This is a genomic window from Paenarthrobacter sp. NPDC090517, from assembly GCF_044769165.1.
Taxonomy (GTDB): Bacteria; Actinomycetota; Actinomycetes; order Actinomycetales; family Micrococcaceae; genus Arthrobacter.
In genome coordinates this window covers 57,672-115,342 of the sequence record NZ_JBIVXN010000004.1, presented here as the reverse complement: position 1 = coordinate 115,342, position 57,671 = coordinate 57,672, and the positions used below count along the sequence as shown (strand labels likewise).

At 62.7% G+C, this 57,671-nt stretch carries 49 protein-coding genes, 1 tRNA gene and 1 pseudogene (2 of these 51 cut by a window edge); 30 read left to right on the top strand and 21 right to left on the bottom strand.

The genetic code is table 11. The annotated features are described in order from the left end of the window. Positions 1-373: the 5' portion of a hypothetical protein gene (locus tag ACIQTW_RS14090; protein WP_402937814.1), read on the bottom strand. The gene continues 389 nt to the left of window position 1, outside the view; the window shows 373 of its 762 coding nt (coding positions 1-373); the start codon lies at positions 371-373; its stop codon lies beyond the left edge, outside the window. Between the two features lie 59 nt (positions 374-432). Here ACIQTW_RS14090 and ACIQTW_RS14085 point away from each other — a divergent pair, with 59 nt between their 5' ends. From ACIQTW_RS14085 to ACIQTW_RS14075, 3 genes are all read left to right on the top strand, one after another. Beyond that, positions 433-984, top strand: coding sequence for a prepilin peptidase (locus tag ACIQTW_RS14085; protein ID WP_402937812.1), 552 nt, complete (start codon positions 433-435; stop codon positions 982-984). A 106-nt stretch (positions 985-1,090) separates the two neighbouring features. Continuing rightward, the gene (locus ACIQTW_RS14080) at positions 1,091-1,675 is read left to right on the top strand and encodes an META domain-containing protein (RefSeq protein ID WP_402937810.1); all 585 of its coding nucleotides are present in this window, start codon (positions 1,091-1,093) and stop codon (positions 1,673-1,675) included. A gap of 4 nt (positions 1,676-1,679) precedes the next feature. Continuing rightward, positions 1,680-2,156, top strand: coding sequence for an NUDIX hydrolase (locus tag ACIQTW_RS14075; protein WP_402937808.1), 477 nt, complete (start codon positions 1,680-1,682; stop codon positions 2,154-2,156). A gap of 2 nt (positions 2,157-2,158) precedes the next feature. On the opposite strand, the gene ACIQTW_RS14070 is transcribed toward ACIQTW_RS14075, so the two are convergent. From ACIQTW_RS14070 to ACIQTW_RS14050, 5 genes are all read right to left on the bottom strand, one after another. Continuing rightward, entirely contained in the window at positions 2,159-3,835 is a 1,677-nt protein-coding gene (locus tag ACIQTW_RS14070) for an MDR family MFS transporter (protein WP_402937805.1), read from the bottom strand. Beyond that, positions 3,832-4,518: a TetR/AcrR family transcriptional regulator gene (locus ACIQTW_RS14065; protein WP_402937803.1), complete on the bottom strand. Its 687-nt coding sequence runs from the start codon at positions 4,516-4,518 to the stop codon at positions 3,832-3,834. The genes ACIQTW_RS14070 and ACIQTW_RS14065 overlap by 4 nt, the downstream gene beginning before the upstream one ends. A gap of 130 nt (positions 4,519-4,648) precedes the next feature. After that, positions 4,649-6,076: a class II fumarate hydratase gene (locus tag ACIQTW_RS14060; protein ID WP_017198679.1), complete on the bottom strand. Its 1,428-nt coding sequence runs from the start codon at positions 6,074-6,076 to the stop codon at positions 4,649-4,651. Positions 6,077-6,163: 87 nt separating this feature from the next. Next, the gene (locus ACIQTW_RS14055) at positions 6,164-6,778 is read right to left on the bottom strand and encodes a carbonic anhydrase (protein WP_011774029.1); all 615 of its coding nucleotides are present in this window, start codon (positions 6,776-6,778) and stop codon (positions 6,164-6,166) included. A gap of 68 nt (positions 6,779-6,846) precedes the next feature. Continuing rightward, positions 6,847-7,548: a DUF4245 domain-containing protein gene (locus ACIQTW_RS14050; protein WP_402937799.1), complete on the bottom strand. Its 702-nt coding sequence runs from the start codon at positions 7,546-7,548 to the stop codon at positions 6,847-6,849. Between the two features lie 200 nt (positions 7,549-7,748). Here ACIQTW_RS14050 and glpX point away from each other — a divergent pair, with 200 nt between their 5' ends. Next, on the top strand, positions 7,749-8,771 hold the full coding sequence (gene glpX / locus ACIQTW_RS14045) for a class II fructose-bisphosphatase (protein WP_017198677.1): 1,023 nt from the start codon (positions 7,749-7,751) through the stop codon (positions 8,769-8,771). Positions 8,772-9,054: 283 nt separating this feature from the next. On the opposite strand, the gene ACIQTW_RS14040 is transcribed toward glpX, so the two are convergent. From ACIQTW_RS14040 to ACIQTW_RS14020, 5 genes are read right to left on the bottom strand one after another with little or no spacing between them, the layout of a single operon-like run. Then, positions 9,055-9,990, bottom strand: a complete 936-nt coding sequence (locus tag ACIQTW_RS14040) for a lipid II:glycine glycyltransferase FemX (protein WP_402937796.1) — start codon at positions 9,988-9,990, stop codon at positions 9,055-9,057. Between the two features lie 3 nt (positions 9,991-9,993). Then, positions 9,994-11,244, bottom strand: coding sequence for a mannose-6-phosphate isomerase, class I (gene manA, locus ACIQTW_RS14035; RefSeq protein WP_402937793.1), 1,251 nt, complete (start codon positions 11,242-11,244; stop codon positions 9,994-9,996). Between the two features lie 50 nt (positions 11,245-11,294). Then, entirely contained in the window at positions 11,295-12,917 is a 1,623-nt protein-coding gene (locus tag ACIQTW_RS14030) for an LCP family protein (RefSeq protein WP_402937790.1), read from the bottom strand. Positions 12,918-12,931: 14 nt separating this feature from the next. Further along, positions 12,932-13,495, bottom strand: coding sequence for a 5-(carboxyamino)imidazole ribonucleotide mutase (purE, locus tag ACIQTW_RS14025; protein WP_402937788.1), 564 nt, complete (start codon positions 13,493-13,495; stop codon positions 12,932-12,934). After that, complete coding sequence (locus tag ACIQTW_RS14020; protein WP_402937785.1) at positions 13,492-14,679, bottom strand: 5-(carboxyamino)imidazole ribonucleotide synthase; 1,188 nt, start codon at positions 14,677-14,679, stop codon at positions 13,492-13,494. The genes purE and ACIQTW_RS14020 overlap by 4 nt, the downstream gene beginning before the upstream one ends. Before the next feature lie 180 nt (positions 14,680-14,859). Between ACIQTW_RS14020 and ACIQTW_RS14015 the strand changes: the two genes are divergently transcribed. After that, complete coding sequence (locus ACIQTW_RS14015) at positions 14,860-15,426, top strand: GtrA family protein (protein WP_402937783.1); 567 nt, start codon at positions 14,860-14,862, stop codon at positions 15,424-15,426. Here the strand turns inward: ACIQTW_RS14015 and ACIQTW_RS14010 are convergent. After that, a complete protein-coding gene (locus tag ACIQTW_RS14010; protein ID WP_402937781.1) occupies positions 15,413-16,108 on the bottom strand; it encodes a TIGR03089 family protein in 696 nt (231 codons plus the stop codon). The two genes, ACIQTW_RS14015 and ACIQTW_RS14010, sit on opposite strands and share 14 nt — an antisense overlap. Before the next feature lie 376 nt (positions 16,109-16,484). Here ACIQTW_RS14010 and ACIQTW_RS14005 point away from each other — a divergent pair, with 376 nt between their 5' ends. The 3 genes from ACIQTW_RS14005 to ACIQTW_RS13995 are packed head-to-tail and all read left to right on the top strand — an operon-like array spanning position 16,485 to position 22,112. Further along, positions 16,485-17,027 (top strand): WhiB family transcriptional regulator, encoded by a 543-nt coding sequence (locus ACIQTW_RS14005; RefSeq protein WP_091466146.1) that lies wholly within the window; start codon positions 16,485-16,487, stop codon positions 17,025-17,027. Between the two features lie 11 nt (positions 17,028-17,038). Next, positions 17,039-20,392: a glycosyltransferase gene (locus ACIQTW_RS14000; protein ID WP_402937778.1), complete on the top strand. Its 3,354-nt coding sequence runs from the start codon at positions 17,039-17,041 to the stop codon at positions 20,390-20,392. Continuing rightward, positions 20,385-22,112: a DUF5719 family protein gene (locus ACIQTW_RS13995; protein ID WP_402937776.1), complete on the top strand. Its 1,728-nt coding sequence runs from the start codon at positions 20,385-20,387 to the stop codon at positions 22,110-22,112. Before ACIQTW_RS14000 ends, ACIQTW_RS13995 begins: the two co-directional genes overlap by 8 nt. A 5-nt stretch (positions 22,113-22,117) precedes the next feature. Here the strand turns inward: ACIQTW_RS13995 and ACIQTW_RS13990 are convergent, their stop codons facing one another. Continuing rightward, positions 22,118-22,636: a metallopeptidase family protein gene (locus ACIQTW_RS13990; protein WP_309075391.1), complete on the bottom strand. Its 519-nt coding sequence runs from the start codon at positions 22,634-22,636 to the stop codon at positions 22,118-22,120. A 121-nt stretch (positions 22,637-22,757) separates the two neighbouring features. Between ACIQTW_RS13990 and ACIQTW_RS13985 the strand changes: the two genes are divergently transcribed. The 5 genes from ACIQTW_RS13985 to ACIQTW_RS13965 all read left to right on the top strand — a co-directional run bounded on the left by ACIQTW_RS13985 (position 22,758) and on the right by ACIQTW_RS13965 (position 27,430). Continuing rightward, positions 22,758-23,156, top strand: coding sequence for a DUF3499 domain-containing protein (locus tag ACIQTW_RS13985; protein WP_402937772.1), 399 nt, complete (start codon positions 22,758-22,760; stop codon positions 23,154-23,156). 150 nt (positions 23,157-23,306) lie between these two features. Next, complete coding sequence (locus ACIQTW_RS13980; RefSeq protein ID WP_402937769.1) at positions 23,307-23,525, top strand: Trm112 family protein; 219 nt, start codon at positions 23,307-23,309, stop codon at positions 23,523-23,525. 44 nt (positions 23,526-23,569) lie between these two features. Next, complete coding sequence (ahcY, locus tag ACIQTW_RS13975; protein ID WP_402937766.1) at positions 23,570-25,048, top strand: adenosylhomocysteinase; 1,479 nt, start codon at positions 23,570-23,572, stop codon at positions 25,046-25,048. A 128-nt stretch (positions 25,049-25,176) separates the two neighbouring features. Then, complete coding sequence (locus ACIQTW_RS13970; protein WP_402937764.1) at positions 25,177-26,397, top strand: Ig-like domain-containing protein; 1,221 nt, start codon at positions 25,177-25,179, stop codon at positions 26,395-26,397. 187 nt (positions 26,398-26,584) lie between these two features. After that, positions 26,585-27,430 (top strand): pentapeptide repeat-containing protein, encoded by an 846-nt coding sequence (locus ACIQTW_RS13965; RefSeq protein ID WP_402937761.1) that lies wholly within the window; start codon positions 26,585-26,587, stop codon positions 27,428-27,430. 110 nt (positions 27,431-27,540) lie between these two features. Here ACIQTW_RS13965 and ACIQTW_RS13960 read toward each other — a convergent pair whose 3' ends face one another. After that, on the bottom strand, positions 27,541-28,344 hold the full coding sequence (locus tag ACIQTW_RS13960; protein ID WP_402937758.1) for an RDD family protein: 804 nt from the start codon (positions 28,342-28,344) through the stop codon (positions 27,541-27,543). 105 nt (positions 28,345-28,449) lie between these two features. Here ACIQTW_RS13960 and ACIQTW_RS13955 point away from each other — a divergent pair, with 105 nt between their 5' ends. After that, complete coding sequence (locus ACIQTW_RS13955; RefSeq protein ID WP_402937755.1) at positions 28,450-29,445, top strand: stage II sporulation protein M; 996 nt, start codon at positions 28,450-28,452, stop codon at positions 29,443-29,445. A gap of 140 nt (positions 29,446-29,585) precedes the next feature. Further along, positions 29,586-30,773: a TIGR01906 family membrane protein gene (locus tag ACIQTW_RS13950; protein WP_402937752.1), complete on the top strand. Its 1,188-nt coding sequence runs from the start codon at positions 29,586-29,588 to the stop codon at positions 30,771-30,773. Between the two features lie 55 nt (positions 30,774-30,828). Here the strand turns inward: ACIQTW_RS13950 and ACIQTW_RS13945 are convergent, their stop codons facing one another. Then, positions 30,829-32,661 (bottom strand): AMP-dependent synthetase/ligase, encoded by a 1,833-nt coding sequence (locus ACIQTW_RS13945; protein WP_402937750.1) that lies wholly within the window; start codon positions 32,659-32,661, stop codon positions 30,829-30,831. A 13-nt stretch (positions 32,662-32,674) separates the two neighbouring features. Then, positions 32,675-34,492, bottom strand: coding sequence for a dolichyl-phosphate-mannose--protein mannosyltransferase (locus tag ACIQTW_RS13940; protein WP_402937747.1), 1,818 nt, complete (start codon positions 34,490-34,492; stop codon positions 32,675-32,677). 133 nt (positions 34,493-34,625) lie between these two features. On the opposite strand from ACIQTW_RS13940, the gene rsmI reads away from it, so the two are divergent. Together rsmI and ACIQTW_RS13930 are read left to right on the top strand one after the other, a co-directional pair. After that, positions 34,626-35,501, top strand: coding sequence for a 16S rRNA (cytidine(1402)-2'-O)-methyltransferase (gene rsmI, locus ACIQTW_RS13935; RefSeq protein ID WP_402938452.1), 876 nt, complete (start codon positions 34,626-34,628; stop codon positions 35,499-35,501). Positions 35,502-35,661: 160 nt separating this feature from the next. Beyond that, a complete protein-coding gene (locus tag ACIQTW_RS13930) occupies positions 35,662-37,143 on the top strand; it encodes an NAD-dependent succinate-semialdehyde dehydrogenase (RefSeq protein WP_402937744.1) in 1,482 nt (493 codons plus the stop codon). Between the two features lie 147 nt (positions 37,144-37,290). Here the strand turns inward: ACIQTW_RS13930 and ACIQTW_RS13925 are convergent, their stop codons facing one another. The 3 genes from ACIQTW_RS13925 to ACIQTW_RS13915 are packed head-to-tail and all read right to left on the bottom strand — an operon-like array spanning position 37,291 to position 42,369. Beyond that, on the bottom strand, positions 37,291-39,786 hold the full coding sequence (locus ACIQTW_RS13925) for a DUF3488 and DUF4129 domain-containing transglutaminase family protein (RefSeq protein ID WP_402937741.1): 2,496 nt from the start codon (positions 39,784-39,786) through the stop codon (positions 37,291-37,293). Continuing rightward, on the bottom strand, positions 39,783-41,267 hold the full coding sequence (locus ACIQTW_RS13920; RefSeq protein ID WP_402937738.1) for a DUF58 domain-containing protein: 1,485 nt from the start codon (positions 41,265-41,267) through the stop codon (positions 39,783-39,785). Before ACIQTW_RS13920 ends, ACIQTW_RS13925 begins: the two co-directional genes overlap by 4 nt. A 13-nt stretch (positions 41,268-41,280) precedes the next feature. After that, complete coding sequence (locus ACIQTW_RS13915; protein WP_402937735.1) at positions 41,281-42,369, bottom strand: AAA family ATPase; 1,089 nt, start codon at positions 42,367-42,369, stop codon at positions 41,281-41,283. A gap of 196 nt (positions 42,370-42,565) precedes the next feature. Between ACIQTW_RS13915 and ACIQTW_RS13910 the strand changes: the two genes are divergently transcribed. The 5 genes from ACIQTW_RS13910 to ACIQTW_RS13890 all read left to right on the top strand — a co-directional run bounded on the left by ACIQTW_RS13910 (position 42,566) and on the right by ACIQTW_RS13890 (position 48,702). Next, on the top strand, positions 42,566-43,462 hold the full coding sequence (locus tag ACIQTW_RS13910; protein ID WP_402937733.1) for a TatD family hydrolase: 897 nt from the start codon (positions 42,566-42,568) through the stop codon (positions 43,460-43,462). A gap of 291 nt (positions 43,463-43,753) precedes the next feature. After that, positions 43,754-44,923: a transglycosylase family protein gene (locus ACIQTW_RS13905; RefSeq protein WP_402937730.1), complete on the top strand. Its 1,170-nt coding sequence runs from the start codon at positions 43,754-43,756 to the stop codon at positions 44,921-44,923. 26 nt (positions 44,924-44,949) lie between these two features. Beyond that, on the top strand, positions 44,950-45,831 hold the full coding sequence (gene rsmA, locus ACIQTW_RS13900) for a 16S rRNA (adenine(1518)-N(6)/adenine(1519)-N(6))-dimethyltransferase RsmA (RefSeq protein WP_091466175.1): 882 nt from the start codon (positions 44,950-44,952) through the stop codon (positions 45,829-45,831). Continuing rightward, entirely contained in the window at positions 45,828-46,820 is a 993-nt protein-coding gene (locus tag ACIQTW_RS13895) for a 4-(cytidine 5'-diphospho)-2-C-methyl-D-erythritol kinase (protein WP_402937727.1), read from the top strand. Before rsmA ends, ACIQTW_RS13895 begins: the two co-directional genes overlap by 4 nt. A 49-nt stretch (positions 46,821-46,869) precedes the next feature. After that, positions 46,870-48,702, top strand: coding sequence for an ABC-F family ATP-binding cassette domain-containing protein (locus tag ACIQTW_RS13890; RefSeq protein ID WP_402937724.1), 1,833 nt, complete (start codon positions 46,870-46,872; stop codon positions 48,700-48,702). A gap of 552 nt (positions 48,703-49,254) precedes the next feature. Here ACIQTW_RS13890 and ACIQTW_RS13885 read toward each other — a convergent pair. Beyond that, positions 49,255-49,653, bottom strand: a pseudogene (locus tag ACIQTW_RS13885) (VOC family protein). 176 nt (positions 49,654-49,829) lie between these two features. On the opposite strand from ACIQTW_RS13885, the gene ACIQTW_RS13880 reads away from it, so the two are divergent. Beyond that, positions 49,830-50,264 (top strand): hypothetical protein, encoded by a 435-nt coding sequence (locus tag ACIQTW_RS13880; RefSeq protein ID WP_402937722.1) that lies wholly within the window; start codon positions 49,830-49,832, stop codon positions 50,262-50,264. Between the two features lie 89 nt (positions 50,265-50,353). Then, complete coding sequence (locus ACIQTW_RS13875) at positions 50,354-51,265, top strand: transposase (RefSeq protein ID WP_402937719.1); 912 nt, start codon at positions 50,354-50,356, stop codon at positions 51,263-51,265. A 179-nt stretch (positions 51,266-51,444) separates the two neighbouring features. On the opposite strand, the gene ACIQTW_RS13870 is transcribed toward ACIQTW_RS13875, so the two are convergent. Further along, a complete protein-coding gene (locus ACIQTW_RS13870) occupies positions 51,445-52,044 on the bottom strand; it encodes a TetR/AcrR family transcriptional regulator (RefSeq protein ID WP_402938449.1) in 600 nt (199 codons plus the stop codon). 288 nt (positions 52,045-52,332) lie between these two features. On the opposite strand from ACIQTW_RS13870, the gene ACIQTW_RS13865 reads away from it, so the two are divergent. The 6 genes from ACIQTW_RS13865 to ACIQTW_RS13840 all read left to right on the top strand — a co-directional run. Further along, positions 52,333-52,404 (top strand) — tRNA-Gln (locus ACIQTW_RS13865). Positions 52,405-52,527: 123 nt separating this feature from the next. Next, positions 52,528-54,027 (top strand): bifunctional UDP-N-acetylglucosamine diphosphorylase/glucosamine-1-phosphate N-acetyltransferase GlmU, encoded by a 1,500-nt coding sequence (gene glmU / locus ACIQTW_RS13860; RefSeq protein ID WP_402937716.1) that lies wholly within the window; start codon positions 52,528-52,530, stop codon positions 54,025-54,027. Then, on the top strand, positions 54,024-55,004 hold the full coding sequence (locus ACIQTW_RS13855; RefSeq protein WP_011774071.1) for a ribose-phosphate diphosphokinase: 981 nt from the start codon (positions 54,024-54,026) through the stop codon (positions 55,002-55,004). The genes glmU and ACIQTW_RS13855 overlap by 4 nt, the downstream gene beginning before the upstream one ends. A gap of 318 nt (positions 55,005-55,322) precedes the next feature. Next, positions 55,323-55,898 carry a 50S ribosomal protein L25/general stress protein Ctc gene (locus ACIQTW_RS13850; RefSeq protein ID WP_091466180.1) on the top strand — a complete coding sequence of 192 codons (576 nt, stop codon included), beginning with the start codon at positions 55,323-55,325 and terminating at the stop codon, positions 55,896-55,898. A gap of 122 nt (positions 55,899-56,020) precedes the next feature. Next, complete coding sequence (gene pth / locus ACIQTW_RS13845) at positions 56,021-56,605, top strand: aminoacyl-tRNA hydrolase (RefSeq protein WP_402937713.1); 585 nt, start codon at positions 56,021-56,023, stop codon at positions 56,603-56,605. A 141-nt stretch (positions 56,606-56,746) separates the two neighbouring features. Then, a protein-coding gene (locus tag ACIQTW_RS13840; protein ID WP_402937710.1) for a LuxR C-terminal-related transcriptional regulator crosses the window boundary here: on the top strand, positions 56,747-57,671 show its 5' end (the start). Its footprint extends 1,808 nt past the window's final position; the window shows 925 of its 2,733 coding nt (coding positions 1-925); the start codon lies at positions 56,747-56,749; its stop codon lies beyond the right edge, outside the window.

Genomic DNA, 57,671 nt, shown 5'->3' with positions numbered 1-57,671 from the left:
CGGCCAGGCGACCGTTGCCAAAGGATGGCTCACCGTAGGCGGCTTCGGGTCGACGGCGGACCAGGCCGGCGTCGTCATAAACCGGAGTCACAAGGTGAGCCGGAAGAAGCCACGAACGGCGGGTGGAACTGACGTAAAGATCGTCCCTGGAATCGTTGATGCCGGTGGTGCTGTGCAAAAGCAGGCCGTCCGGCGTTTCGAGGCGGAGGGCACCCGGGCGCCTGAGCCACGCTCTGACCATGGTGGCGTCGGACTCGGGGCCTTCGAGGTACTCAAAGCGAAGGCTGGTCCACTTCCACGGCGAAGAACGGCAAAGATTGCGGAATGTGGAGGACAAGTCAAAACCCGGTTCAGCTGCACTGTAGCGCCCCATATCCACAGTTTACCTACGGGTTCAAGCGGGAATGGCGGCCACCGGGATAGCATCCGAAGGTGATCCGACGACTCTCCGACCTCTGGGATGCCAATCCGCTGGGCTTCTGGCTCGTGATGGCGGCATGCCTGTACTTCGTGGTGATTGCCGTCCGGCTCACAGTGATAGATATCCGGAGCCACCTGTTGCCAAACCGGATCGTGTTTCCGTCCTACGCCGTGGCTGGGGTGCTGCTGCTGGCCGCGGCGCTGGTGGTGTACTTCGCTGATTCAACCCCGGAGGGCGCACCGGAGGCTGTGGTCTTTGGTGTGCCAGGCCTGAGAGTCATTGCCGGCGCTGCCGTGCTCTGGCTGTTCTACTTCCTACTCCGGCTCGTTCATCCACCCGGCATGGGTTTTGGTGACGTCAAGCTGGCCGGGGTGCTCGGCCTCTATCTGGGCTACCTGGGGTGGAGCCACATCTTTGCCGGGACGTTCGCTGCCTTCCTCTTAGGCGGGCTGTGGAGCCTGGGCATCTTGGTAGCCCGGCGAGGCACACTGCGTTCGGCTATTCCATTTGGCCCCTTTATGCTGGCCGGGGCAACGGCTGCCATGGTGGTCCTGCCCGCGTGAAGCCGCAAACCGCACTTCCCATGCCAACTGCGGCCAAATTGCAACGCTCCCCGTATTCTTGGCGTTTACCGGGCTGCGTCATGCTTAGCCCAGCGAGTGTTCGGACGTGTATGGGGCTGGCAGGAGGGTTGCAGTGCGGCGAATCAGGTTGAGGTTCCTGCTGGGCGCGTCCATTGCCTGCGCAGTGCTGCTAACCGGATGCGGCCTGGCAGTCAACGAACCTCGTGTATCCACGGGATCCGGCATCCATCCGGGGACTGGTATCCAGCCGGGGAATACGCAGCAGCCGGGCATTACTCAACCGCCGGATCCCACACGCAGCCCGGAGACCCCCTGTGAAGGCGGTCCGCTGGGCTGTTCCGAGTTCACGTCCGTGCGGGGAACCGACGCCACGGGAGATGTGGCATGGCTCCGAACGGACCCGCTGAGAGTGAGCTCGAGGCATGCTAACGGAGAGTGGACCCTCTTCGTCCACACACCGTGCAATTATCTACAGGTGGCTGTTTCAGTGCAGGATGATGGCTTTACGCAGCTTTGGATGATGGTCACCGACCACGGCTGCGAGGCGCCAACGGATAATTACCAGGCATGGACAGAGCAACTCTTTGAGCAGCCTGTTCAGTGGAAGCTCGACGGCGACTCCCTCACCTTGAAGAACTCACACGCGACCATCGAATTGAAGGAAAGCTGACACCATGGGTGCACCGGAATTCGTGATCAAACTGCGGGAAAAGATCGGCAACGACCCGCTCTGGCTGCCGGCCGTGCGGGGCGTGGTGTTTGACGACGAAGGCAGGGTGCTTTTAGGCCAGCGTGCCGACAACGGCCACTGGGCACTTATCACCGGAATGTTGGAACCGGGGGAGCATCCCGCGCCTGGTTTGATCCGTGAAATCTTGGAGGAAACAGCCGTTGTGGCCGAGACGGAGCGCATCATCGGCGTCGGAGTTGTGGGGCCTGTGACGTTCCCCAACGGCGACGTGTGCGATTTCCTGGACATCACGTTCCGCTGCCGATACGTCTCTGGAGAAGCCCGGGTCAATGACGACGAATCACTGGCCGTCGGGTGGTTTGCGCTGGACGAGCTTCCGGAGATGAGCGCCGGAAACCTTGAGGCCATCAGGCTTGCCACGGAGCCCGAAGGCCCCGTGGCGTACCAAGTGGAGGACTAGCGTTACCGTCTGCCCGCATCGGCCGTCGGGCGTTCCTTTTCGATGCCATCCGAGGCAGTCAACTCCGCTTCCAGTCGTGCAGTCTCCAGACGCTCGGCCTCAAGCCGGTCCGCCTCTTCGCCACCCACAGCCTCGCCGCGTGCCACCATGCCGGCGGTGTCTGAGAGCGGGATCTGCTTCAGGGTGATCGCGAGGATCAGTGCGATCGCAATGAACGGCACCAAGTACCAGAAGACGGGCGCCAGCGAGTTGGCGTAGGCGTTGACGATCGCATCACGCAACTGTTCAGGCATCTGCGCCAAGGCTTGGGGATCCAGGGTACTGGTGGACTGTGAAGCCTGCTCGGCGGAGGCACCGGCACCTGTGAAGGCGTCGGTGAGCGATTCGGCCAAACGGTTGGTGAAGATCGCTCCAAAGACGGCGACACCCAGCGATGCCCCTACCTCGCGGAAGTAGTTGTTGGTACTGGTCGCCGTACCAATCTGGTCAGCAGGAACGGAGTTCTGCACTACCAGGACAATGACCTGCATGATCAGGCCCAAGCCGGCGCCGAAGATGAAGAGCTGCACGCATATGACCCAGATGGGGGTTGCCGCTGTAAGCGTGGTCAGCCACAGCATTGCAGCGATGGTGAGCGCAGCACCCAGGATGGGGTACATCTTGTACTTGCCGGTCTTGGAAATGCGGATACCGGAGTAGATGGACGTGCCCATCAGGCCCACCATCATGGGCAGCATCAGCAGGCCGGACTCAGCGGCCGACGTTCCGGAGGACATCTGCAGGAACGTGGGAACGAAAGCAATGGCGGCGAACATACCAAGGCCCAACGTAAAGCCGATGGCCGTGGCGTTGATGAAGATGGGGTTCTTGAACAGGCTCAGCGGAATGATGGGGTCCTCGGCGCGGCGTTCAACCATCACGAAGGCAAAGGCGGCCAGGACCATGCCGGCCCCAAACGCCCACGTAAGGGGCGAATCCCAGCCCTCGTCCTTCTTGCCGCCAAAGTCCGTGAAGAAGATGAGGCAGGTGGTGGCAGCGGAGAGGAACAGGACACCCAGGATGTCGATCTTCTTCTCTGCCTTCTTATTCGGCAGGGTCAAAGTGAACCAGGCGGTGATGAACGCAGCGATGCCGATGGGGATGTTGATGTAGAAAGCCCATTCCCAGGTGAGGTGGTCAACGAAGAAGCCACCCAGCAGCGGTCCGGCTACAGCGGACAGGCCGAAGATTGCGCCCAGCGGGCCCATGTACTTGCCGCGCTCCTTGGCGGGAACGATGTCAGCAATGATCGCCTGCGAGAGGATCATGAGGCCGCCGCCGCCCAGGCCCTGAATGGCGCGGAAGATGACGAAGCCCCAGAAGTCGGTGGCAAAAGCGCAACCCACGGATGCGAGGGTAAACAGGGCGATTGCCACGAGGAACAGGTTGCGACGCCCAAGGATGTCACCGAACTTGCCGTAGATGGGCATCACGATGGTGGTGGCAAGGAGGTATGCGGTGGTGATCCAGGCCTGGTGCTCCACGCCGCCCAGCTTGCCCACGATGGTAGGCATTGCGGTGGAAACGATCGTCTGGTCGAGGCTGGACAGGAGCATGCCTGCGATCAGCGCCGAGAAGATGATCCAGATGCGTTTCTGGGTCAGCAGCAGCGGTTCGGCTGCTTTGGAGAGTGTACTCATGCGGGGTCCTTCGCGGTTTCAAGGGGATTGGCGCCCAACTCTTGGTTCGTGGCCAGTGGTTGCGCAAAAAGTTTCCGTGCGGCGTTGAGGTTCTGTTCAAGGATCCCGCGGTAGGGGCGCGCATTACCCTCCGAGAAGAACTGCTGTGCTGTCTTCTTGGAGACCGCCCCGAACACCACCGTTGCCGTCATGACTTCGGGGTGCTCGGGGTCCAGTCCTTCGCGGGAGGCCACCAGTGCGGCGAATTGTCGTTCGCGGGCTTCCCCTTCGAGGGTGAGCCGCGCCAGTAGCTGTGGTTCGGCTGTAATGGCAGCGATGAACTGCTGGACCTCGGTCCGGCTGATGGATGAACGCTCCATCAGGGTCACGGTCAGCACGTGCAGGGCTGCCAAGAGAGTCCCGGAGATGCTGTCCGGTGTGCGGGAAGGGTTCTGGTTGAACGCTTCCAAGGCATCCTCGGGCAACTCATCGGAAAACGAACCAATCACGGCGTCTTCCTTGGAGTGGAAGTAGTTGAAGAAGGTCCGGCGTGAAATCCCCGCCTCTTCGCAGACTTCTTCAACGGTGAAGCCATTCAAGCCATGCGCCGCGGTCATGGAACGCGCGACGGCGGTGATCGCCGTCCGCGTGGCAGCACGCTTGCGCTCGCGGAGGCCACCATCAGTATTTGCACTATTGCTCACAAAGTAAAGTTTTGCACTTGAGGACTAAGAGTGCAAAAAGTTCACTGTGTGGCTTTACTCATACTTTCGGGTACGACGACGGCCGGCACCTTTCGTGAGAAAGGTACCGGCCGTCGTCGTGCTTTGAGTATTAGTTCTTGTGAGCGGGGGACGTCATAGTGGTGACGTCGAGGGCCTTGTCGAGCTCTGCCTCGGTAACCTTGCCTTCGCCCTCGCCGACGAAGCCAAGCTTCTCGGTGGCCTGGCGGATGGTCAGGCCCTCCTTGACGGCAATCTTTGCGATCTTCGCGGCGTTCTCGTAACCAATGAACTTGTTCAACGGGGTCACGATGGACGGGGAAGCTTCTGCAAGGAAGCGTGCACGCTCGACGTTGGCGGTGATGCCGTCGATCATCTTGTCGGCCATGACGCGGCTGGTGTTGGCCAGCAGTCGGATGGACTCAAGCAGGTTGGCGGCCATAACGGGGATGCCGACGTTGAGTTCAAAGGCGCCGTTGGTGCCGGACCAGGCGATGGCGGTGTCGTTGCCGATGACCTGGGCGCACACCATGATGGACGCTTCGCAGATGACAGGGTTGACCTTGCCCGGCATGATCGAGGAGCCCGGCTGAAGGTCCGGAATGGCGATTTCGCCGAGGCCCGTGTTGGGGCCCGAGCCCATCCAGCGGAGGTCGTTGTTGATCTTCATGAAGGAGATCGCGATGTTGCGGAGCTGGCTGGAACCTTCGATCAGGCCGTCGCGGTTTGCCTGTGCTTCGAAGTGGTCGCGTGCCTCGGTCAGCGGCAGGCCGGTGTCGGCAGCGAGGAGTTCGATGACGCGCTCCGGGAAGCCGGCCGGGGTGTTGATGCCGGTACCAACAGCGGTGCCACCCAAGGGAACTTCGGCAACGCGGGGGAGTGCGGCGTTGATGCGCTCGATGCCGTACCGGACTTGGGCAGCGTAGCCGCCAAATTCCTGGCCGAGCATGACCGGCGTGGCGTCCATGAGGTGGGTACGGCCGGACTTGACGACGTCCTTGAACTCCGCGGCCTTGCGATCGAGGGAAGCTGCCAGGTACTCCAGTGCCGGGATCAGGTCGTTGATCAGGGCCGAGGTGGCGGCGACGTGTACGGACGTCGGGAAGACATCGTTGGAGGACTGCGACGCGTTCACGTGGTCGTTCGGGTGGACAACTTTGTCACTCCCTGCGGCCGCGAGGGCACGCGATGCCAGCTCGGCGATGACCTCGTTGGTGTTCATGTTGGAGGAAGTGCCCGAGCCGGTCTGGAAAACGTCAATCGGGAAGTCACCGTCGTACTTACCGGTGGCAACCTCATCGGCAGCGGCGGCGATAGCCTCGGCGAGCTCACCATCGAGCACTCCCAGTTCGGCATTCGCCAGTGCAGCTGCCTTCTTCACGCGGGCAAGAGCCTCGATGTGTGTGCGCTCAAGCGTCTTGCCGGAGATCGGGAAGTTCTCCACAGCACGCTGTGTCTGGGCGCGGTACAGGGCGTTCACGGGGACGCGAACTTCGCCCATCGTGTCATGTTCAATACGGAACTCAGTGGTGGAAGTCATGGGGCTAGCTTAGGGCGATCGGACGCTCCACAGAAAACCCGGAGAGGAGTGCTACGTGCTCCGGCGCTGCGGCCGGAGCACGTCTTCCTAGAGCTTGCCGATCCCGGAAACGAGGGCCGCACGGCCTTCGTCGAGCTTGTACGACAGGCCGATCACGGCAACCCGCCCGTCGTCGATGGCGTCGGAAATCACACGTGAGCTGTCAGCCAGGCGGGCAGCAGTCTGCTTGACGTGCTCCACCACCATGTCGTTGACGTCTTCCTGGCTATTGCGCTTGGCGGTCAGGACGGACGGTGTGATGCGCTCTACGAGGTCGCGGATGAAGCCCGGGGGCATCTCGCCTGTTTCAACGGCCGCCTTGGTGGCCTTCACGGCACCGCAGCTGTCATGGCCGAGGATGACGATCAGCGGAACCCGGAGTTCGCTGATGCTGTATTCGAGGGAACCCAGGACCGCATCATCAATGACCTGGCCGGCTGTGCGCACCACGAAGGCGTCACCGAGCCCCAGGTCAAAGATGATTTCTGCAGCGAGCCGCGAATCCGAGCAGCCGAAGATCACGGCGAAAGGGTTCTGGTTCTCAATGAGAGAAGATCGTCGCGAAGCATCCTGGTTGGGGTGCAGGGATTCGCCGGAAACAAAACGTTCGTTGCCCTCGCGGAGACGGCGCCACGCCAGGGCTGGAGTCAGGTAAGTAGGCACGAGCCTTACTTTACGACGCAGACGGGGCAGTCCGTGAAACTGTTGCGCCGGGTGAGGCAGATACGGGGTTAGGCGGAGGGCCCTGCGGAAGGAGTCGCGGTAGCCGGTGCGCTTGCAGGCGGTGCCTGCTCCGCGGACTTCACGACGGCGGCCGCCAACGTTGCGAACTCATCCAGGTTTGCGGTGCCGTTCAGGACGATAGTGGTGCCGCGGTACTCCAGGACCATGCTCCGCTTTTCCTTGCCGGAGTCCCGCAGCTCCCACTCCTGGCCGCCTGCACTACGCGTGCCGGTAACAGGAAGGTTCTCCGTTTGCTGCAGAACCCACGTGGGGTTCGCCTGGCTGGTCTGGGTGAGGCCGATGAAATTTTCCTTGGGAGTCAGGAAGCCGATCTCCCAGGTAGGAACGCCGCTTCCACTGCCCGACTCCCAGCGGGCGTAGTTGGGCTTGAATGTGTCGCCCGTATTCGGAGTGACAGGTGTGAATCCCGCCACACCCGTGGCGTTGCGAGCGATGGCCGCAACGTCGACATCCGGCCTGAAACCTTCGCCCTTGGGCGCCGGGTTCATCAAAACGATGGGGAGGAAAGCCAGTACACAAACAAGCAGCGCTATGACCATGCCGATGACCGAAGCGTTGGCCCGCTTGGCAGCTTTCGCCGCAATGACGGGTTTATAGGGGGCATCCGGGGCTGCCTGGGCGCTTGTTTGGTTAGCCTCCGCGGCATCCGGCTCATTGCCGGCAGCGGACTTGTCCTGCGTTTCACTCACCCCTCCATGATCGCTTATCGCAGCATGGAACACACATCCGGCAACCTCACCACCGGTATTGCGGGCCGTGGTCATCCAACGACTCCCGGACCACGTGGCGACTATGATCGTTGATAGAGGAACCCCGGGTTGCCCCGCGCAACCATGTCCGGTCCCGTGAATCGTCACTCGAAGAAGAGGTTCAAGTGTCTCCTGCACCAATGACCCAGCAGTATTCCACGATTTCGCCGTCGCTCGCCGTCGGCCTCGACGAACCCGACCGCAACCTTGCGCTTGAACTCGTCCGTGTCACCGAAGCCGCGGCAATTGCCGGTGGCCACTGGGTAGGTTTCGGCGACAAAAACAAGGCAGACGGTGCCGCCGTCGATGCCATGCGTTCGTTCCTTCACACCGTCCACTTCAACGGCGTCGTGGTCATCGGTGAAGGCGAAAAAGATGAAGCCCCCATGCTGTTCAACGGCGAGCAGGTTGGTGACGGCACCGGTCCCGAGTGCGACGTCGCCGTGGACCCCATCGACGGAACGCGCCTGACCGCCCTCGGCATCAACAACGCCCTCGCGGTGCTGGCAGTTGCTGAGCGCGGATCCATGTTCGACCCCTCCGCTGTGTTCTACATGGAGAAGCTCGTCACCGGCCCCGAAGCCGCCGACATGGTGGACCTGCGTCTGCCCGTCAAGCAGAACCTGCACCTCATCGCCAAAGCCAAGGGCGTCAAGGTCAACCAGCTCAACGTCATGATCCTGGACCGCGACCGCCACCGCCCCCTCGTGGAAGAAATCCGCGAAGCCGGTGCCCGCACCAAGTTCATCATGGACGGCGACGTCGCCGGCGCCATCGCAGCAGCACGCTCCGGCACCGGCGTCGACGCCCTCATGGGCATCGGCGGCACCCCGGAAGGCATCGTTGCCGCATGTGCCATCAAGTCGCTCGGCGGCGTCATCCAGGGCCGCCTGTGGCCGACGTCGGACGAAGAGAAGCAGAAGGCCATCGACGCCGGACACGACCTCGACCGCGTCCTGTCCACCAACGACCTCGTCACCTCGGACAACTGCTACTTCGCAGCTACCGGCATCACTGATGGCGACCTCCTCCACGGTGTGCGCTACCAGAAGGATCGCGTCATGACGCAGTCCATCGTGATGCGCTCCAAGTCCGGGACGGTTCGCTTCGTAGAGGCTGAGCACCACGCATCCAAGTGGGAGACGTACGCGCGCAAGCCGTAACCTCCGCACTTAACAGAAGGACGGCGAGCATCGCTCGGCGGCTATCTCCTCGTACCTCGTCGATTTGATGCCGCTTTCGCGATAATCGCCGTCCTTCTTTGTGCCCAGACGGTCTCGGTTGCGTGCGAATTTGGGGTGGGCAGTGCGCCGGGTGTGCTGTCATCACCTACTTTGACTTTGGACACCTGCGGACACGCCGAGTGTCTGGGCGTGTCACTGCGTCGGCGCCCTCAAAGTGAGTGGTGGGGGTACGCGTTCCTTGTGTTGACTTGGGGGAACTGGCCTAGCGCAGTTTGTCGCGGAGCTTCCTGGCCAACTGGTAGGCGCCGTAGCGGAGCTTGTTGACCGGGAGGTCCCAGGTGCCGGGGTAGGAGACTTCACGGCCTCCGAATGACTTTTTGAACGCTGTGAAGCCCGCCCATTTGTGGTCCGGTTGGTCCTCTGGTGCCACACCCCAAAGGTCGACGTGTTTGAGGCCCTTTTCCTTGGCATCGGCCATCAAATTCACCAGGAGGGGGATGCCCGCGCTGAGCTTGCGGTGGGTATCGTCCAAGGCAGCGTGGGCGTACACACGGGTATCAGCAGAGTCATAGGCGAAGGCAGCGGCTATAGGTTCGCCCTCAAGCTCCGCGATGAACAGCGTTCCCGCGCCATTCGGCAGCAGGGACGCAGCTACTTGTGTGAGGTACTCGTCGCTTTGGGGCTTGAAGCCATTCCGGGCGGCTGTCAGGTGCAGGAAGTGCAGGAGCACCGAAATGTCGGCGGGATCCTGCGAAGCGCGGAAGGTCACACCCTTCTTGTGGATGTTCCTGTAGAGGTTCCTGTTGGTTGGTTTCATACCAGCCAGGACATCTTTGAAGTCCCCCTCAAGATCCACGATCCAGCTGAGCTCAGGCTGCTGGTTGACCGGCGCCGGCGTCATTCCCCGGGCGCGAAGGAGAGCATCGGCGTCGGACGCTGTAAAGCCGGCGGTAGCGGGCTCCATCCGCACGAACACAGCACCCTCCGCCTTCGCCAGGGCCACCAAGGCAGCAGTGGCGGCGTCGAAGGCTTCCAGGGACTCCGCTACGGGGCCGTAAGGGGCGTAAAGGACCTTGCCGGCCGGGTTCTTCTCCTCGATGGCGAGGAAACTCCAGCCCGGTCCGGACTGTTCATGGACACGGCGTCCGAGGGAACGCTGGACAGCCGCCCAAGCGGGCGTTTGCAGGAAAAACTCCATGAATCAGTTCCCCAGCCCCGTGGTCACCGCAAAGGCAACACTGGTGTCCGTCGCTCCCTGCACGGGGTGGACGTTCACGGGGGCCTCGATGTCGGGGATAAACGCTGCAGCGCCGCGGTGCAGCCTGAGATCGCTCTTGGGGGAGTCGAGTAATACCGAACCGGACACCACCACGACGACGGCGGGCCCGCTTTGTGCCAGCGGCACCGGCTCGGCGCCCGGGCCGAGCTCAATGCGCTGCAGCTGGAATTCCTTGAAGGGCGGCCGGTACAGTTCCTGCCCGAACTCGGTTCCGCTGGCCTCGATGCGGGGAACGCCGAGTGCCTCGAACCGCACAGTCTTCAGCAACTCCGGGACGTCCACGTGCTTGGGGGTGAGTCCGCCACGGAGAACATTGTCCGAGGACGCCATGACCTCCACGCCCAACCCGTGGAGGTAAGCATGGACGTTGCCGGCAGGTAGGTACACCACGTCACCGGGCTGCAAGGAAAGATGGTTGAGAAGAAGGGAAATGAGGACGCCGGGATCTCCGGGGAAGGCTTCATTGATGTCCACCATGGCGGTCAACGCTTCGCGGTGCGGCTCCAGCGGTGCGCCGGCGGCCAGGACGGCCACTACCTCGTTGATAGCGTCGGAGACGCCGGTGCCACCCTGGATGAGTCGGCTGAAAGCTGCTTTCAGGGCGGCAGGCTCATCGGGCTGGCCGAGATCTGCGAGGACGCCGTGGATGACATCCGGAACGTCCACTGCTGCGGAATCTAGGACGTGGGCCAGGTGCCCAAAGATGTCCTTGGACTCCGCGGGTGAACGGAAACCACATAGTGCTTTGAACGGAGTGAGGGCGAAGATCATCTCCGGTTTGTGGTTGTCATCCCGGTAGTTGCGGTCTGCTGCATCGGCGGCAATGCCAGCCGAATTCTCCCGTGCGAATCCTTCCCGGGCCTGTTCAAGGCTGGGGTGCACCTGCAAGGACAGCGGTTGCTCTGCGGCCAGGAGCTTGGTGAGGAACGGCAGCCGTGGGCCGAATTCGGCGAGGCTTTCCGAGCCCAGGCATCGCAGGGGGTCCGAGGCGATCAACGCGTCCAAGGGCTGGGTGACACCGTTGGGGTGGACGGCTGTGGAGGGGGAGTCCGGGTGGGCTCCGATCCACATTTCGGCTTCGGGGCCGCCTGATGCCGGCCGACCAAGCAAGCCGGCGATCGCCGTCGTCGAACCCCACGCATAGGGTCGCAAAACATTCTCAATCTGGTACACGAAAGAAAGTCCTTATCGTTGCGCTGAACGTGAGGTGGGCGGAAGGCGGTTTACAGCGGTGCGCACTGTCCGTTGGTTGCCACAAGGTCGCGGATACCTTGCTCGTCGCCTTGGGCCTTGAGGCCGTTCAGCAACTCGATGGTGATCGGGGTGCCGTCCGGCGTGGTGGTCACCGGCGTGAAATCGGCCGACGGCGATGGCAGTTGGCTTGCGGAAACGGAACCGGCCATTGAACCTGCAGCCATAACGGCGCCGGCACCGGCTCCATCGTAGGAAACGACGGCGTCGTTCGCCTTGGGAGTGTTGGACGAAGCCAGCACTTCCTGGACCTTGGAATGGATTAGGTCAAAGTCCGGCACCGTGGAGAAGGACGCGTCAAAGTCCGGGGGGCCGATTGTGAGGCGCTTGACGGGCTGGTTCTTGGACTTCAAGGCGAGGTCCACAAAGCTGCCCAGCTGGTTCGAGGAAATGTTGGAGTCGACCACCTTGGTGCCGGCGTTGGCGATGTCCTCGAACTTGGTGAGGAGCGTGGCAGGGTCCAACTGCTTGAGCATGGCTTGCTGTACGCACTGCTGGCGCGCGATGCGGGCGTAGTCATCCACGAATTCGCGGGATCGTCCGTACCAGAGGGCTTGGAAGCCATTCAAGTGTTGGTCGCCGGCAGGAATCCAACCGTCAGGCATGCCGTGAATTCCGTTGGCCTCGTCAGTGACGGGACCACTGATGGGCACCCAGCCACCGGCTTTGATACGGATGCCGCCCATGGCATCGATGAGTTTGGCGAAACCGTCCATGTCCACCAGGACATACGCCTGGACGGTGATGCCCAAAGTGCCGGACACGGCTTCGAGCGTGGCTTGGGCTCCGGGATCTGCAACACCTGGATAAAGATCCTGGTGGTTGTTGGTGACCTCGGTGTTGACGGCGTTGATGAGGCATTCGTCACCGCAGTTGTAGCCATCGGGGTAGATCTGCCGCATCGGCGAGCCCTCGCTGAATTGGGCGTTCTGAAGGTTGCGGGGCACAGAGATGATGGCACTCTCGCCGGTTTTCGCGTCGACGCTGATGACGGAGAGGCTGTCCGGGCGACGGCCGGTCCTATCGTCCCCGGCGTCGCCACCCATCATGAGGAAGTTGTACCGCCCGTCCACCGGATCAATGGCGGGACCGGCATTGAAAATGCTGCCGATCGCATTGCGGCTCACGTTCAGGACGTAGGCGAGGTAGCCCAGCGATCCGCTGGCGAGGACCGTGGTTACCGCCAGGACGACGGCGATGATGGGGCGCATTCCCGGTGCCAGGAGTGCGGGCCTGATGATCCTCAGGGTATTGAGGAACAGGAAGGCCCAACCCAACGCCAATGCCACAAGGATCACGATGATGAACAACGAACCCACGGGGTGGGTGACGACGCTGAGCAGCATCGTCCGGTTCACCAAGGAAATGAACAAGGTGAGCAGGGCAAGCGCCCACACACTGAGGGTGACGCGCAAGGCGATGCGGCCAAGTTTGCGGTCCCCGGCAACAATTTGGGCGCTGCCGGGAACAAAGAGAGTGAGGAGGACCAGCACGAAGGCACGTTTGGTCCGCACCGGAGCGCTGGCGCCGGACGGATAGCGGACGGGATCAGTCAGGGCGGAACCGGGCTGACTCGGGGTCTTGTGCATGGTCATCAACCGCTGCCTTCCTAGCGGGAGCTCCGGGTGGAAGCGTTGGCAGGGGAGAAGACCTCTTCTACTTTATGGCGCAGGTTTTCGCCCTTCTTGGTGGCAACGTCGTTCAGCTCCTGGGCGAAGGTGAGGAGATCCGCGCGAAGCTTCGAGGCAAGTTCGTCAGTGCCTGATGCCAACATGCGAACTGCGAGGAGACCCGCATTCCGGGCACCGGCGATGGACACAGTGGCCACGGGAACGCCGGCAGGCATCTGGACGATGGACAGCAAGGAGTCCATGCCGTCCAACGTTTTGAGCGGGACCGGGACGCCGATGACGGGAAGGGGCGTGACCGAGGCCAGCATGCCGGGAAGGTGGGCTGCGCCGCCTGCGCCGGCAATGATGACCCGCAAGCCGCGTTCGTGGGCTGTTTGGCCGTAGCGGATCATCTCAGTAGGCATGCGGTGAGCTGACACGACGTCTGCCTCAAAGGGGATGCCGAACTCGGCCAAGGCGTCCGCGGCGGCCTCCATGACCGGCCAATCGGAGTCGGAGCCCATCACGAGCCCAACCAGCGGGGCCTTTGTTTCGGAAGTCATGCGGTCTCCTCAAGGGGGGTCTGCTCGGGCTTGCGGCCGTCGCGGATGATGTTGGCCACGGCGGTGGCGCGCTGGCGGACGGACTCGACGTCGGAAACCGAGCTGCCAACCAGGTTGACATGGCCGATCTTGCGGCCCGGCCGGACGGACTTGCCGTAGGCGTGCACCTTCGCCGCGGGCTCGAAGGCCAACGCCATGGGGAAGGCCTTAAAGAGGTCCTGGTTGTCGCCGCCCAGGAAGTTCTTCATGACCACCACGGGCGCCAAGGCATCGGTAGCGCCCAACGGAAGATCCAACACGGCGCGCAGATGCTGCTCAAACTGGCTGGTGATGGACCCGTCCTGCGTCCAGTGGCCGGTGTTGTGCGGACGCATGGCGAGCTCGTTAATGAGGAAGCCTGCTCCGACTCCCGGGGTTTCGAACAGCTCTGCGGCCATGACCCCGGTGACTCCGAGTTCGTTGGCAATGCGTAGGGCGGCCTCTTCGGCGGCCGCAGCCACTTCGACGGAAATGTTCTGGGCAGGAGCGATCACTTCGTCGCAAACACCATCCACCTGGATGGTGTGAACAACCGGCCACGCACGGGATTCGCCACTGGGGCTGCGTGCCACAAGGGCGGAGAGTTCGCGGCTGAAATCAACTTTGGCTTCTGCCAGCAGTGGGCTCATGGCCTGGAACCAGTCGGCAGTTCCCGCGGCATCGTCTGCGGAGTCAACAATTCTGACTCCCTTGCCGTCATAGCCACCGCGGGGGGTCTTCAGAACCACGGGCCAGCCGATCCTGTCGCCAAAGGCGGCGAGGTCTTCAACGCTGTGGACAGCCGACCACTCGGGGTTTGGCAGGCCCAAGCGGTCAATTGCAGCCCGCATCACCAGCTTGTCCTGGGCGTTAACCAGCGCATCAGGGCCGGGTTGGACGTTGACGCCTGCGTCCAGGAGGGCTTGCAGATGTTCGGTGGGGACGTGTTCGTGATCAAACGTGAGCACGTCCAAGCCCTTGGAGAACTCGAGAAGAGCGTCCAGGTCCTTGTAGTCGCCAATAGGTGCCGTGGCCACTGCGGCAACCGCAGAAACATCCTCACCCTCGGCCAAAACACGGAGTTCGAAGCCCAAGGCGGTAGCGGGCGGAGCCATCATTCGTGCGAGCTGGCCGCCGCCAACAACGCCAATTACTGGAAAAGTCACAAGGTTCAGCCTACCGAACCGCCGGCAGGAACACTGATTCTGCCGTCCTTTCGGATGGTTTTCCGCGGCGTGGGGCGCCAGTATCGGCGTTCTCACAGCCCCCTCAAAGGCAGCGCATGGAAATCGGCGCTAAAATGGGTGAGGCCCATCGGCCCACTTTTTCAACGGCCATGGAGGGTCATGATCACCACACTTGCAGATCGCATCCGCGGACTTGCCTCACTTTTTTGGCGTGAGGTAGCAAAGTTCGGCGCCGTCGGCGGTGTTGCTTTCGTCATCGACTCGGCGGTCTTCATCTGGCTCTTTTCGGGTCCGATGCACGGCAGCGAAGTGTGGGCCAAGGCCATTGCAACCATTGTTGCGAGTATTTTCTCGTGGGTCGCAAACCGCTTCTGGACGTTCAGGCACCGTAAACAGGCCAACGTGGTTCGTGAAGCCGTGCTGTTTGCCATCATGAATCTTGTAGGGCTCTTGATTGCGTCGGGCTGTGTGTGGTTCGCGAAGTACATCCTCGATCTCAACGACAAGCCCTCGCTGTTCATCGCCGGCAGCGTCGTGGGCCTCATCCTGGGCACCATCTTCCGTTTCTTCGCCTACCGCTTCTGGGTGTTTAACGAAGAACTGGATGCCGAACCTGAGTTCTCGCATGACCACGAGATCATCGAACTGCACCACAAGCCCAAGTCAGGCTCCGAATCCGGCGCCAACCCGGCAACCGGCGAATTCCCGTCGGTTAAGAACGGCTGACGCGCTCGTTCTCCAAAAGGTGCTCGGTTACTTCGAGGTCGGGGTGTACCAGTACAACGGAGCCGTCCTCTTTCCATGCCCCCAGGGAAGCTGCCAGGCATGACTCCAGGCCGTCCGCCGCGCGTACCAATAGTCGGACGCCTGGTTCCTGGGCGGCAGCAAAGCCTTCAATAAGGTCTTCGTGGGGAAGCCCTGACGTTCCGCGTACGGCGGGCAGGGTTGCCGCGGGTTCGTTGTGGGCCATGAACACATCGCCGTGGGAGCGGACTTCCGCCGCATAGTCGACGACGCCGGACGGCAGTTCACCCGGCCAACGCATGGCTAGTGCGGCGAGCGGCACGGCGATCACAGCTTCGAAGCCGGCCCCGGCGCCGTCGTCGGGCTTGTCGGTCGCCAGCAGATCCGCTGAGGTGTCATCGAAGACCACCTCCATGCCCAATTGCCAGGCCGCCAGCGCCCAGACGAAGGATTTCCAATGCGCCGGGAGGTCCAGCCTGATTGACATTCCGGGTTCGGCATCAAGCTCGTCCTGCAACAGATTGCTGGTTTTGGCTACCCAGTTATCCAGGACACGCCCCGAAAGTTCCACCCGTTCAGAGTCGGGGCCATACCAGGTGAGTCGTGGTGACGTTGAATGACCGGATCGCAGGGCGGTCATCAGGTTCGCTGCCGGGATGCTCATGCGTCAATCTTGCCACGAGGGTTCCGCGACGTCCTTGGGCATGCACCTGGAATGTGAATTGCGACACACTGCAGTTTCTCCAGACGATGTTCACTCTGAGGGCCGGCTACGGTTTTCCGCGGAAATTCAATGAAAGTTCACCTGAACCGATCAAACGCTTCCATTTAAGCCGCAACACACCGGCGGCACGGCCGAAATGTTGGGCGTGGCGCATCCCACGTTTCTACAGATTCTTGATTATTATCCCGGCGCGGCTTGACTGGTGGGTAGTTACACGCGTGTAATTAGTAATCAACGCCGCTGCACAGATTCCCGGAACGTCACCCGGGAATCGGAAACACATCCAAGCAGCAGCTGCAAAATCAGGAGGGACGCCATGGGGCAAGCGTTGCGTATCCAGGAAGATGCAGTCGTCGCAGAACATGCGTCGGTGAAATACCGTTCGAGGGAAGTGCCGGGGGATTGGTACGTAGACCCGGCGGACCCGGAAGCGGCAGACCGATACAACCAGAATGTGCAGCAGTCCTTGGAGGATCAGGCGACTGCGCTCCTGGCCGCACATGAGGCGTTGGTCGGTGACCTTCCCGCTGGACCGGATGAAGACCTGGACGACCCTCCCATGGAGCTGCGTCGTCCGCTTGAAACGCCGGGGCAGCCCGTGTGGATCGGCTTGCCCCAAGGGGACTTCGATGACGAGGGCGAACTTGGCTGGCAGACGGACGCGCTGTGTGCACAGACCGATCCTGAAGCTTTCTTCCCTGAAAAGGGTGGATCGACGAGGGACGCCAAGAAGGTCTGCGGTGCGTGCAACGTCCGTTCGCAGTGCTTGGAATACGCTCTCGCGAATGATGAGCGGTTCGGTATTTGGGGCGGACTCTCCGAGCGGGAGCGTCGTCGGCTTAGGAAGCGAGCGGTCTAATTCTCAAGGAAGTGCATGTTACCGCCGTCGTGGTTTCCCACGACGGCGGCAACTATTTGCCCAGGACATTGGCGGCATTGTCGGACCAGACGCGTTCGGCAGATGCCGCCATTGGCATTGATACAGGTTCCACCGATAACTCACTGGACTTACTCCGTGAGGCCCTCGGCCAGAACAGCGTCACCTCTTACCAGCAGGCAAGGTCCGGTTTTGGCGCGGCTGTGCGCGCTGGGCTGCAGGAGCTCACTCCGGCCGACGGTGCCACGGAGGGTGATTCCGTGCAGTGGATCTGGCTGTTGCACGACGACGCTGCGCCTGCGCCTGATGCGTTGGCTGAGCTGCTCCATGCGGTTGAACGCGCCCCCTCGGTAACCGTAGCGGGCTGTAAGCAGCTCGGCTGGGACAACAGGCGGCACTTGGTTGATGTGGGACTTTCGACCAGCCGCTGGGCGGAACGCCTCACGCTGATTGACGCCGACGAAGTGGACCAAGGGCAATACGATGCCCGCACTGATACTTTCGCGGTGAACTCCGCAGGTATGTTGATCCGCCGCGACGTCTGGGAACTGCTGGAGGGTTTTGACCCGGCACTGCCCGGCAGCGGCGATGACGTGGACTTCTGCTGGCGTAACTGGCTTGCGGGCAATCGCGTAGTCGTAGTCCCCAGTGCCCGCATGTTCCACGTGGAGCACCGTCCGCATGGCCTGGGCTCATCCTCCGCGGCACGTAAAGCCCAGATCCATATGCGGCTCAAGCATGCGTCCTGGTGGAAAGTGCCGTTCCACGCCGTGGGCGCCTTCTTCGGTGCCATCATCCGACTCATGCTGAGCATCCTGGTTAAAGAACCGGGATATGGCCTCTCCCAGTTCACCGCGACCATCGCTGCCCTTGTCCGTCCCAGGGCCATAGCCCGAGGCCGCCGCGTGGCGGCCAGGACCCGCAGGGTACACCGGTCCGTGGTCCGGGGACTCCAGACGCCCATGCGGGAGGTGCGGAATAACAGGCGCTCCTTACTGGAAGCAATCCGCCCCGCCGAAGAAACTCCCGCTGTCTCTGACCTTCTGGCCCCGGAACCCAGCGGAGATGCGGCGGATGACTTCGCCGCATTGGCCACCAATGAACGTGGCTGGGTGGGCACCGGTGCCGTCGCAGCTGCATTGATAGCCCTTTCCGCAGCACTCGTGGGACTGCTGGGGCTGCTCCGCTCAGGCACCGTTGCCGGTGGCGGGCTCCTCCCTCTTTCGGCGTCGCCAGGCGACATCTGGGCGAATGCTTCCACTTGGTGGATTTCATTGGGCGCGGGTCTGCCCGGGCGCGGCGATCCGTTCGGCTATGTGCTGTGGCTGCTCTCCCTTCTTGGAGGCGGGGACGGCAACGCGGCGATGGTGTGGCTGCTGATCCTTGCCATGCCGTTGTCCGCATTGGGAGCATGGTTCGTGGCGGGCGCCCTGACTACCAAGCGTCGCTTCCGGGTTGCGGCGGCCCTTGCGTGGTCCGGTGCTCCCGCACTTCTGATCGCGATCAACGAAGGCCGTGTCGGTGCCTTGGTGGCACACGTCATGATGCCGCTGCTGCTCCTCGCCTTGTTGCGTGCCTCGGGATCGGCAGTCGCCCAAGGGGCCGCTTTGACGGGGACCCAGCTCAGCCGCCGTCCGGCGCTGATAGTCGGTAAGCCCGGCATCAACGGAACGCCGTCATGGACTGCTGCAGCCGCCGCAGGTCTTGCCATGGCCGTTGTCACGGCCTCTGCCCCGTCACTGTTGGGGCCTATCGCCGTTGCAGTGATTCTGGCTGCGGTAGTACTCGGGCATCGGGGCAAAACGCTCTGGTGGTCGCTACTGCCAACTCTCGCCTTGTTCCTTCCTTACGCGGTATCCGTGTTGGACAGGCCGCGCTCGTTGCTCGCCGACCCTGGATTGCCGCTGACGTTTGAGGCTGCTCCGTTGTGGCAACAGTTACTTGGCCAGCCGCTGGCCTTCGACGTCGACGGCGGTTTGACCGGGTTGTCGGTCTTCGGTCCTGGCGCTGTGCCCTGGGCCCTGTTGCTGGCTCTGCTGGTCATCGCACCGGTCCTGATCCTGGCTGTTGCGGCCTTGTTCGTACCCGGTAAACGCGCTGCGCTGGCCAGGGTATTCTGGCTGGTTGCTTTGGCCACCCTTTCCAGCGGTTGGCTTGTGGGCCATGTGGCCACCGGGGTCAATAACAACGTGATTGTGGGGCCGTTCACCGGCCCGGCCGTATCGGCGGCGGGAATGTTGCTTCTTGGTGCTGCCGTTCTCGGTGCGGAGAAGCTTTTCACGGCACCGCGAAAGACAACCAAGGCGTCCCGGCGCCACCTCCCTTTGCGGCGCGTAGCCTCGGCCGCGACTTTGGCGCTTCTTGTTGCCGGCCCTCTTGCCGGCATGGCGGCCTGGACTGCTCAAAATGTGCTGCAGCCAACACCGACCGACCCGCCGGTTGCGGCACCTAACACTGCCGAACAGACGTCGTCCCTTGGCGCCGGCCGACAAATATGGCCAGTGGATACGGGCACTTTGCCCGCCACCGCCGTTGACCGTGGCCAAGGACCCGAGCGAACGCGAACGCTGGTCATCACCAGTGGTGAGCAGGGCGCCTTCTCCTCTTCCCTGATGCGGGGAGCAGGAACCACCTTGGATAGTTTGTCCACCATTGCCTCTGCACGCACCATCATTGGTGCACCAGGACGCGAGGAAATCGCGGCCGATGACGCTGCTACCTCGTCCCTCCGCAAGGCCGTGGCCACTATCGTGGCGGGAACGGGGGTGGATCCCCGTGCCGACCTTGAACAACTTGGGGCCGGATTCGTGGTCCTCAAGGCAGCAGACAATGCCGCCCAGTTGATAGCCAGCAGGATCGACGCCGTCCCTGGACTCGTCGCTGTTGGCCAGACCGACGCCGGGTGGCTGTGGCGGGTGACGCCCCGGAGCCAACCCGCAGATACCGCCGCGGACACGGCACACCGGGTACGCGTCGTGGACTCCCAAGGCACTCTGCTGAGTGGGCTGCCATCCGAAGAAGCGAACGTGGATGCCACTGTTGAATCGGGCAATGAGGGCCGAAAGGTAGTCCTTGCCGAACGGGCGGATCCAGGCTGGAGCGCGTGGTTGGATGGTCGCCAACTGCAGGCCACCACATCCGGTTGGTCCCAGGCGTTCGAGTTGCCTGCCAGCGGCGGCGACCTTGAAATCCGCTACACCAACCCTTGGGCCTTGTGGATCGGAATCCTGCAGGCTGTGGTGATTGGACTGACGGTCCTGTTGGCCATTCCGATGCCCGCACGCCGCAGCCGAACCGGCATGTCGAGGGATGAAGTCTCCCTCCGTAAGGAGTACAGCAGTGTCTGAGGACCAAAAGAACGCGTCAGGCGAAAGCACTGGAACCTCGGAAGCCCCGAAGTCCCGTGCGGGGAACAACGGAGAGACAAGCAGGTCGGACAAGGATTCCCGCAGTTCGAGTTCCCGCGGCTCCAGTTCCCGAAGCACCAAGTCCCGTAGCTCCAACAAGGGAGTGATCACTGGCGTCCTGTCAGCGGTGGTCATCCTTGCCGCTGGCGGAGGCGCCGTGGCCGCGACGTCGATGGTCCCGGAACCTTCCGGGGGGACCACCATGGATATTCGCCAGGCCGACGTTCCCGCCGGCCGTTCCATGGGTGTCTGTCCGGAACCCGCCAGGCTTGTGAGCGGAACCGTGGTGGGCACGGATGCTGACTTCAGCCCGGTCTCGACCACTGCCACCAGCGCCCTGGACGCCGTGGTGCTGAGCAACCCGGCCGGTACAGTGCCCGAGAGCAATGTGACATCGCTGGGTGGTGAGACTGTGGACGAGATCGCCAAGGCTCCTACCAGCACGCCCACGCCCACGGTTGGTCCGCCCGTACTCGCGGCCGGGGTAGCGAACATCAGCCCGGTGGCGTCTCCCGCGGTTGTGGGAGCCGAGGCCCTCGGAAACGAGCAAGCGTCCTTGGCTGCCAACCTTAGCTACTCAGCTACGGACGGCGATCTTCGCGGCCTTGCGTCAACACAATGCCAGCCGCCGGGCAACGATGTTTGGCTCTTGGGGGCCAACACTTCGGTGGGCAGGACAGCCGTCCTGAACGTGAGCAATGCCTCGCAGACCCCGGCAACAGTAAACCTTGACCTCTTTGGACGCGAGGGACAGATCCAGGCTCCCGGTGCCCGTGGGCTACTGGTGGCTCCCGGAACGACCCGCTCGGTGAACCTGGCTGGACTAGCGCCGGGCGAATCGCAGCTTGCCGTGCACGTGCGCAGTACTGGTGGCCCGGTAGCCCCCACTATCCAGCAGAGCGTCTTGCGGGGAATCGCCCCAGGTGGTGTGGAGTACCTCTCGCCAAGTGCGGCGCCGTCCAACGTACAGGTGATGTCCGGCGTCGACATCCAGGACCCGGCGGCTGTCAAGGCGCTGGCCGGTAAGTCAGGTTTCGCGGATGCCGTACCAGCACTCCAGATCGCAGTACCCGGATCCACGGACGCCGTTGTGCAGGTAAGCCTTTATGGTGCCAACGGTGAAAGAAAGATGCCCAACGGGGGAGTAGTGACGGTTAAGGGCGGGACAGTATCAACCCTCAACCTTGAAGGTGTCCCGGCCGGCAGCTACACCGTCAGAGCCAGCTCGGATGTCTCGTTCCTGGCATCGGCGAGGGTCACCCGCGGTTCCAAGGCCGAGGAGCCCACCGACTTTGCGTGGTCGCCGTCGTCGGCCCGACTTGGCAGCCAGCACTTGGTGGCCGTACCACGGGAAGGCCAGAGGTCTTTGAGCTTCGGTGTTCCCGAGGGGCGTGGCACGGTCAGTTACGCTCCGGTGACCGCAGACGGAAAAGTCGGCAAGGCCGTTGACGTGGACATGTCCGGCGGCACCACATCGGTGATCGGGCTTCCTGACACGTCAGATGGTTCGGCTGTAGTGGGCTATGTGGTTTCCGCCTCCGGTGACCCGGTGTACGGTGCGCTGGTACTCGGAAAGCAGGGAAGGACAGACGTTTCCGTCGTGGCAATTCAGGACGCAGCAGCGGGACTTGAGAAGGTCCCGGTCTCCGTGGGCTACTAGCGAAGCTACTGGTAGCGGCGGCGGTAGACCGGGTCCAAGGTCTCCGGCGGCACGCCGAGCATCTCGGCGGTGTACTCCACTACGACGTCGTGGACAAGGTCCTGCAATTCTTCGCGAGTGGCAGCGCCCTGCTCAACCACCCGGCGGTACACCGTGATCATCGGTGCCTCGCCGCGGCCACCAGGGGTGTAGGAGCCCAAGGGGGCCGTGTTTCCTGTAGCAACCAGTTGCTCAAGGTTGGGTGGAATTTCATCGACTGCAAAGAGAACGCCGTCGAGCTGTTTACCCCACATGTCCTGGAGTCGCTCGGCGGAGTCCAGCACCATGTCATCAAAGCGTTCCGAGCGCGTGCGGAAGCCAGGAAGATTGGGGAGCATCAACTCTCCACGCAGTCCCCGTCCATGCCGGTTTCGCCGGCGTCGCCGGAAGCCCCGCGCTTCCGAACCGGCGTGTTCCTGGGCCTGATCGCCATCGGCGTCAGTCCACCGGATGTTGAACCCGGGAACATGTGGCTGTGACTGCATATATCGACTTTAGTCCTGAGGAACCGCCAGCGCGACATCAAGGCCCGCAGCGCGCCGCATCCGGGGATACTCGCTTGGAGTTCGCGGGGCACGGGCGGGCAATGCGCAATGTATGCGGCCAATGGCGCTAATCTGGGATGTTGTGGGTGCCATTCGTCAGTGTTCCAGATCAGCCTGCCGCCAGTCCGCGGTGGCCACTTTGACGTACGTGTACGCAGAGTCAACCGCAGTCCTCGGTCCTCTGGCCACGTATGCAGAACCGCATGCCTACGATCTTTGTTCGCAGCACGCTGAGTCACTTACGGTTCCGCGTGGCTGGGAAGTCTTGCGCCTTGCCATGCCCACAACGCCGCAAGAGCCGGGCCCTGATGACCTGCTGGCACTCGCCAACGCGGTCCGGGAGGCGGCTTCGGCCACCACCGAAACTTCAGCCCGGCACAGCCACCCTCAGATGGAGCCGCCCGCAGGCACCGAAGGCACCCGTCGAGGGCACCTGCGCATCCTCCGCGAGCCGTCCTAACCGGTCGGGACCCGTTTTAGCTGCTGAGTTTCGGCTCCCGGACGCAATTCGTCGTCGGGATCAAAACAGGATCACCCTGCGCGGTAGTCTGGAATCTGCAGATATATCCGCCAGCGGCGCCGTGCCGGCGCCACCCAGGGAGCATCATTCATGCCAAAGGTCAGTCCTGAACTGTTGTCCATCCTGCGCTGCCCCGTGACGGGTTCACCGCTGGTCCAAGAGGGCGATGAGTTGGTTTCCATCGATGCCGCTGCGGGCGGCGAAAAGCTCCGCTACACCATTGAGGACGGCATCCCGCTGCTCCTGCCTCCCGAACTGCTGGCAGCAGCCAATGCGGCAACCTCAGGCCAGCACGATTCCAAGGCCTGACGCGCTTTCTTCCATCAAACCGCACGGTACCCCTAAGGACTTCCATGACTTTTGACTTCAAAGTGGCCGACATCACTCTTGCGGAGGCCGGCCGCCACCAAATCCGGCTCGCCGAGCATGAAATGCCGGGCCTCATGTCTCTTCGCGCGGAGTTCGGTGCGGAACAGCCCCTCAAGGGTGCGCGGATCGCCGGTTCCCTGCACATGACGGTACAAACCGCAGTACTCATCGAAACCCTCACTGCCTTGGGCGCAGAAGTTCGCTGGGCTTCCTGCAACATCTTCTCCACCCAGGACGAAGCCGCTGCCGCCGTCGTCGTCGGCAAGGGCACGCCGGAAAACCCGCAGGGTGTTCCGGTTTTCGCCTGGAAGGGCGAAACCCTTGAGGAGTACTGGTGGACCGCGGAGCAGATCCTCACCTGGCCTGGCGCTGACGCCAACCCGGAGTTGGGTCCCAACATGATTCTCGACGACGGCGGCGACGCCACACTGCTGCTGCACAAGGGCGTCGAGTTCGAAGCCGCAGGTGCCGTGCCCACCGCCACCGAGGATGATCCGGAGGAATACGTCCTCATTTTGGATCTTCTGCGCAGGACCCTTGCCGCTGATCCGCAGAAGTGGACCCGCCTTGCCGCCCGTATTGAAGGCGTCACCGAGGAAACCACCACCGGAGTGCACCGCCTCTACCAGCTCGCGGAACAGGGCAAGCTGCTGTTCCCGGCCATCAACGTCAACGACTCCGTGACCAAGAGCAAGTTCGACAACAAGTACGGCATCCGCCATTCCTTGCCGGACGGCATCAACAGGGCCACGGATGTCCTGATGGGCGGCAAGGTGGCGGTTGTGTGCGGCTATGGCGACGTTGGCAAGGGCGCCGCTGAGGCGCTGCGAGGCCAGGGCTCGCGTGTCATCGTCACCGAAATTGATCCCATCTGTGCCCTTCAGGCGGCTATGGACGGCTACCAGGTTGCCAGGCTGGAAACGGTGCTCGCCCAGGGCGACATCTTCATCACCACCACAGGCAACAAGGACGTCATCATGGCCGAGCACATGCTGGGCATGAAGAACAAGGCGATCGTTGGCAACATCGGCCACTTCGACAACGAAATCGACATCGCCGGGCTTGCCCGGATTCCAGGCGTCAAGAAGGTTGAGATCAAGCCGCAGGTCCACGAGTGGGTCTTCGAGGCCGGGACGGATTCCGAACGGTCCATCATCGTTCTGTCCGAGGGCAGGTTGCTTAACCTGGGCAACGCCACAGGACACCCGTCGTTCGTGATGAGCAACTCGTTCGCCAACCAGACCATTGCGCAGATCGAACTCTGGACCAAGAAGGACCAGCCGGCCGGTGAGCGCGAGTACCGGAACCAGGTCTACGTCCTTCCCAAGATCCTTGATGAGAAAGTTGCACGACTTCACTTGGATGCTTTGGGCGTGGAGCTGACGGAGCTGAGCAAGGACCAGGCGGATTACCTGGACCTCGATGTTGCTGGCCCCTACAAGCCGGAGCACTACCGCTACTAGCAGGCACAGTCCGCCCCCCGCGGAACCCAAATCGATGGCGAAAGGCCGGCCACGCAACCAGCGTGGCCGGCCTTTCCGGTAGAATTGGGTGTTCGGTAATGCTTGCGGGGGACAGGATGACGGGAACCATGACGGAAGTCGCCAAACGTAAAAAGGGCAAGATCCTTGCCATCATTGGAGTCTGCGCAGCTATTGTCGCGGGTGGAATCGGCGTGGTCACGGTGCCGGGCCTGCTGGCAGGGCCCACGCAGGATGCGGCCGTGGCGCCGTCACCGACTCCCACCGTTGAAGCCAAACCCGTAGAGCTGGGCATTACCCCGCTGGATGGCGCCGTGGAGTGGAACCCTGTTGTGGGTCCTCAGATCAAAGCAGTCAACGGCAAGCTGAAGGACGTAGTGCTGGCACCCGTGGGCGGCGGGACACCTGTGCAAGGCAAAACCAGCCCTGACGGCAGCACTTGGACGACTCTGGAAGTCCTGAAGTTCAAAACCCAATACAGCTATTCCTTCACCGTTGTGGATACGGCGGGGAAAGAGACTAAGAAGTCCCAAACTTTCACTACGGTTTCCGCCGCCTATGAGGCAGACGCTTCCATCTACCCCCGCCACGGCACCACGGCCGGCTCCGGGCAGCCCATTGAAATCAACTTCAGTGAGCCCGTTGTAGACAAGGTGGCAATGGAAAAGCGCGTGGCCATCACGGTGTCCTCCGGCCAGCCCGTCGCTTGGCATTGGTATTCGGACAAGAAGGTCAGGATCCGTCCGGAGGCCTTCTGGGCGTCCGGCACCACCGTCACCGTGGATATGAAGCTTTTGGGCGTGGACTTCGGAAACAACATGATCGGCAACGCTGACGTGGTCTCAACGTTCACCACCGGCCCGCAGCGTGTTGCCGTTGTGGACGACAAAACCAAGACCATGAACGTTTACTCCGACGGCCAGCTGGTTCACACGGCGCCCGTGTCCTTGGGTGGGGAAGACTGGCTTTCGCCTACCGGATACGCGGTGATTATGGAACAGGAACGCCACTCGAACTTCAACGCCGGAACAATCGGCTTGAAGCCCGGCGACAAAGGCTATTACCCGCCCCTCGTAGTGGAATATGCCAACCGGCTCACGTGGTCCGGTGTGTACGTTCACCAGGCCCTTGAAGCCGCATGGAGCTCCATTGGGGTGGCCAATGTCTCGCATGGTTGTGTGGGCCTGCTCCCGGCGGATGCTGAGTGGTTCTTCAACAACATGAAGACCGGCGACGTTGTCCAGATCCTGAACACCGGCGCACCGGCGGTGGAACCGCTGGAAGGCTTCGGCGACTGGAACATTCCGTGGGCGAGCTACGCCCAGCGGTAGTCCTGCTGTTAAGATCGTCGTAGTGATTATTTCCTGCGCACTTTGACCCGTTGCTCCAGCGCTGACACGTCGTCGGCCCTGCTATTTGTGCTGCCCTCCAAGATGATTCCGGGTGTCCCTCAGGGGAACCCGCTCTCGGGTTCCCCGGCTCCTTCCACCGAACCCTTTCTCATCACCTGGAGCACACATGACCATTTCACCTACGCTCAGCCCTGACTGCGGCAACTGCTTTGCCCTTTGCTGCACTGCGCTCGGATTCACCCGATCAGCTGACTTCGCCATCGACAAACCTGCCGCTTCGCCATGCCCGAACATGGCGGACGACTTTTCCTGCACCATCCACCAGCGCTTACGGCCGAGAGGCTTCCGCGGTTGCACAGTATTTGATTGTTTCGGCGCCGGCCAAGTAGTGTCCCAACACACCTTCGCCGGCACCAGTTGGACGCAAGACCCTTCGTCCAAGTCCTCGATGTTCGCCGTGTTCAAGGTGGTCAGGCAACTACACGAGATGCTCTGGTACCTGGACGAAGCCCGGCAACGGACGTTTGATCCAGACCTCGCGTTCACGGCGGAACGCCTTTCCGACTGCATAACAACCGCCGCGCAAGGCGATGCCTCCACGGTCCTGGCCACCGACGTCGAAGCTATGCATGGAGAAGTCCGCACGCTCCTGATGGAGGTTAGCGAAGAACTGCGCGCTTCCTACGGGGCCGAGGACAAGCCAACGTTTGACGCCGGCCGGCAACCGGGCGCCGACGCCATGCCGGGCAGCGCTGATCTGATGGGCGCCAACCTTGCGAATCAAAAACTCTGCGGATCGGACTTCCGCGGCGCCTACCTGATCGGAGCCAATTTGAGGAAGTCCGACCTCACAGCCGTAGACCTTCTGGGGGCAGATCTTCGTGGATCACAACTGCACGGAGCCGACCTCTCCAGGGCGCTCTACCTGACCCAACCGCAGATCAACGCCGCCGAAGGTGACCCCTCCACCCTCCTACCCCCACGACTCACAAGACCGGATCACTGGTGGTAGCCCAGATCTGACGAAGACGGTCGGCCGGCGTCCGGCAGCGTGCGTCTAAGCGAGGAACGAGCGAGCACGCCGAGGACGGCGGCCGACCGGCGTCAGCCAGTAGCGGGGCACTAACCGTGAGTGAATGGCAGCTTTCTGAGTCGTTCCCCTACGGTCGCGTTCCGCTGCTCCGCTTGGCGGAGTCGTATTAGTTCGCGGTTGCGTCGTTCCCCGAGGACTGCGCCTATGTAGTCTTCGGGGATGGTGCCGGCGGGCGGGGGTGGGGCGACATACCTGGCGAGTTCCGATGCGAGCGAGGCAGCCATGTTGGCGCGTGAGGCGGGTGCCATGAGGTAGGCCTGCTGCACGAAGGTTCCGGCCCGGCGTGCGGTGGCGTCCGGTACTCTGCCGATATCTGCCATGGACACCCATGCCTGGAGGTGATGCGGTGCTACGGGCATGATCCGGGGTGTTGAGGGTACTCGTTGCCGGAGGGAGTAGGTGCCTGCAACGATGTCGCCGAGGCGCTTGGATTTGTCGTTGAACAGTGCAACGCCGATTGCGAGGCCGCCGAAGGTCAGGTAGATCTCCAGGAATCCGAGGAGCCCGCGGATGAGGGCATGCCGGAAACGGATGGAGCCGCCGTCGTCGCGCACTATGCGGAGCCCTGTTGCGAGCTTTCCCAGGGAGCGCCCGCGTGTCAGGGTTTCCACAGTGACGGGGACGATGACCACCGAGAATACGACGCTGCTGAGGACCATTGCCTGTATGGCGGCGTCGTCGAGATCCCGGGAAGCGCTGGTGATCAGGATGATCAGCAGTATGGCGAGGACGACTTGGGAGATGACGTCAAGGATGAGCCCAAGGGCACGTGCGGCAAAGGAGGCCGGGCGAAGCTCGAGGACCACGGCCTCGCCTGTGATGATTGAACTCATGCCTGCCCCCATGTTTCGTCAACGCTTCGGGCCACACAACTGCCCTCTTCAACGAGTCTAGCGGGGGGCTGACCTGCCGGTGGATGCAGGCGCTAGGGTGGTGGCGTGGACATAGATGCCTTCTCGGCCGTACATGGGGACAAATGGTCGCGGCTTCATTTCCTGGCCCATAAGCGAAGGCTTACGGGTGCTGAGGCCGATGAACTTCTGCGCCTGTATCAAACGGTGTCCGGGCACCTGTCGCTGATCCGTTCAGTGGCGCCGGAGACGGGGTTGTCGGCATCTTTGTCTGCAGCGCTGGCTCAGGCGCGGACGAGGTTCACGGGCGCCCGCTCCAATTTCATGGAGGACTTGGCACGGTTCTTTGCTATTTCCCTCCCCGCGGCCTTCTACCGGATCCGGTGGTTGACCGTGTGGTGCGGGCTTGCCTTTGTCCTGGTGGCGGGCGCCTATGCTCTGTGGATTGGCACTTCGCCGGAGGCCTTGAGGGCCGTAGCATCCAGTGATGCCAAGGTGCAGCAGTATGTGGAGGAAGACTTCATTGACTACTATTCCGAGAATCCTGCGGCTTCGTTCGCCGGCTTGGTGTGGACGAACAACGCCTGGATTTCCGCTCAAGCTGTGGCCTTTGGCATTACCGGATTCTGGGTGCCCTTCATCTTGTTCATGAACGCGCAGGGGTTGGGAATCGCGGCGGGACTCTTTCTGGCCACGGGGAAGATGGACATCTTCTTTAGCTACATCCTTCCGCACGGCCTCATGGAACTCACGGCCGTTTTTATCGCATGCGCGGCGGGGCTCAAGATTTTCTGGGCCATGGTGCGGCCGGGCCCACGGACAAGGCTGCAGGCTGTGGCTGACGAAGGGCGTTCGTTGATCACCATTGCCTTGGGGTTGGTGCTCGTCCTGCTGGTTTCGGGCATTGTTGAGGGCTTTGTGACGCCGAGCCCGCTTCCCGTGTGGGCCAAGATCACCATTGGTGCTCTGGTTTTGGCCGGGTACTGGGTCTATACATTGGTGCTCGGTGGGAAGGCAGTCCGTGCAGGCGTTACAGGAGATATGGATGCCAACGACGCCGGTTATCGCAGCCTTGCTGCATAGACCTTACAGTTGCGTTTCAATCTGGTCGCAGCCGGGGTGGCACCGCGTGTCTCCGTAATGCCGGGCGGTAGGCTCGAATGCAGACAAGAGAGCCGGCAGCATGCAATCGCCGGTGGATGCCTACGGAAGTGAAACCCGCTGTGAGCGACAAGAGCCCAAAACCACAAGAACCGGACACGGACGTCCATGAGGACACCAACGAACCGGCCTTCGACTGGATGAAGCCGAAGACGTCCAGTGGTGCTTCTCCGGCAACTCCTGCAGCCAGCACCGTGGCCGCCCCAAAGACCGGAGCGACGCCGTCAGCCGCCACCGCGTCCACTCCGACTACCGTGACGCCTGTCAACGGCCAGCCCGGTAGCCGCGCGGACCGGAAAGCGGCAGAAGCGGCCGACGTCGAGGTTGAACCGCCGCTGTTCGCCGACACCCTCGCGGACACTTCCACCAAGCAGTCGTCGCACTATTCAGAACCCTTGCCGACGTCGGCTCTTCAGATCCGCCCGCCGGAAGACGAAGTGGCGCGACGAAATGCCGAACGCGAGCAGGCGGCAAAGGTTAAGCCGATAGGCCCGCGGATCTTCCAGGTACTTTTGGCTGTCTTCTACCCGGTGATCCTCCTGGTGCTTGCCGTTCGGGCCGTCACTAGCCCGCTGTTCCTGTGGGTTGAGTACAACCGCCCGGGTTTCCCCGGGGACGGCTACGGTTTCAGCACTGACGACCGTATGACGTACGGCTCATACGCCGTTGATTACCTCAGCAACTGGGCCGGCCCGCGCTTCCTGGGGGGCTTGGTCAACCAGGATGGCGACAAGCTTTTCACCGACAGCGAAGTTTCGCATATGGCCGATGTGAAGTTGGTCATTCTGTCCTCCTTCGGGGCGGGGCTTTTGCTCATCGTCCTCAGCATCATCGCCATCCTGTATCTGCGTAAGCGAAGCACGGGCGGGATCCGCCGCGGTCTCTTTGCCGGTTCAATCGTCACGCTGGTCATCATCATTGGGCTCGCCGTTCTGGCCGTCCTGAGCTGGCAGCAGTTCTTTACCGAGTTCCACCGCATTTTCTTTGCCAACGGAACCTGGACGTTCTCGTTGGAAGACACCCTTATCCGCCTCTTCCCGGGACAGTTCTGGATTGACGCGGGCATTGTCATCGGTGCCTTGGTGTTCCTGGTAGCGACGCTGACCTTCATCTTCACGTGGCCTACCAAGCGGCGTCGCGGCCTTGCGACGGCACAAGCGGAGGAAGACCGTGAGGAATCTGACGAGACAGCTCCTACCGCCGACGATGTCGAAAGCCTTCGCAAGGAACCGACAGGGGTTACGCGCTAGCAGGTTTGTCACCATCTGGGCTGGTCCTGCGGTGGCCCGGCCCAGGTGGTGAAAACTACTTCGCGTAGAGCTTTTCCACAGCCGCTGAGAAGTCGTTGAGCACCGCGGCCCGCTTCAACTTGAGCGACGGCGTCAGATGTCCTGACTCGACGCTGAGATCCGCTGTGATAAATGTGAACTTCTTAATCGACTCGGCAGCTGAGACGAGCTTGTTCGCCTCATCCACTGCCGACTGCACGGCCGCCTTTACCCGATCATCGCCGGCGGCTTCCTCGGGGGTCATCTCACCCGCCTTGTTCTCGGCACACCAGTCCGCAAGACCCTCGGGGTCCAAGCCGACCAGTGCTGCGACGAAGGGCCGCCCATCGCCAACAACTACTGCCTGACCCACCAAGGGGTGCTCGCGCAGCTTCTCCTCCAAAGGCGCCGGTGCCACGTTCTTTCCAGCAGCAGTGACCAGGAGGTCCTTCTTTCGGCCGATGATGGTCAGGAAGCCGTCGGCGTCGAGCTCTCCGAGGTCTCCGGTCCGGAAGAAGCCGTCAACGAAGGCAGCTTGCGTGGCGTCTTCGTTGTTGTGGTAGCCCTTGAAGACTCCAATGCCCTTGACCAGCACTTCGCCGTCCTGCGCCACTCTGATGGTGGTTCCAGGGAGCGGAATGCCCACCGTACCTATGCGGGACATGCTGGGAGTGTTGACCGTGCAGGGTGCCGTGGTCTCTGTCAGCCCGTAGCCCTCAAGAACGGGAACTCCCGCGCCGTGGAAGAAATGGTTGTCGCGGAGGCTAAGGGGACTGGCTCCGGAAACCGTGTAGCCGACGTCGCCGCCGAAAACGTCACGCACCTTGGGATAAAGGAGCTTGTTGAAAGTGGTGTGCTTCAGGCCCAGAAGCCACCCCGGTCCCGGTCCCTCGCCACGGCTGGCGAGGGACTCCGCCGTCGAATATTGCACCGCGGTGGCCGAAGCTGCAGAGAAGAGAGCGGACTTTCCGCTCATGGCCGCTTTGTGGCTGGCACCAGCGTAGACCTTCTCGAATATGCGGGGCACAGCGAGCAGGAAAGTGGGCTTGAAGGATCCAAGATCCGCCATGAGTCCGCTGGCGCCTGCACTGTGTCCCAGCGTGATGCCCGCCGTGAGGCAAACAACCTGGACAGCCCTGGCCAGAACGTGCGCCAGGGGCAGGAACATCAGTGTCCGTGCGCCTTGCTGCATGAGCAGCTCGGGGAGGAACGGGATGACGTTACGCGCCACGAGGACAAAGTTGCCATGGGTGATCTCGCAGCCCTTGGGCTTGCCCGTGGTTCCGGAGGTGTAAACGATGGAAGCCACGCTCGCCAGGTTCGCCGCGCTGCGCTGGCGCTCCAGCTCGGCGTCCATGATGCCGATTCCGACGGCGGAGACGCTGGTCAGGTTGGGTGCTTCGCCGTCGTGCTCCATCCGGATGATGGCCACGGGTTCCTCGGCCAGGGCGGGGGACTGTTCCACCACGGTATGGACCAGGCTCGCTTTGGCAGTGTCCTCCACAAAGATGCGACGGGCTCCGGAATCCGTAAGGATCCACTCGATCTGGCTTGCCGATGACGTCTCATAAATGGGAACGGTGACTCCGCCAGCCATCCAGATGGCGAAGTCCACCAGCGTCCATTCAAAGCTTGAGCGGGAAAGCACCGCAACCGGATCTCCGGGGTTGAGCCCACCCGCGATGAGGCCTTTGGCCAAGGCCGTGACATCGGCAAGGAACCTGGCTGCCGAAATGTTCAGCCAACCGTTCGCGGTTTTATGCGCGTAAAGGTTGCCGAACGGATCCTTGTGGCAGCGTTCAAGGAGGAGGTCCGTCACGTTGGTGTTCGGGTCCGCCTCGACCAGAAGCTCCGTGCTTGCTTCCCTCACTGCTTGCCTCCTGCTAGATCCACGATGGCATCCACATTCTCATCCGCCACTCCTGGTAAGTGATCACTTCCGCTGTGAGCACGGGATAGAAGAACGCTGTGGTCAGCACTGCCAACACCAGGACCAGTGCCACTATGTAGAATCCGGATCGTCGTCGCCAGACGGGGTCGCCGCTGCGTCCCAATACCAACCCCAGCACATACGTCAGACCCAAAACCAGGAACGGTTCAAAGGACACGGCGTAGAAGATGAACATGGTGCGCTCCGGGTACATGAACCACGGAAGGTAGCCGGCGGCTACTCCGGCGAGGATTGCGCCGGCACGCCAGTCGCGGCGGCCCGCCCACCAGAACAGCAGGATGACCAAGGCGATGGTTCCACCCCACCACACCACCGGATTACCCACCGGCAGGATGGCAGAGGAACACGTCTCAACAACACAACCCGGGGTGCCCGGTTTGGGGGTTTGGTAAAAGAACGAGGTGGGACGGCCCATGATGAGCCACGTCCACGGGCTCGACTCATAGGGATGGTCGGAGCTGAGGCCCTGATGGAATTTGTAGGCTTCAAGGTGGTAGTGAGCCAGGGACCGTATGGAGTTGGGCAGCCAGTCCCAGCCGGGGGCCGGGTTGGTGGCAGCCCATTGCCGGTAGTAGGCGTCCTTCGAGAGGAACCAGCCCGTCCAACTAACCACATAGGTGACGGCGGCAATCGGGATGATGGTCAGGAAGGCGGGGAGGCCGTCCTTGATGATGCCTGCGCTGAACCAGCTCCGGATTCCTGCGATACGCCGGGCGCTCAGGTCCCACAGTACTGTCATCAGCCCGAAGGCCGCCACGAAGAACAGCGCCGACCATTTGGTCCCCACTGCCAGGCCAAGGCAAAGGCCTGCAACCAGTCGCCACCACCGCATGCCAAGCCATGGGCCTGCAACCAGTTGGGTGGGTGTGGGGCGGCCTCCCGGCGAAGCAGCCGCTTGCGCGGCGAGCCGGGAAGCCAGACGACGGCGGCCGTCGTCGCGGTCCATCAACAAGGCGCCGAAAGCGGCCAGTATCCAGAGAGCCAGGAAGACGTCCAACAGAGACGTGCGGGAGAGCACCAGATGGTGGCCATCGATGGCCAGCAGGAGCCCGGCCACCGCACCGAGGGTGTGCGAGCGGAACAGCTTCAGTGCGATGAGGGAAACGAGGAAGACCGTCAGCGTGCCTGCCAAAGCGGCACTGAACCGCCAACCGAAGGGGTTATCCCCGCCGAACAGCCACATACCGAAGGCAATCATCCATTTGCCCACCGGCGGGTGGACCACGTACTCCGGAGTGTTGAGGAGGATGTCCGGGTTGCCGGCATTGAAGGAATCGTTGGCGTTGGCCGGCCAACTACGTTCATAACCGCTCACCACATAGGAGTAAGCGTCTTTGACGTAGTACGTTTCGTCGAAAACCAGGCTGTGCGGGGCATCAAGCCGGAAGAAGCGGAGGATGCCGCCCAGGACTGCCGTGATGGCGGGGACCAGCCAAAACCACAAGCGCAACGAGGCCGGGTAGTCTCGCCAGCTTTGGACACCACCGATCAGGCGTTCCTTCAACGCTTGGGCGGTGAAGGCCTCGGCCGGTCGGGCGATCCAACGGTGGCCTTCCAGCCCGCGGCCGGGCAAAGTTCCGCCGGAGCTGTCGTTCAACGCCGCCGCCTGTCGGAGCGCTGCCCCGACTGAACGTTTCGGTGCCTCCGGCTGACCGCTGCTGACGTCCACGGTTGTGTCTTCGGGTTCCGGGGTCGCCGGGGACGCCACCGGGGATCCGGAAGCGGTAGCAGGAACGGGCGACTGGTTCACCCGCCCATGCTACCTTTCCATCCTTGCTGTATCCCTGAACCCCGCGGCTGCACCCTTGAAGCCCGTGCGGCATTAGGCTTGGCAGGTGGACGAACAACGCAGCACCCCGGACGAGACACCTTTCAACGACGACCTGGATGAGTCAGCTTCTGCCGCTGATTCCGGCGCAACTCCCGGCGTCGGCAGGATCGTGCTTGCGGCGACACCCATCGGCAATGTGGGCGACGCATCCGCGCGCTTGGTTGAACTCCTTGGCTCCTCAGACATTGTGGCTGCAGAAGACACCCGGCGCTTGCACCGGCTGGTAACGGCGCTGGGCGTCGAGGTCACCGGACGCGTCATCAGCTACCACGAGCACAATGAAGTGGCCAAGACCGGTGAACTCCTGGACCACGTGCGCGCCGGCAAGACCATCCTGATGGTCAGCGACGCTGGAATGCCCGCGGTTTCCGACCCGGGCTTCCGTCTGGTGGAGGGCGCAGTTGCCGCCGGACTGACGGTCACAGCCGTTCCCGGCCCTTCTGCGGTACTGACAGCCCTGGCACTTTCCGGTTTGCCCACCGACCGCTTCTGCTTTGAAGGATTTCTTCCCCGGAAGTCGGGGGATCGGAACTCACGTCTCGCCGACCTCGCAAACGAACGCCGCACCATGGTCTTCTTTGAGGCCCCGCACAGGCTTGAGGTCATGCTGCGCGCACTGCACGAGCGCTTCGGGGCCGATCGCCGTGTTGCTGTGTGCCGCGAACTGACCAAGACCTATGAGGAAGTCATTCGGGGCACCTTGCGTGAGCTGCTGGAGTGGGCGGAGAACAACGAGGTCCGCGGCGAAATCGCAGTGGTGGTGGGCGGTGCCCCTGAGCAGGAACCGGGCAAGCCTGAGGACCACGTCGCCGCCGTGAACGAACTCATTTCCCAAGGCATTCGCTTGAAGGAAGCTGTGGCCGCAGTGGCCGACGATGCCCGGGTCAGCAAGCGGGAGCTCTATTCGGCGGTCCTCGCGGCACGCTGACGTAGGCTGTGCAGCTGCACAAAACGGCGACCATGTGGCAGTGCGTCAAGGCGTAGACACTGCTTCTCGCGGGGCAGTACCGTGGCAGTAATTCAAGCCACTTCCGGCAACGAACCCCAGTGGTGCAATTCTCCAAAGCACCCAAGACGAAGGAGTCGCCATGACTGTCACGGTTGAACGCGAAAGCGAACTGCTGGCTTCCGTCCCTACCGGCCTGCTGATCAACGGTCAGTGGCGCCCGGCCGGATCCGGAAAGACCTTTGATGTTGAGGACCCGGCCACGGGCAAGGTCCTGCTCAGCATCTCCGACGCCGGCGCTGAAGACGGCGCTGCCGCCCTCGACGCCGCTGCTGCCGCCCAGGCCGATTGGGCCCGCACCGCGCCGCGCGAACGCGGCGAAATCCTGCGTCGCGCCTTCGAACTCGTCACTGAGCGTGCCGAAGACTTCGCACTGCTGATGACCCTCGAAATGGGCAAGCCCCTTGCCGAAGCCCGCGGCGAAGTCACCTACGGTGCCGAATTCCTGCGTTGGTTCTCCGAAGAAGCCGTCCGTGTGTCCGGCCGATACTCCGCAGCACCGGATGGCAAGAACCGCCTCCTCGTGCAGAAGAAGCCGGTGGGCCCCTGCCTGCTGATCACTCCGTGGAACTTCCCGCTGGCCATGGCCACCCGCAAGGTAGCCCCCGCCGTCGCCGCCGGTTGCACCATGGTGCTCAAGCCAGCAAACCTGACCCCGCTGACCAGCCTGCTCTTCGCTCAGGTCATGCAGGAAGCCGGCCTCCCCGCCGGTGTCCTCAACGTCATCCAGACCTCCACCGCCGGCGCCGTCACGGGCCCGCTGATCAAGGATGACCGTCTCCGCAAGATCTCCTTCACCGGCTCCACTCCGGTGGGCCAGGCCCTGATCCGTGAAGCCGCGGACAAGGTCCTCCGCACCTCCATGGAACTCGGTGGCAACGCCCCGTTCGTGGTCTTCGAGGACGCTGACCTGGACAAGGCCGTTGAAGGTGCCATCGCTGCCAAGATGCGCAACATGGGCGAGGCCTGCACCGCAGCGAACCGCTTTATTGTGCACGAGTCAGTGGCTGATTCCTTCGCGGAGAAGTTCGCCGCCAAGATCGGTGCCCTGACCACCGCCCGCGGTACCGAGCCGGAGTCCAAGGTTGGCCCGCTCATCGACGGCAAGGCCCGCGACGGCGTACACGCCCTCGTTTCCGAAGCAGTAGCAGGAGGTGCCACTGCCGTCACCGGTGGTGCCGCCGTCGACGGTCCCGGTTACTTCTACCAGCCCACCGTGCTGAAGAACGTAGCAGCCGACGCCCGTATCCTGCAGGAAGAAATCTTCGGACCGGTAGCACCGATCATCACCTTCTCCACCGAAGACGACGCCGTCCGCCTTGCCAACAACACCGAATACGGCCTGGTTGCCTACGTCTTCACCAAGGACCTCAACCGCGGCCTGCGCATCAGCGAACGCATCGAGACCGGCATGCTCGGCCTCAACGCCGGCGTCATCTCCAACGCTGCTGCGCCGTTCGGCGGCGTCAAGCAGTCCGGCCTGGGCCGCGAAGGCGGCTCCGAAGGCATCGAAGAGTACCTCTACACCCAGTACGTAGGTATCGCGGACCCGTACGCCGACTAATGCTGCTCTTTCCACCAAGGAGCCCGGTCCACCGCTCTCGCAACAAGAACGGTTGACACACGCAGGGGCCCGGCCCCGGAACCACAAGTTCCGGCGTCGGGCCCCTTGCTCTTTGTACTGCCGGTGCTGTCTGTAGCGTGAGTGAACCTAGCGGCGTTGGGGGAGCAGGCCCCTCAGCCTGTACCACCACCGGGCAACCGCACGGCCCATGGCCTTGCAGAGCCTTCCAACAGTCCGGAATGGCGCGCCGAGCGCGTGGACCCAGCGCTGCATCATCGACGGCGGCAGCCAGTCGGCGCGGAAGCGCACCAACCAGCGGGCATTGTTTCGCAACGCCTCACGGACGACCGCGATGCGGCCCGCCGCTGCCGGTGCCGGCGTCGCCGTGCGACCGTAGCGTTGCCGTTCGAAGTCCGAAGTGAGGGAAGCGACTGCTGCGTGCGCGGCGTCGTCGAGTCCTCCTGTGTCACCAAGTGCGGTGCTGGACCTTAGCCGGGCGGAAAAATGCCTGGGCGTCTCGCTGGGTGTCGACGGCACGCCGTAATCCGTAGCGAGGTCCTGCAGTTCCGCCCAGGCAAGTTCCGGGGCAGGATCCTTGACGCCAGGGAGTCCGTCTTCATCCGGAGGTTTTTGATTCAGCCGGCGTCGCCTCAGGACCGTCCTGCTCAGCCTCGGCGACCAGAGGAAGCCAGCGAGCAACAACATCCCGGCTGCGGCGGCGCCGATCGCCGGGAGCGGGTTCGTGCTGGCCGAACCTTCAGCAGGGGTCTCCACCCCGGGGATCGGGACGGGCGCCGCTGCCGGCGGTGCGGGGGTTGTGAGGACTTCTTTCTCGTCGGCGTTGGTGCTGAGATTACTGGGAACTGAGGATTCCGCGGCGTAGTCGGGGACGAAGCCCCGCGACGGCGTGGGCTCAAAGGGAACCCAGCCGAGCCCCTCAAAATACAGTTCGGGCCATGCGTGAGCATCCCGGGCGTCTACCTCGTACTCGGGGAAGGAACCCTGACCGACCAAGGCCACGGACTCGCCCGTAAGGCGGCCCGGAGCATAGCCCACGGCGATGCGGCTCGGTATCCCTTCGGCCCGCGCCATGACGGCCATAGCCGAGGAGAAGTGAACACAATAGCCGCTCTTGACGGCAAGGAAATCCGACAGGACCGAGAGGCCGTTGCCGTCATAGCCGTTCTGCACAGGAGCTTGCAGGGAGTACGTGAACTCGCCGGAACGCAGGTACTTCTGGAGGGCCAGCGCCTTGGCGTAGTTGCTGCCCGCGGATGCCGTGACGGTATCGGCTGTTTGCCGCACGATGTCCGGAAGATTGCCCGGGATCCTCAGAAAGTCCTCTGATATGCCCTGCGGAACGGAAGTGGCTTGGGACAGTGACTCGGATGTGATTTTGGGGGCTGCGGAGAAGACGACGTACCGTTGCGCGCGGGTGGTGGTCTCCGTGCTCATGATGCTCAAAGTGGCCGGATCCCAGGTCCAGCGTCCGTTGAGGCCGTTCACCGAAGCCGGAGCAAACGGGGCAGGGAGGTAAGGGCTGGTGAACAGGCCTGCGTTAATGGAGGTCACGGCATTGACCACTTCGCCCTGGACTGCGTACCCCGTCTCGATCCTGTCAGCACCTACGCGGCGCTCGCCTGCACGATCATCCGGAGCCCAGGTTTCGCCGTCGAAGTGGTCAACAGTGACCGACCTCAAATACAAAGGTGCGCCGGCGCTCGTGGCATACGTGATGCGGCCCGAACCGGTAGGACTCCTGAGGCTGTTGCCCAGGGTGATCATGGGATTGAGCCCATTGGAGGTGCCCCACGGGCTGAGGCGCGAGCCCTGCGGGAATGTGCCGGTCTCGAAACCGGGTATGGCCAAGGGCACGGTCATGGTCAATGCCAGCGCCAAGCCACCAGTGACAACTGAGCGCTTGAACTGGCCGGCACCGCGCCCGGAACCGGACTGGAGCCTGGCATCAGGGGCGAACCAGTGGCTGCACCCGAGGATGAGCAGGTAACCCACGGTCGCCCCGATAAATCCGGCAACCCCCACGCTGTGCGGTTTGATGGTGGCCGGAACCACCATGACCGCCAGCAGGCCAATGCCGCTGGCCGCGGGCATGGAAAGCGGAACGGCCAGGGCATCGATGAGGATCACCAGGAGCCCAAGGCAGGCACACACGACGAAGACGATCCCGGCGTTGGGTGCCACCGGCGCGCTTTCGGACACCACTGTCTCGGCGGCCCGCTTAATGTGGCGTCCGACGGCGGTAAAGGTTTCGGTGGTGGGGATGAACCCCGCAAGGCTCTCCTGGCGGCAGAAAATGAAACTAAGCACAGCCGCCAACGCGGCAAAGGAGCCCAAAGTGGCAACCAGCGGCTGGGCCCGGAGTGACCGGAGGACAGCAAGGGTCAGCGCGACCACTACCACCGTGGTGATCAGCGGCATGAACCAGGCCCAGCCCCGGAGGACACCGTTCAAGGACAAGCCAGCACCAAGGACAGCCACCGCCACGGATCCCGCCATGGCCCATGGATAGGGCCCTGGACCCGGGACCTGAGGCCGGGGCCGCTTGCCGGACGCAGGTGTGCCGGCCGTTCCGCCCGGTTGGGTTGGAGCGCTGGCGGAGCCCTGGTGGGATGTAGCAGTCATCGTGGCACCGCCGCCCCACGCCGGACATCCATGGCGGCATCGGCGGCTGCTACGATGCCGCCGGCATCGAAGGCTGACCAGGCAGCCGTCAACTGCGTCTTCGATGTCACAGCTGCTGCCCTCCAACCAGCAAGCCGCAGGATCTCAAGTACTTCCTCGTTGTTCCGTGAGGCATCGGTCATCACCAAGGCAAAGGCGTTTGCACCATAGCCGGCCGCCGGGGCAAGTGTCCGTGCCTCGGCAAGCGTCAGGTTGCCCACCAAGGCAAGCAGCGGACCGCGCAACCGGTGCGCTGAGAGTTTGTCCATTAGGCGGTCGTTGAAAGGAGAATCGGCATTCTCCGTGCTTGCAAGGCCGGGGGAGCCTTCCTTATGTTCGGAGCTGTGCTTTTTTTCCGGGACTTGGTTGAGCTCCGAGCTGTGTTCCGTCCTATGGTGATCCAGCCTGGTGTGTCTCGGGCCGCTCAGCTCCACTGCCGCCAGACTCTCTGCGATGGCCTGAAGGCCGCCCACGCCCGCGAACTCCTCCGCCTCCGGGTCCGGCGCCGAACGCGAACGATTGAACGCCGGGCTGCCGAATGCATCCAGGAGCCGCAGAGAATAGTTCCGTTCTGCCAGATGCGCAGTAATGGACATCGCCGCGGTAACCATCCACTCGAAGTTCGTGCTGGTGACAAGGTCCGAGTCCTCGTCATGGCTCCCGAAGACAGAACCGGTTCCGGCAGCAAAGGCGGTGAATCTCTGGTCAAGGATGAGAGTGGCCTCCGGGGTGGTCACCGACTCTTCCTGACGCACCATCAGCTGGCCATGGCGGGCCGTCGCAGCCCAGTGAACGCGGCGCATGGGATCACCGTGCCTGTACTCACGGGTCATGATGTCGTCGTCGCTGGGGTTGGCCCGGATACGGGTCGCCGTCACGCCATCATTGCCGCGCGCACCGGCGAGGCCAGTGACGGGAAGTTCGACGGCGGCAGGAGTCACGGTGAGGATGTCGCCGTCGTCAATTGCATGCCGACGCAGCGATAAGCCGAACGGGTCACTGAACTCGGCAGTGACGGGACCAATCCGGAACTGGCCCCGCTTGCCCGAGCGCAGGTGATATTCGTAGCGGCTGGTGCCGCCGGAAGCAGATCGCGCAGGAAAGCGGAAAGCCGGAGGCTCTCCGAAACGGGGAGGCAGCTGCTCTTCCATGATCACGTGCCCCGTGGAGTATGACGTCCGGGCAACAGCGAGGCGAACGGTGGTGGTGCCGGACGTCTCCACCGTGGACGGATTGAACTCCCGGTACACCTGGAACTTGGGTTTGAGCACCCGGACGCCGGCAAGCGCCACCAATGGAAGGAGAATCAAAAGGACAGCAAGAGTCAGGAGATCACGCCTGCCCATGACATAGGCGCACCCCAGGGAAAGAGCCCCGGCGGCCAGAAGCCCCCAGCCGCGGGTGGTGAATAAGTGCTTGGGAAGCCGATCCATGAGCGCCATACCGGCATCTCTCCTAAACGCTGTGCCTGTCCCTGCGCCAAGCGCCGGGCGGTTCCTGGGCCACGGGCAAGGAGGCGAAGATGCCCCGGAGAATGCTCTGCGGGGTATCGCCCGAACTCGCAGCCTTACGGTCCAGGATGATCCGATGGGCGAGTACCGATTCGGCCACGTCCACTACGTCATCCGGAAGGACGAAATCGCGACCATCCAGCGCCGCTGTGGCCTTGGCCGCACGGAGCAGTTGCAGCAAGGACCGCGGGCTGGCGCCAAGACGGAGCCGGGCACTGTCGCGGGTCGCCCGTCCAATGGCCACGGTGTACTCCTTGATGGCACTGGAGACATAAACCTGCTGGACGGTGGCGATCATGGCAGCAACATCGGATGCCGTTACCACGGGAGTCACCTTGATCAGGGGCGAGGACGCCTGATGTGTCTCCAACATCTCGATCTCGGCTTCCTTGTCCGGGTAGCCCATGGAGATCCTGGCCATAAAGCGGTCACGCTGTGCCTCCGGCAGCGGGTAGGTGCCTTCCATTTCGATGGGGTTCTGTGTAGCTACCACCATGAAAGGCAATCCCAGCTGATACGAATGGCCGTCCACAGTCACCTGGTGCTCTTCCATGCATTCAAGCAAGGCGGACTGGGTTTTGGCCGAAGCGCGGTTGATTTCGTCGCCGATCACGATGTTCGCGAACACGGCACCCGGACGGAACTCAAACTGCCGGGACGACTGGTTGTAGATGGACACCCCGGTGACGTCGGAAGGGAGCAGGTCCGGGGTGAATTGAATGCGGGACACCGTACAGTCCACAGTGCGGGCCAGCGTCTTTGCCAGCAGGGTCTTGCCGACCCCCGGCACATCCTCCAGCAGAAGATGACCTTGGGCCAGCAGCACAGTGAGGGCGAGCTTGGCGGCGTCGGCTTTTCCATCGATGACCTTATTGATGGAACCAAGGATGCGCTCGCTGGCATCGTGGAACCGTTCCGCGTCCATGACCTGCGGCCTGTGCCCATTGAGCCCTGCGCCGTCACGCGGCAGGGGACTGTAAGCCTCGCCCGGAACAGGAGAAGGTTCAACGGTGACTTGTCGCTTGGACTCCATGGATTGCCCTTCAGCCGTGGCCTCCGCAGCAGCTGTCTTCGCTGAGTGCTGCTGGTATTGGCCGCTTGTCCGTTCCAGACTACCCAGACATTGGCCCGCGCTAACATAGTGCCCCGGAATTTATGTGTCAAAGGGAATTTATGGCTCGCTTCTCCTGGGGGGCCGGGGAGGACCGCGGTCCGATTAAGGTGGAAGTATGTGCAATTCCCTCGCTCCCGCGCCTTACCGGGCGCCTTCCGACGCAGCAGACGAAAAAGACTCACGCCGGGAGTATCCGCCGGCGCCCGAACCCCTGCCCGTGCCTGTGATGGACAATCACACGCATCTGGACTTCAGGCACGGCTTGATTGAGGTCTCGGTCCGGGATGCGATGGACTCAGCGGAAGCCGTTGGGGTGCAGGGCGCTGTTCAAGTAGGCTGCGACCTCGAATCGTCCCGGTTCACAGTGCAAGCGGTGGAAGCTGATCCCCGGCTTCTCGGTGCCGTGGCAATCCACCCCAACGATGCTCCCGAATACGCAGCACGTGGCGAGCTCGAATCGGCGCTCGCCGAGATTGAAGCGCTGGCCGGCCACCCACGGATCCGGGCCATCGGCGAGACCGGGCTGGACTTCTTCCGAACCCACGGTGAGGGACTGTCGCATCAGCGGTACTCCTTCCGGCGACACATCGACATCGCCAAGAGGCTCGGGTTAACTCTGCAGATTCACGACCGCGATGCCCACGACGACGTAGTGCAGGTCCTGCAGGAGGAAGGTGCCCCGGACCGCGTGGTCTTTCACTGCTTCTCCGGAGATGAGGAACTAGCCCGGATTTGTAACGAGAACGGCTGGTACATGTCCTTCGCCGGCACCATGACGTTCAAGAACGCCGGGAATCTCCGCGCCGCCCTGGCCATTGCCGAACCCAGCAGGATTTTGGTGGAAACCGACTCTCCGTTCCTCACGCCGCATCCCCACCGCGGGAGGCCGAATGCGAGCTACATGGTTCCATACACAGTCCGGTCCATGGCTGACGTGACAGGAGATGACTTGGCCGGGCTTTGTTCGCGATTGGCCGAAAACACCCTGAATGCCTACGGTTCATGGGCCTAAGCCGCCTTCTTTGACAACTAAGCGGGTCCCCGCCCTGGATACCCGGTATGCACGATTCTTGGTTCGTTTATAACGGATCGGTTACTGTGTTAAACAAGTAGCCGGGGTCGGGGAAGGCCTTCGGACAACTGCTCCGGTTGATTTCGGAGCAATAAGATGAATGTTTTTTGGCGGCGCAGATGCCGGCAGCAAGTGTAGGACCAGGCTCATTGCCTGGCCCTCCGTTTTTGCGGTCGGCATTACTTTTGCGCTTTTCCCCGTGCCCGGATGGTCTGAGAGTAATGGGCGATCGTGATCAAGTTCTTCACAACGGATGGCAAGTTCAGCTTCCTCAAAGTAGGTACCCAGTTGCTGGTGGTTGCAGCGCTGGTGGTTGGTGTCGTGGCCTTTGTCGGCAACAACAAGACCGTCACCCTCAACGTTGACGGCAAAGTGAGCTCCATTCAGACCTTCGGCGGCACTGTTGACCAAGTGGTCAAAGCAGCCAAGGTCGAGTTGAAGGACGCAGACCGCGTTTCCCCGGCTCTTGACGCGCGGGTTGAAAACGGATCCGTAGTGAACGTCAACTTGGCCAAGGCCGTGTCCATTGAACTGGACGGCGCACGGAAGACCGTGAACACCACTGCCCCGGACGTCGCAGGCCTGGTGAGCGAACTCGGTGTGGCAAGCTCCTCCGAAATCTCCCAGCCCAAAGAAGCGTCCTTGGAAGTCACCGGCTCGTTCGTTTCCATCTCCACGCCCAAGACCATCAGCGTAGTAGCTGACGGTAAGGACACCAGCACCACCACGACGGCGGACGACGTCGCCACAGTGCTCAAGGACACCGGAATCACCCTCGATGCCGACGACCGCATCTCGCAGCCGGGTAATGCCCCCATCGTTCAGGACATGGTGATCAAGGTCTCCCGCGTGGACACCACCAAGACCGCCGAAGCTACCGAAGAAGTACCCTTCGAAAGCGTGAAGAGTGATAGCGCTGAACTCTTCAAGGGCGAAGAGAAGGTGACGCAGAAAGGCGTGGCAGGATCCTTGGTCAAGACCTTCAAGCTTGTCCTCGTGGACGGCCGGGAAGCATCCCGCACGCTAGTATCCAGCAACGTTGCCACTGAGCCGGTTGCCGAGAAGATCAGCGTCGGCACCAAGGCCCGCCCCGTCGCGGCTCCTGCCCCGAAGGCAGCAGCCGCTGCCGCAGCACCCGCAGCCAGCGGGCCCACCGGCGCTCCGAACGAAGCCATGTGGGACCGGATTGCCCAGTGTGAATCGGGCGGAAACTGGTCAATCAACACCGGCAACGGTTACTACGGCGGCCTGCAGTTCTCCAGCCCCACCTGGCTTGCCAACGGCGGTGGAGCCTACGCTCCCAACGCCAGCCTTGCCACCAAAGCCCAGCAGATTGATATCGCCAACCGCCTCTACGCCAAGAACGGCCTCAGCGACTGGGGCTGCGCCCACGCGGCGTGACCCGGCGCAGGCGATACGATACCTAGGTGACTGAACCGAATTCCGAACCCGCCGCCGTCGCGCCCCTGATGGGCGCCACAGATATCCGGCGGCTCGCCGAGGAAATCGGTGTACGCCCCACGAAAACCCTGGGGCAGAACTTTGTGATCGACGGCAACACCATCCGCAGGATTGTGGCCGCAGCCAACATTGGCGACGACGAAACCGTGCTGGAGGTAGGCCCTGGCCTTGGCTCCCTGACACTCGGGTTGCTGGACGCGGCAAAGGCCGTGGTCGCCGTCGAAATCGACCCCGTCTTGGCGGAAAAGCTGCCAGCAACTGTGCGCGCTTGGCGGCCCGGTGCGGAGGACAACTTCCACCTGGTCTTGTCGGACGCCATGAAGGTCACCGAACTGCCTTTGCCACCCACCGCATTGGTGGCCAACCTGCCCTACAACGTGGCCGTTCCGGTGGTGCTTCACCTGCTGCAGCATTTCCCCAGCCTCCAGCACGGCCTGGTAATGGTTCAGGATGAGGTTGCGGATCGTCTGGCCGCCACGCCGGGTTCCAAGATCTACGGTGTCCCGTCGGTCAAGGCGGCCTGGTATGGGCATATGCGCAAGGCCGGGGTCATCGGGATGAACGTCTTCTGGCCTGCGCCGAAGATCCATTCAGGCCTGGTCGCCTTCACCCGGCATAACCCGCCGGAAACGCATGCCACGCGTGAACAGGTATTCGCCGTCATTGATGCTGCCTTCGCGCAACGGCGGAAAACGCTGCGCGCGGCACTCGCCGGTTGGGCCGGGAGCGCCTCCGAAGCGGAGCGGTGCCTCGTGGCCGCCGGAGTTGACCCCACAGCGCGCGGCGAGGTCCTGGACATCCATGCCTACGTCAAGATCGCCGAAGCCCGCCACCCCGTGGACGCATGAACCCGGGTAACCGCAAGCCAAGCAGCCTCCCGTTCGTCGGGGATCGCTTTCATGCCCGCACGGTTCGCGTCAAAGCCCCGGGCAAGATCAACGTCTCCCTGAGCGTAGGACCGTTGCGGCCCGACGGATACCATTCCGTGGCCAGCGTGTACCTCGCCGTCTCCCTCTACGAGGAAGTGGCGGCCACAAGTACTGAGGCTGAAGGAATCACTGTCAGCATCAGCCCGGACAGCACACTGGACCTGGACGGCGTGGACATCCCCTTGGACGAGCACAATCTCGCCTACAAGGCTGCGGCCATCATGGCTGAAATGTCCGAGAAACCAACTGGCGTGCACTTGGAAATCACCAAGCGTGTCCCCGTGGCTGGTGGAATGGGCGGTGGCTCTGCAGACGCCGCCGCCACGCTGCTGGCCTGCGATGCACTCTGGAACAGCGGCCTTTCGCGCGAGGAACTTGCGCACCTTGCAGCCGAGTTGGGCGCAGACGTGCCGTTCTCGCTCCTGGGAGGCACCGCCGTCGGGCTTGGCGTTGGAGATAAACTCTCGCCCGCGCTGGCCAAGGCGCAAATGGATTGGGTGCTGGTTTTTGCCGATTACGGGCTGTCCACCCCTGACGTGTTCCGAACCCTCGACGGGCTTCGGGACTCAGAAGGCGTGGAGATTCCCGAGCCCGTCGACGTGGACCCCACCATCCTCCAAGCCCTGCGGAACGGTGACCCCGAAACCCTCAGCCGCGTGCTGATCAACGACCTCCAGCGAGCCTCCATTACGCTCGCACCCCAGCTTCGCGACACCATCGGACTGGGTGAAGCGCGCGGTGCCCTTGCCGGCATGGTGTCCGGCTCGGGACCCACCATCGCCCTGCTTGCCCGGGATTCCGTCTCAGCCACAGTCCTTGCAGAAGAGCTGGGCCACCGGGGACACAATGCCCTGGCCGTACACGGTCCCGTGCCCGGCGCCCGGATCATCTCCGATACCCTCCTTTAGTACCCCGCATATCAAGTACCCGCATTCCAGCAGTAGAAAGTAGTACCCATTGGCCCACCTGCTTGGCGGCGAAAACCTCACCGTTTCGTTCGCGACCCGTACTGTCCTCGACGGCGTCACCCTCGGTTTGGAGGATGGCGACCGCATTGGCATGGTGGGCCGCAACGGCGACGGTAAGTCGACGCTCATGCGCCTGCTCGCCTTGCGCTCGACGCCCGACTCCGGCCGCGTCACCAAGCGCGGAGACGTGAACGTCGGCTACCTGGATCAGGGTGACGTTCTCGACGGCGACCTCACAGTCGGCGCTGCGATCGTCGGTGACCGCGCGGACCACGAATGGGCGGCCAACGCGAAGATCCGCGAAGTCATGGGCGGGCTGGTGGGCGACGTCGACTGGCACGCCAACGTGCACGCGCTGTCCGGCGGCCAGAAGCGTCGTGTTGCGCTGGCCAAGCTCCTCATCGAAGACCACGACGTCATCATGCTGGACGAACCCACTAACCACCTCGACGTCGAAGGCGTGGCGTGGCTCGCCCGGCACCTCAAGACACGGTGGCGCGCCAACCAGGGTGCTTTCCTGGTGGTCACCCACGACCGTTGGTTCCTCGACGAAGTCTGCAACTACACCTGGGAAGTCCACGATGCCATGGTGGACATGTTCGACGGCGGGTACGCAGCCTACGTTTTGGCGCGCGCCGAGCGCGACCGCATGGCCGCCGTCGTCGAAGGTAAACGCCAGCAGCTCGTCAAAAAGGAACTGGCGTGGCTTCGGCGTGGTGCGCCTGCCCGAACAGCCAAGCCGAAGTTCCGGATCGAAGCTGCCAACGACCTCATCGCCGACGTACCCGATCCCCGCGACTCCGTGGCCCTCAGCAAAATGGCCACCGCGCGCCTGGGCAAGGACGTGTTGGACCTCGAAAACGTGACCCTTGATTTTCTCGACGGAGAGGAAGGGCAGAAACTTTTCGACAACATCACCCTGCGCCTGGCGCCGGGCGAAAGGCTTGGTCTGGTTGGCGTCAACGGAGCCGGCAAGTCCACGCTCCTGAAGCTGCTGAACGGAGAAATCCAGCCGAGCTCCGGCAAGGTCAAGCGGGGCAAGACGGTGGTCACCGCAGTGCTCACCCAAGACGTCAAAGAGCTCGACGAAGTCTCGGACCTGCGCGTCATTGAGGTCATCGAACGCGAAAAGCGATCCTTCAGCGTGGGCGGCAAGGAATTCACCGCCGGCCAGCTCGTGGAACAACTGGGCTTCACCAAGGAAAAGCAGTGGACACCCGTCAGCGACCTCTCCGGCGGTGAGCGTCGCCGGCTTCAGCTCCTGCGGCTGCTGGTAGGGGAGCCCAACGTCCTGATGCTCGACGAACCCACCAACGACCTCGATACCGACACCCTTGCCGCCGTTGAAGACGTCCTGGACGGCTGGCCCGGGACCCTGGTTGTGGTGAGCCACGACCGCTACCTGCTGGAACGCGTCACCGATAACCAAATGGCCCTCCTGGGAGACGGCAAGCTCCGTGGCCTGCCCGGCGGTGTGGATCAGTACCTCGAATTGCGCGAAGCTGCACTTGCTTCGGGCGCTGTTGGCGGCGGCTCAGGTGCTCCCACTTCCGCAAGCGGCGGTACTTCATCGAGCGCCGCTCCGTCCGGTGCCAGCGAAGCCGAAAAGCGCGAAGCCCGCAAGGACCTCAACAGGATCGACCGCCAACTCGGCAAGATCTCCCAGCAGGAAGAAAAGCTCCACACCCAGATGGCAGCCAAGTCCGAATCCGGTGACTTCGATGCCTTGGGGGAGCTCAACGCAAAACTCCGGGAATTGCTCGAGGAGAAAGAGGGCCTGGAACTGGAGTGGCTCGAGGCCGCCGAAATCCTCGGCGAGTAGATTGAGCGGTGATCGCCGTCTCGCCGTCGCTTAGCTGCGTCCCAGCGGCACGTTCCGCCGCTTAGCAGCGTCACGCATCCTCCGCGTGCTGCGGGGCAACGGCACGCATCCTCCGCGTGCTGCTCCTTCGTCGCTTTGACGCACGCTTCCGGATGCCTGCCCCTGCCCTGCGATGGCTCCTTTTGAGACGTCCCTAGCCGCCGATTACCAACCCTCTCGCGGGTCCCTCGGGTTTGGGGCGGACCGTCTCTCCCATCCCTCGGGTTGGGGGGCGGGCCCTCTCGCGGATCCCTCGGGTTTGGGGCGGACCGTCTCGCGGATCCCTCGGGTTTGGGGCGGGCCGTCTCGCGGATCCCTCGGGTTTGGGGCGGGCCGTCTCTCCCATCCCTCGGGTTTGGGGCGGACCGTCTCTCCCATCCCTCGGGTTTGGGGCGGACCGTCTCGCGGATCCCTCGGGTTTGGGGCGGGCCGTCTCTCCCATCCCTCGGGTTTGGGGCGGAGCGTCTCTCCCATCCCTCGGGTTTGGGACGGACCCTCTCGCAGACCCCTCGGTTACCTTGATGGTTCGTAGCCCATGAGCCAGTGCAGGCCGTGGCGGTCCACTACCTGGACGTCTGATGCACCCCATGGTTTCGGGCGCAAGTGGATCCACGATTCGGCGTCCGTCGGCGAGCCTGCTGAACCATTTGTGAAGGACTGTTGGTTCGGCTGCTCGCAGCAGTGAGAGGATGACTCGTTTGGTGCGGATGCTTTCGCTTGTGCAACGTCAGATCCGCGTAATGAAACCACCCCGCTGAGCTCCCGTAGGCGATCGCACCCGAAGGTCCGTCGGTGCGATTGAAATCCTCGAAGGTGTACAAGGGAAAGCTCCCTACCGAACATCTCCGCGTAGAAACCGAGCGCCTCACGAGCCGTTCCGGGGAAACGCACATAGATCTCCGGTGCCGTCATGAGCGCATCCTTCAAACTAACAGCGCGTGGATGTGAGAGAGGGTGCGGTTCAAGCGGGTGGGATGTGAGAGAGGGTGCGGTTCAAGCGGGTGGGATGTGAGAGAGGGTGCGGTTCAAGCCCCTCTACGTCAGGCTGGTTGTGAGTCAGTCAGTGTTCGATGAGGGCAGGAGCAGCCATGACTGTTGGTCCGCGAGGGATCAGCCTCGATGAGATTCGGGAAATGGTCCATCAGTATTACGTGCAGCCGTATGGGACGAGGAAGGAATGGCTTGCTTCCCAGCCAGTAACTGAGTGGACGTTCCGGAAATGGCGGAAGTTGATTCAGGAGGGTGACCTCGACCGGAATCTCATTCCACGAGAGCATGGGAACATGGCCCGTACAAATGGTGAGTGGTCCGCGTTTGAAAGAGCGCGCGCCAAGGAGATCGCCAACCACCAGTCCGAAGTTGAAAAGCTCAAGGGCCGGATCCGTGAGCTCGAAGGCACGAATACAGCTCTGGGAAAAGCTATCGGGCTCTTGCACGAGTTGAACGTGCCAGGGCCCGATACGGCCCGGACGAAAGATCCGAAAGGTTCATCGAAGCCGAGAACGTCCTCGTCCGACAGCTGACAAAGACCACGGGTTCCCAGCGGCAAGCCCTGGAGTTCGCTGGCGTTTCACGCTCGACCTGGCATTACCGGCAGAATCCGCGCCAGGCAGTGCAGGACCCGCTCGGTCAGTCCGAGCGGGCGTACGAGTCACGGATCAGCTCCAATGATCGTGCCCGGATCGGCGAGTACGTTCTGGCTGGCTGGGCCGACCAAGTCTCCGTGGACCATTCCTACGCGGCGGCCTGGGATACGGGTGTGATGCTCGCTTCCCGCCGCACATGGTGGCGGATCGCGGCCCAAATCGAGGACCAGATGCTGCGCCCGACCATCCCCACCAGGAGTGGGAACAACGGGCCCCCGCGGGAGAAACCCGTCGTGATGGCCACCGGCCCGGGTCAGGTCTGGTCCTGGGACATTACCGACCTGTATTCACCCTGGCGGGGAAAGTCGTTCAAAGCCTATTCCGTCCTTGATATCTACTCCCGCCACATGGTGGCCTGGCGGGTCGAGGAACGCGAAGCGGACCACCTCGCAGCGGAGATGTTCGAAACCGCCATCGCCCTTCACGGTGCCCCGCGCATAGTCCACGCGGATTCGGGGCCAGCAATGCGATCAAACTTGCTCCGCGACACCTTGACCAGTCACGGCGTGGAACTCTCCCACAACCGCCCCTACGTCTCGAACGACAACCCCTTCTCAGAGTCCGGGTTCCGGACCATGAAGTACCGGCCAGGCTACCCTCGCGTATTCAAAGAACTCGACGCCGCCCGGGCCTATCTTGCCGACTACGTGCCCTGGTACAACACCCAACACAAACACTCGGGCATCGCACTCTTTTCACCTGCTGAAGTTCACGACGGCTCCTGGAAAGAAACCTGGAAAACACGCGACCAGACACTTCAGCGCAACTACGACGAAAACCCCAAGCGATTCCACCAACGCCCAGTCACGCCAGCCCCCGCCGGCCACACCGGAATCAACCTACCGGCAACAAAAACCCCCACAAACCAAACTCAATGACTCCACACAGCTTGACATCCTGCGAGCGGGTGGGATGTGAGAGAGGGTGCGGTTCAAGCGGGTGGGAGGTGAGAGAGGGGGCGGTTCAAGCGGGTGGGAGGTGAGAGAGGGTGCGGTTCAAGCGGGTGGGAGGTGAGAGAGGGTGCGGTTCAAGCGGGTGGGAGGTGAGAGAGGGTGCGTTAGCCCCCGGAACGGAGCCCGGGCTCTTTTTGCAGGCCGGTCAGGCCGTTCCACGCCAGGTTCACCAGGTGAGCGGCAACAGCCCGTTTGTCGGGAGTGCGGCTGTCGAGCCACCACTGGCCTGTCATGGCCACCATTCCCACGAGCATCTGTGCGTACATGGCTCCGTCCGCGGCGCTGAACCCACGCCGTGCGAATTCGTCGGAAAGCAGATGTTCCACCCGGGCCGTCACGTGGGTGAGCAGCGTGGAGAAGGCGCCCTCGGGCTGTGATGGCGGGGCGTCGCGCACGAGGATCCGGAAGCCGTCAGTGCGGTCTTCGATGTAGCCAAGGAGTGCCAACGCTGCACGTTCAACCAATACGCGGGGCTTGGCTTCGGTGCTGAGGGCCTCGGTGATGGAGTCCAGGAGGATCCGGAATTCGGTGTCCACAACCTGGCGGTACAGGCCTTCCTTGGAGCCGAAATGTTCATAGATCACGGGCTTGGAGACTCCGGCGGCGGCAGCGATTTCCTCGATGGTGGTGCCATCCAGGCCCCGGGCGGCGAAGAGGGCACGACCTATGCCGATGAGTTGTGTTTTCCGCTGCTGCCCCGTCATCCGAATGCGCACTGCCGGGACGCCGGTGGCGTGCTCTGCGGGCTCGGAGGCGGCCGCCGGCCGGGGGAGTTCAGTGCGGTTGCTCACGTGTCCATCATGCCCTAAGTGACTGCTGGAACGGGAGCAGGGCGGGTCCTCCGGGGGCGGAAGCGTGAATCCCGGAGCGGCCTCGGGGCGGTCAAGTCGCGAAGCATGCATTGGTCATGGCAAACTAGATTCTTGTGTGTGCATCCCGGTGATCCGGGAAACCCTCCGGGCCGCAAGATCCGGGGGATGAATCATGCACGGTCCGCTCTGGTGTAATGGCAGCACCCCGGCCTTTGGAGCCGTGGAGTATAGGTTCGAATCCTATGGGCGGAACGGTCGGAAAATGCGCTCCTTCTCTGTACCTGTAGCGGCTCTCACGGTGCCTGGGTCCATTGCTGGATGGCAGCATTCCGAAGCCGGGTTACCCGGGACATACCGAGCAAGGAGAGCCAGTACGTGAGCCCCGAATCCACCGGTCCCGCAGCGGTGATCGTTTTGGCCGCAGGCGCCGGAACGCGCATGAAGTCGCGGACTCCCAAGATCCTCCACGAAATCGGCGGCCGCTCCATGGTGGGCCACGCTCTCCTCGCCGCACGTGCCATCAACCCGTTGAAGCTGGCCTTGGTTGTCCGCCACGAGCGTGACCGCGTAGCAGAGCACGTCACAGGGCTGGATCCGAAAGCAGTCATTGTTGACCAGGACGACGTTCCCGGTACTGGCCGCGCAGTGGAAGTGGCTCTCAACGCGCTGGACGCCGACGCCGAACTTTCCGGCACCGTGGTGGTCACGTACGGCGATGTCCCGCTGCTGACCGGCCAACTGCTCGGTGAGCTGGTGGCAACGCACGAGGCTGAGGGCAACGCCGTCACAGTCCTCACCGCAGTGCTGGACGACGCAACCGGCTACGGCCGGATCCTGCGTGCCGAAGATGGCACGGTCACCGGTATTCGCGAGCACAAGGATGCCAGTGAAACCGAGCGCGCCGTCCGTGAGGTCAACTCCGGTATCTACGCTTTCGACGCCGCGGTTTTGCGCACGGCACTTGCGAAGGTCACCACGGACAATGCCCAGGGCGAGAAGTACCTGACCGATGTCCTCGGGTTGGCCCGTGACGCAGGCGGCCGGGTGGCCGCCGTCGTGACTGAGGACCGCTGGCAGGTTGAAGGTGCCAACGACCGCATCCAGCTGTCCGCGCTTGGTGCCGAGCACAACCGCCGCATCATTGAGTCCTGGATGCGTGCCGGCGTGACCGTGGTGGATCCTGCCACCACCTGGATCGATTCCACCGTCACGCTCGATGAAGACGTCCGGTTGCTGCCCAACACGCAACTGCACGGTTCCACCACAGTGGCACGCGACGCCGTCGTGGGTCCTGACACAACTTTGACCGACGTCAACGTTGGCGAGGGCGCAAAGGTGATCCGTACGCACGGTTCGGGTTCCACCATCGGAGCCAAGGCCAGCGTTGGGCCGTTCACGTACCTCCGCCCTGGTACGGTCCTGGGCGAAACCGGCAAGATCGGCGCGTTCTATGAAACCAAGAACGTCACAATCGGCCGCGGCTCCAAACTGTCCCACCTGGGCTACGCCGGTGATGCTGAGATCGGCGAAGACACCAACATCGGTTGTGGCAACATCACCGCCAACTACGACGGCGAGAAGAAGCACCGCACGGTGATCGGCTCGGGCGTCCGCACGGGTTCAAACACGGTCTTCGTGGCACCTGTGACAGTTGGCGACGGCGCTTACAGCGGCGCCGGGGCGGTCATTCGCAAGGATGTTCCCGCGGGCGCCCTCGCACTCAGCCTGGCCGCACAGCGGAATGCCGAAGGCTGGGTAGCGGCCAACCGGCCGGGCACCGCCTCCGCGAAGCTGGCCGAAGCCGCGCAGGAGCTGGCATCCGCATCCACATCTTCACAATCCCCGGCAACCATAGAAGAAGGCAAACAGGCATGAGCGAAATTACCGCACACGGCGAGAAGAAACTGATTCTCGCCGCCGGAAGGGCGCATCCGGAGCTGGCGCAGGAAATCGCGAAGGAGCTGGAGACCGAGCTCCTGCCCATCGACGCCTACGACTTCGCCAACGGGGAAATCTACGTCCGGTCGGCCGAGAGCGTGCGAGGCACCGATGCCTTCGTTATCCAGGCCCACCCGGCTCCGCTGAACAACTGGCTCATGGAGCAGTTGATCATGATTGACTCGCTGAAGCGTGCCTCGGCCAAGAGGATCACGGTTGTTTCCCCGTTCTACCCGTACTCCCGCCAGGACAAGAAGGGCCGCGGCCGCGAGCCTATCTCCGCCCGGCTGGTTGCCGACCTTTACAAGACTGCCGGCGCGGACCGCATCATGTCCGTTGACCTGCACACCTCGCAGATCCAGGGCTTCTTCGACGGCCCCGTTGACCACCTGATGGCCATTCCGCTGCTGGCCGACTACATTCGCACAAAGGTGGAAGCCGACAACATCACGGTTGTTTCGCCTGACACCGGCCGCGTCCGGGTTGCCGAGCAGTGGGCTGAGCGCCTGGGCGGTGCCCCGCTCGCGTTCGTTCACAAGAGCCGCGACCTCACCGTTCCCAACCAGGCAGTCTCCAAGACTGTTGTTGGCCAGGTTGAAGGCCGCACCTGCGTCCTCATCGACGACATGATTGACACCGGTGGAACCATCTCCGGTGCCGTCCAGGTGCTGAAGAACGCCGGCGCCAAGGACGTCATCATTGCCTGCACGCACGCGGTCTTCTCCGATCCCGCTGCCCAGCGCCTCGCCGATTCCGGTGCCCGTGAAGTTGTGGTCACCAACACCCTCCCCATCCCGGCAGAGAAGCGCTTCCCGTCACTGACGGTGTTGTCCATCGCGCCGTTGATTGCCCGCGCCATTCGTGAAGTGTTCGACGACGGTTCGGTCACCAGCCTGTTCGACGGCAAAGCCTAACGCCGGACTGCTGAATTTGATCGGGTCATCCGCCGCCTTCGGGCGTGCGGGTGGCCCGTTTTCATTGCCGTTTTCAGAAACGGCGCGAACCGCTGCTAAACTCTTGGGGATACCTTGGCGAGGGAGAGCACATCCGGTCCGCATTTGTGGACCAGGGTTGCGGGTCTCCGTTATCGACTGGGTCTGCATCTCCTTCAACACAGGCGGAACGGCTGCTCGGCGGCCGATCTCAGCCGGGCGTAGAAGGTCTCCAGACCTCCGCCCTTGCTGAAAGACCAGCCCGGACTTTCCGGGTGCCACAGTAATCAAGGAGTACACATGTCTGAGCAGAAGCTCACCGCAGAACTGCGCACCGAATTCGGCAAGGGTTTCGCCCGCCGTGCACGTATGGCCGGCCAGATCCCGGCTGTCATCTACGGCCACGGTGCAGAGCCCATCCACATCAACCTGCCGGGCCGTGCCACCACCCTGGCAGTACGCGTTTCCAACGCCCTGCTTGCGATCGACGTCGACGGCGAGCAGCACCTGACGCTCGTTAAGGACATCCAGCGCGATCCCGTAAAGCAGATCATCGAGCACGTTGACCTCCAGACCGTGAAGGCCGGCGAGAAGGTTACCGTCGACATCGCCATCCACGTTTCCGGTGAAGTTGCTCCGGGCGCTGTTGCCAGCCTCGAAGCCACCACGGTTTCCCTCGAAGCTGAGGCAACCCACGTTCCCACCGCCGTCGAGGTCAACATCGACGGCCTCAAGGCCGGCGAAAGCATCCACGCTTCCGACCTGGTCCTGCCGAAGGGTTCCATCCTGCTCACCGAAGGCGACACCTTGGTGGTCCGCATCGCTGAAGCCGCTGGTGCTGAAGAAGAAGAGAGCACGGAAGCTGCCGCTGAGTAGTCTTCTGACTGCTTGAGGCTTACGCCGTTTGAGTGGCCGGGCACCCTTGGGGTCCCGGCCACTTTCTTCTTTGTCACCCGCCCATCCCTGCTGATTAACCGAACCCTCCCTAGGATGAAACCATGACTGACACCTGGCTGATTGTCGGCCTCGGCAACCCCGGCAGCGAGTACAGCAACAACCGGCACAATGTTGGCCAGATGGTGCTGGACGAACTGGCTTCCCGCATGGGGGGGAAGTTCAAGGTTCACAAGGCCAGGGCCCAAATGGTGGAGGGCCGGTTGGGCATCGGAGGTCCTCGAGTGGTCCTCGCGAAGCCCATGACGTACATGAACGTCTCTGGCGGTCCCGTGGCGGGGCTGTGCAAGTTTTTCGATATCGCGCCGGACCATGTCATAGCCGTCCACGACGAGATCGACATCCCTTTTAACACAGTCAAGTTAAAACTAGGCGGCGGGGAGGGTGGCCACAACGGCCTGCGGGATATCTCCAAAGCACTTGCTACGAAGGACTACCTGCGCGTCCGTGTAGGGGTGGGCCGGCCCCCGGGGCGCATGGAGACGGCCGACTACGTCCTTCGCGATTTCGCCTCCGCGGAGAAGAAAGAACTGCCATTCCTTGTGGATGAAGCGGCTGACGCAGTGGAACTGCTCATGGACCAGGGCTTGCTCGCCGCGCAACAGAAGCATCACCCCGCTAAAACTTGAGCAAATCTTGAGGAAAGCCTGAGGAAAGCCTGACGGTCTTGAGGACCATAAGGCCTACAAACTGTGGGCGCCCGGCGGTAGTGTGCATCTTACGCAAGTAAGCGGTGGGGGACTGTCGCGGATGTGTAGCTAAGGATGCGGATGTCGGCGGAGTTGCTAAACAGGAGCGGGGGAGGCGCAGCGAGAGCTGCGGCTCCCGAACTTGTGGGCGGCCCAACAGACCGTCAAACATGGTCGTTGTTGGCCCGGAGCCACGATTTGTCGAGGGCGGGCAAACACCTCGAATCGCCCGACTCCTCCGGAGTGGTCCTAACCGGGGAACGGGGAATCGGTAAATCAGGCCTGGCAAGGGCTGTGGTGTCATCGCTGGGCCCCAAAGTCCACAGCCTCCAGCTGCGCAACACCGTAGCCAGCGGCCAAACCCCCTATGGATGTCTTGGTTTCCTGCTGGCCCGGTTGCCTTCGGGTGCCGTGGGCTCTCCTACGGGCATCCTGCACGCCGTCACGAACCTGATCAGGACAGAAGCCGCGGGCCGGGACACCGTTTTCATCGTGGACAACGCCGGCGGCATGGATCCCATGAGCACAGGCGTGTTGTTGAACCTCATGGCAACCGGCACCGCGAAAGTCATCGCCACCGTCCAACGCGCCAGTGACCTCCCCGCTGATTTCCATCGGCTGGTCCTTGAAGGAACGCTGGGTGAGGTACATCTGAATACGCTCAGCGAGGAACAGACCAAGCAGGTCCTGGGCTCGGTCCTGGGGCACTATGTCTCTTCAACACTGGTAGGTTCACTGCACTCCGCTGTGGGTGGCAACCCCATGCTCCTGCATGCGCTTCTCGAGGAGCAGCGGCACACGGGCAACCTGGTTCTCAATGACTCCGTCTGGACACTCCGTGACCGAATCAAACTTGAGGGCGCCACGGTTGTGGAGGACTTTGTCCGCTCCAGACTGGCGCGCGAACCGCAAGCCAGCAGGACCGTCGTCGAAATCCTGGCTTGTGCGCAGCGCGCAACGCTGTTGGACCTCGCAGAGATCTTTGGCACCGAAATTCTGGTGGAGA

What these genes read in the sequence shown, in the direction of transcription:
- ACIQTW_RS14075 (WP_402937808.1), top strand. Translation starts at nt 1,680, where the DNA reads ATGGGTGCACCGGAATTCGTGATCAAACTGCGGGAAAAGATCGGCAAC.
- ACIQTW_RS14070 (WP_402937805.1), bottom strand. Translation starts at nt 3,835, where the DNA reads ATGAGTACACTCTCCAAAGCAGCCGAACCGCTGCTGCTGACCCAGAAA.
- ACIQTW_RS14060 (WP_017198679.1), bottom strand. Translation starts at nt 6,076, where the DNA reads ATGACTTCCACCACTGAGTTCCGTATTGAACATGACACGATGGGCGAA.
- glpX (WP_017198677.1), top strand. Translation starts at nt 7,749, where the DNA reads ATGACCCAGCAGTATTCCACGATTTCGCCGTCGCTCGCCGTCGGCCTC.
- ACIQTW_RS14040 (WP_402937796.1), bottom strand. Translation starts at nt 9,990, where the DNA reads ATGGAGTTTTTCCTGCAAACGCCCGCTTGGGCGGCTGTCCAGCGTTCC.
- ACIQTW_RS14030 (WP_402937790.1), bottom strand. Translation starts at nt 12,917, where the DNA reads ATGACCATGCACAAGACCCCGAGTCAGCCCGGTTCCGCCCTGACTGAT.
- purE (WP_402937788.1), bottom strand. Translation starts at nt 13,495, where the DNA reads ATGACTTCCGAAACAAAGGCCCCGCTGGTTGGGCTCGTGATGGGCTCC.
- ACIQTW_RS14015 (WP_402937783.1), top strand. Translation starts at nt 14,860, where the DNA reads ATGATCACCACACTTGCAGATCGCATCCGCGGACTTGCCTCACTTTTT.
- ACIQTW_RS14010 (WP_402937781.1), bottom strand. Translation starts at nt 16,108, where the DNA reads ATGAGCATCCCGGCAGCGAACCTGATGACCGCCCTGCGATCCGGTCAT.
- ACIQTW_RS14005 (WP_091466146.1), top strand. Translation starts at nt 16,485, where the DNA reads ATGGGGCAAGCGTTGCGTATCCAGGAAGATGCAGTCGTCGCAGAACAT.
- ACIQTW_RS13990 (WP_309075391.1), bottom strand. Translation starts at nt 22,636, where the DNA reads ATGCAGTCACAGCCACATGTTCCCGGGTTCAACATCCGGTGGACTGAC.
- ACIQTW_RS13985 (WP_402937772.1), top strand. Translation starts at nt 22,758, where the DNA reads ATGGCGCTAATCTGGGATGTTGTGGGTGCCATTCGTCAGTGTTCCAGA.
- ACIQTW_RS13980 (WP_402937769.1), top strand. Translation starts at nt 23,307, where the DNA reads ATGCCAAAGGTCAGTCCTGAACTGTTGTCCATCCTGCGCTGCCCCGTG.
- ahcY (WP_402937766.1), top strand. Translation starts at nt 23,570, where the DNA reads ATGACTTTTGACTTCAAAGTGGCCGACATCACTCTTGCGGAGGCCGGC.
- ACIQTW_RS13970 (WP_402937764.1), top strand. Translation starts at nt 25,177, where the DNA reads ATGACGGAAGTCGCCAAACGTAAAAAGGGCAAGATCCTTGCCATCATT.
- ACIQTW_RS13965 (WP_402937761.1), top strand. Translation starts at nt 26,585, where the DNA reads ATGACCATTTCACCTACGCTCAGCCCTGACTGCGGCAACTGCTTTGCC.
- ACIQTW_RS13960 (WP_402937758.1), bottom strand. Translation starts at nt 28,344, where the DNA reads ATGAGTTCAATCATCACAGGCGAGGCCGTGGTCCTCGAGCTTCGCCCG.
- ACIQTW_RS13930 (WP_402937744.1), top strand. Translation starts at nt 35,662, where the DNA reads ATGACTGTCACGGTTGAACGCGAAAGCGAACTGCTGGCTTCCGTCCCT.
- ACIQTW_RS13925 (WP_402937741.1), bottom strand. Translation starts at nt 39,786, where the DNA reads ATGACTGCTACATCCCACCAGGGCTCCGCCAGCGCTCCAACCCAACCG.
- ACIQTW_RS13920 (WP_402937738.1), bottom strand. Translation starts at nt 41,267, where the DNA reads ATGGCGCTCATGGATCGGCTTCCCAAGCACTTATTCACCACCCGCGGC.
- ACIQTW_RS13915 (WP_402937735.1), bottom strand. Translation starts at nt 42,369, where the DNA reads ATGGAGTCCAAGCGACAAGTCACCGTTGAACCTTCTCCTGTTCCGGGC.
- ACIQTW_RS13910 (WP_402937733.1), top strand. Translation starts at nt 42,566, where the DNA reads ATGTGCAATTCCCTCGCTCCCGCGCCTTACCGGGCGCCTTCCGACGCA.
- ACIQTW_RS13895 (WP_402937727.1), top strand. Translation starts at nt 45,828, where the DNA reads ATGAACCCGGGTAACCGCAAGCCAAGCAGCCTCCCGTTCGTCGGGGAT.
- ACIQTW_RS13880 (WP_402937722.1), top strand. Translation starts at nt 49,830, where the DNA reads ATGACTGTTGGTCCGCGAGGGATCAGCCTCGATGAGATTCGGGAAATG.
- ACIQTW_RS13870 (WP_402938449.1), bottom strand. Translation starts at nt 52,044, where the DNA reads ATGACGGGGCAGCAGCGGAAAACACAACTCATCGGCATAGGTCGTGCC.
- ACIQTW_RS13855 (WP_011774071.1), top strand. Translation starts at nt 54,024, where the DNA reads ATGAGCGAAATTACCGCACACGGCGAGAAGAAACTGATTCTCGCCGCC.
- ACIQTW_RS13850 (WP_091466180.1), top strand. Translation starts at nt 55,323, where the DNA reads ATGTCTGAGCAGAAGCTCACCGCAGAACTGCGCACCGAATTCGGCAAG.
- pth (WP_402937713.1), top strand. Translation starts at nt 56,021, where the DNA reads ATGACTGACACCTGGCTGATTGTCGGCCTCGGCAACCCCGGCAGCGAG.